General features: G+C 63.6%; 58 protein-coding genes (2 of these 58 running past the window's edge). 30 read left to right on the forward strand and 28 right to left on the reverse strand.

What is annotated here, in order from left to right; translation table 11 throughout:
• A protein-coding gene (locus NKJ58_RS15895; protein WP_023733582.1) for a DUF2244 domain-containing protein crosses the window boundary here: on the forward strand, window positions 1–5 show its final stretch. Its footprint begins 490 nt before the window's first position; only the last 5 of its 495 coding nucleotides appear in the window; the start codon falls outside the window, past its left edge; its stop codon occupies window positions 3–5.
• Window positions 6–15: 10 nt separating this feature from the next.
• On the opposite strand, the gene NKJ58_RS15900 is transcribed toward NKJ58_RS15895, so the two are convergent.
• Window positions 16–831: a class I SAM-dependent methyltransferase gene (locus NKJ58_RS15900; protein WP_023804622.1), complete on the reverse strand. Its 816-nt coding sequence runs from the start codon at window positions 829–831 to the stop codon at window positions 16–18.
• 115 nt (window positions 832–946) lie between these two features.
• Between NKJ58_RS15900 and NKJ58_RS15905 the strand changes: the two genes are divergently transcribed.
• The 6 genes from NKJ58_RS15905 (at window position 947) to NKJ58_RS15930 (ending at window position 5,916) form a co-directional block, all read left to right on the forward strand.
• Window positions 947–1,852 carry a methylated-DNA--[protein]-cysteine S-methyltransferase gene (locus NKJ58_RS15905; RefSeq protein WP_023669734.1) on the forward strand — a complete coding sequence of 302 codons (906 nt, stop codon included), beginning with the start codon at window positions 947–949 and terminating at the stop codon, window positions 1,850–1,852.
• A gap of 141 nt (window positions 1,853–1,993) precedes the next feature.
• Window positions 1,994–2,902, forward strand: a complete 909-nt coding sequence (locus NKJ58_RS15910; protein ID WP_352812290.1) for a ribokinase — start codon at window positions 1,994–1,996, stop codon at window positions 2,900–2,902.
• Window positions 2,899–4,359, forward strand: coding sequence for an amidase (locus tag NKJ58_RS15915; protein WP_352597566.1), 1,461 nt, complete (start codon window positions 2,899–2,901; stop codon window positions 4,357–4,359). The genes NKJ58_RS15910 and NKJ58_RS15915 overlap by 4 nt, the downstream gene beginning before the upstream one ends.
• A gap of 97 nt (window positions 4,360–4,456) precedes the next feature.
• Window positions 4,457–5,071 carry a LysE family translocator gene (locus tag NKJ58_RS15920; protein WP_023669737.1) on the forward strand — a complete coding sequence of 205 codons (615 nt, stop codon included), beginning with the start codon at window positions 4,457–4,459 and terminating at the stop codon, window positions 5,069–5,071.
• 142 nt (window positions 5,072–5,213) lie between these two features.
• Complete coding sequence (locus tag NKJ58_RS15925; RefSeq protein ID WP_023712342.1) at window positions 5,214–5,486, forward strand: hypothetical protein; 273 nt, start codon at window positions 5,214–5,216, stop codon at window positions 5,484–5,486.
• 58 nt (window positions 5,487–5,544) lie between these two features.
• On the forward strand, window positions 5,545–5,916 hold the full coding sequence (locus NKJ58_RS15930) for a hypothetical protein (protein ID WP_023712341.1): 372 nt from the start codon (window positions 5,545–5,547) through the stop codon (window positions 5,914–5,916).
• 61 nt (window positions 5,917–5,977) lie between these two features.
• Here the strand turns inward: NKJ58_RS15930 and NKJ58_RS15935 are convergent, their stop codons facing one another.
• Window positions 5,978–6,919 (reverse strand): nucleoside hydrolase, encoded by a 942-nt coding sequence (locus NKJ58_RS15935; RefSeq protein ID WP_023669740.1) that lies wholly within the window; start codon window positions 6,917–6,919, stop codon window positions 5,978–5,980.
• Between the two features lie 144 nt (window positions 6,920–7,063).
• Between NKJ58_RS15935 and NKJ58_RS15940 the strand changes: the two genes are divergently transcribed.
• Window positions 7,064–7,489 carry an Hsp20 family protein gene (locus NKJ58_RS15940; RefSeq protein WP_023669741.1) on the forward strand — a complete coding sequence of 142 codons (426 nt, stop codon included), beginning with the start codon at window positions 7,064–7,066 and terminating at the stop codon, window positions 7,487–7,489.
• Between the two features lie 64 nt (window positions 7,490–7,553).
• Window positions 7,554–7,811, forward strand: coding sequence for a BQ00720 family protein (locus NKJ58_RS15945; protein ID WP_023683072.1), 258 nt, complete (start codon window positions 7,554–7,556; stop codon window positions 7,809–7,811).
• Window positions 7,812–7,882: 71 nt separating this feature from the next.
• On the opposite strand, the gene ptsN is transcribed toward NKJ58_RS15945, so the two are convergent.
• The 6 genes from ptsN to lptC all read right to left on the reverse strand — a co-directional run bounded on the left by ptsN (window position 7,883) and on the right by lptC (window position 13,278).
• The gene (gene ptsN / locus NKJ58_RS15950) at window positions 7,883–8,347 is read right to left on the reverse strand and encodes a PTS IIA-like nitrogen regulatory protein PtsN (protein WP_023669743.1); all 465 of its coding nucleotides are present in this window, start codon (window positions 8,345–8,347) and stop codon (window positions 7,883–7,885) included.
• A gap of 108 nt (window positions 8,348–8,455) precedes the next feature.
• The gene (gene hpf, locus NKJ58_RS15955) at window positions 8,456–9,040 is read right to left on the reverse strand and encodes a ribosome hibernation-promoting factor, HPF/YfiA family (RefSeq protein WP_023683071.1); all 585 of its coding nucleotides are present in this window, start codon (window positions 9,038–9,040) and stop codon (window positions 8,456–8,458) included.
• A gap of 397 nt (window positions 9,041–9,437) precedes the next feature.
• The gene (gene rpoN / locus NKJ58_RS15960; protein WP_023683070.1) at window positions 9,438–10,964 is read right to left on the reverse strand and encodes an RNA polymerase factor sigma-54; all 1,527 of its coding nucleotides are present in this window, start codon (window positions 10,962–10,964) and stop codon (window positions 9,438–9,440) included.
• Window positions 10,965–11,178: 214 nt separating this feature from the next.
• A complete protein-coding gene (gene lptB / locus NKJ58_RS15965) occupies window positions 11,179–11,997 on the reverse strand; it encodes an LPS export ABC transporter ATP-binding protein (RefSeq protein ID WP_023669746.1) in 819 nt (272 codons plus the stop codon).
• On the reverse strand, window positions 11,994–12,578 hold the full coding sequence (locus tag NKJ58_RS15970) for an LptA/OstA family protein (protein WP_023683069.1): 585 nt from the start codon (window positions 12,576–12,578) through the stop codon (window positions 11,994–11,996). Before NKJ58_RS15970 ends, lptB begins: the two co-directional genes overlap by 4 nt.
• On the reverse strand, window positions 12,565–13,278 hold the full coding sequence (lptC, locus tag NKJ58_RS15975) for an LPS export ABC transporter periplasmic protein LptC (protein WP_023669748.1): 714 nt from the start codon (window positions 13,276–13,278) through the stop codon (window positions 12,565–12,567). The genes NKJ58_RS15970 and lptC overlap by 14 nt, the downstream gene beginning before the upstream one ends.
• A 295-nt stretch (window positions 13,279–13,573) precedes the next feature.
• Between lptC and sppA the strand changes: the two genes are divergently transcribed.
• The 4 genes from sppA (at window position 13,574) to lhpI (ending at window position 16,289) form a co-directional block, all read left to right on the forward strand.
• Window positions 13,574–14,530, forward strand: a complete 957-nt coding sequence (gene sppA / locus NKJ58_RS15980) for a signal peptide peptidase SppA (protein WP_023686570.1) — start codon at window positions 13,574–13,576, stop codon at window positions 14,528–14,530.
• 80 nt (window positions 14,531–14,610) lie between these two features.
• Window positions 14,611–14,895, forward strand: coding sequence for an integration host factor subunit beta (locus NKJ58_RS15985; protein ID WP_006200394.1), 285 nt, complete (start codon window positions 14,611–14,613; stop codon window positions 14,893–14,895).
• A 52-nt stretch (window positions 14,896–14,947) separates the two neighbouring features.
• Window positions 14,948–15,292, forward strand: coding sequence for a lipopolysaccharide assembly protein LapA domain-containing protein (locus tag NKJ58_RS15990; protein WP_023714118.1), 345 nt, complete (start codon window positions 14,948–14,950; stop codon window positions 15,290–15,292).
• A 31-nt stretch (window positions 15,293–15,323) separates the two neighbouring features.
• A complete protein-coding gene (gene lhpI, locus NKJ58_RS15995; RefSeq protein WP_023714119.1) occupies window positions 15,324–16,289 on the forward strand; it encodes a bifunctional Delta(1)-pyrroline-2-carboxylate/Delta(1)-piperideine-2-carboxylate reductase in 966 nt (321 codons plus the stop codon).
• Here the strand turns inward: lhpI and NKJ58_RS16000 are convergent.
• From NKJ58_RS16000 to NKJ58_RS16015, 4 genes are all read right to left on the reverse strand, one after another.
• The gene (locus tag NKJ58_RS16000; RefSeq protein WP_023714120.1) at window positions 16,279–16,701 is read right to left on the reverse strand and encodes a VOC family protein; all 423 of its coding nucleotides are present in this window, start codon (window positions 16,699–16,701) and stop codon (window positions 16,279–16,281) included. The genes lhpI and NKJ58_RS16000 overlap by 11 nt on opposite strands.
• A gap of 120 nt (window positions 16,702–16,821) precedes the next feature.
• Window positions 16,822–17,253 (reverse strand): EVE domain-containing protein, encoded by a 432-nt coding sequence (locus NKJ58_RS16005; protein ID WP_023714121.1) that lies wholly within the window; start codon window positions 17,251–17,253, stop codon window positions 16,822–16,824.
• Window positions 17,250–17,660, reverse strand: coding sequence for a VOC family protein (locus tag NKJ58_RS16010; RefSeq protein WP_023683064.1), 411 nt, complete (start codon window positions 17,658–17,660; stop codon window positions 17,250–17,252). Before NKJ58_RS16010 ends, NKJ58_RS16005 begins: the two co-directional genes overlap by 4 nt.
• A 91-nt stretch (window positions 17,661–17,751) precedes the next feature.
• On the reverse strand, window positions 17,752–18,450 hold the full coding sequence (locus tag NKJ58_RS16015; protein WP_023683063.1) for a helix-turn-helix transcriptional regulator: 699 nt from the start codon (window positions 18,448–18,450) through the stop codon (window positions 17,752–17,754).
• A gap of 126 nt (window positions 18,451–18,576) precedes the next feature.
• Here NKJ58_RS16015 and NKJ58_RS16020 point away from each other — a divergent pair, with 126 nt between their 5' ends.
• The 6 genes from NKJ58_RS16020 to olsB all read left to right on the forward strand — a co-directional run bounded on the left by NKJ58_RS16020 (window position 18,577) and on the right by olsB (window position 25,694).
• Entirely contained in the window at window positions 18,577–19,659 is a 1,083-nt protein-coding gene (locus tag NKJ58_RS16020; protein ID WP_023683062.1) for an RsmD family RNA methyltransferase, read from the forward strand.
• 18 nt (window positions 19,660–19,677) lie between these two features.
• Window positions 19,678–20,532 carry a TrmH family RNA methyltransferase gene (locus NKJ58_RS16025; protein ID WP_352518444.1) on the forward strand — a complete coding sequence of 285 codons (855 nt, stop codon included), beginning with the start codon at window positions 19,678–19,680 and terminating at the stop codon, window positions 20,530–20,532.
• Window positions 20,529–21,017 (forward strand): signal peptidase II, encoded by a 489-nt coding sequence (gene lspA, locus NKJ58_RS16030; protein ID WP_352518445.1) that lies wholly within the window; start codon window positions 20,529–20,531, stop codon window positions 21,015–21,017. Before NKJ58_RS16025 ends, lspA begins: the two co-directional genes overlap by 4 nt.
• 105 nt (window positions 21,018–21,122) lie before the next feature.
• Window positions 21,123–22,112: an acrylyl-CoA reductase (NADPH) gene (gene acuI / locus NKJ58_RS16035; protein WP_352518446.1), complete on the forward strand. Its 990-nt coding sequence runs from the start codon at window positions 21,123–21,125 to the stop codon at window positions 22,110–22,112.
• A 141-nt stretch (window positions 22,113–22,253) separates the two neighbouring features.
• On the forward strand, window positions 22,254–24,542 hold the full coding sequence (locus NKJ58_RS16040; RefSeq protein WP_352518447.1) for a response regulator: 2,289 nt from the start codon (window positions 22,254–22,256) through the stop codon (window positions 24,540–24,542).
• 276 nt (window positions 24,543–24,818) lie between these two features.
• Window positions 24,819–25,694 carry a l-ornithine N(alpha)-acyltransferase gene (gene olsB, locus NKJ58_RS16045; RefSeq protein ID WP_023683057.1) on the forward strand — a complete coding sequence of 292 codons (876 nt, stop codon included), beginning with the start codon at window positions 24,819–24,821 and terminating at the stop codon, window positions 25,692–25,694.
• An 84-nt stretch (window positions 25,695–25,778) separates the two neighbouring features.
• On the opposite strand, the gene NKJ58_RS16050 is transcribed toward olsB, so the two are convergent.
• Window positions 25,779–26,411: a trimeric intracellular cation channel family protein gene (locus tag NKJ58_RS16050; RefSeq protein WP_352518516.1), complete on the reverse strand. Its 633-nt coding sequence runs from the start codon at window positions 26,409–26,411 to the stop codon at window positions 25,779–25,781.
• A gap of 118 nt (window positions 26,412–26,529) precedes the next feature.
• Entirely contained in the window at window positions 26,530–27,159 is a 630-nt protein-coding gene (gene grpE, locus NKJ58_RS16055; protein ID WP_023691975.1) for a nucleotide exchange factor GrpE, read from the reverse strand.
• A 259-nt stretch (window positions 27,160–27,418) separates the two neighbouring features.
• Between grpE and NKJ58_RS16060 the strand changes: the two genes are divergently transcribed.
• Window positions 27,419–27,619, forward strand: a complete 201-nt coding sequence (locus NKJ58_RS16060) for a hypothetical protein (RefSeq protein ID WP_023683054.1) — start codon at window positions 27,419–27,421, stop codon at window positions 27,617–27,619.
• An 84-nt stretch (window positions 27,620–27,703) separates the two neighbouring features.
• On the forward strand, window positions 27,704–28,726 hold the full coding sequence (locus NKJ58_RS16065) for a fatty acid desaturase (RefSeq protein ID WP_023691976.1): 1,023 nt from the start codon (window positions 27,704–27,706) through the stop codon (window positions 28,724–28,726).
• 316 nt (window positions 28,727–29,042) lie between these two features.
• Here NKJ58_RS16065 and NKJ58_RS16070 read toward each other — a convergent pair whose 3' ends face one another.
• The 5 genes from NKJ58_RS16070 to cysG form a co-directional block, all read right to left on the reverse strand.
• Complete coding sequence (locus tag NKJ58_RS16070) at window positions 29,043–29,576, reverse strand: DUF934 domain-containing protein (RefSeq protein ID WP_352518448.1); 534 nt, start codon at window positions 29,574–29,576, stop codon at window positions 29,043–29,045.
• Between the two features lie 117 nt (window positions 29,577–29,693).
• Window positions 29,694–30,458 carry a phosphoadenylyl-sulfate reductase gene (locus NKJ58_RS16075; protein ID WP_023833677.1) on the reverse strand — a complete coding sequence of 255 codons (765 nt, stop codon included), beginning with the start codon at window positions 30,456–30,458 and terminating at the stop codon, window positions 29,694–29,696.
• Entirely contained in the window at window positions 30,433–32,103 is a 1,671-nt protein-coding gene (locus NKJ58_RS16080) for a nitrite/sulfite reductase (RefSeq protein ID WP_352560925.1), read from the reverse strand. The genes NKJ58_RS16075 and NKJ58_RS16080 overlap by 26 nt, the downstream gene beginning before the upstream one ends.
• 35 nt (window positions 32,104–32,138) lie before the next feature.
• A complete protein-coding gene (locus NKJ58_RS16085; protein ID WP_352853440.1) occupies window positions 32,139–32,432 on the reverse strand; it encodes a DUF2849 domain-containing protein in 294 nt (97 codons plus the stop codon).
• On the reverse strand, window positions 32,429–33,880 hold the full coding sequence (gene cysG, locus NKJ58_RS16090; RefSeq protein ID WP_352518451.1) for a siroheme synthase CysG: 1,452 nt from the start codon (window positions 33,878–33,880) through the stop codon (window positions 32,429–32,431). Before cysG ends, NKJ58_RS16085 begins: the two co-directional genes overlap by 4 nt.
• Window positions 33,881–34,297: 417 nt before the next feature.
• Between cysG and NKJ58_RS16095 the strand changes: the two genes are divergently transcribed.
• Window positions 34,298–34,750: a baeRF12 domain-containing protein gene (locus NKJ58_RS16095; RefSeq protein WP_023686586.1), complete on the forward strand. Its 453-nt coding sequence runs from the start codon at window positions 34,298–34,300 to the stop codon at window positions 34,748–34,750.
• Window positions 34,751–34,933: 183 nt separating this feature from the next.
• Window positions 34,934–36,724 carry a cation:proton antiporter domain-containing protein gene (locus NKJ58_RS16100; RefSeq protein ID WP_352518453.1) on the forward strand — a complete coding sequence of 597 codons (1,791 nt, stop codon included), beginning with the start codon at window positions 34,934–34,936 and terminating at the stop codon, window positions 36,722–36,724.
• A 21-nt stretch (window positions 36,725–36,745) separates the two neighbouring features.
• On the opposite strand, the gene NKJ58_RS16105 is transcribed toward NKJ58_RS16100, so the two are convergent.
• On the reverse strand, window positions 36,746–37,555 hold the full coding sequence (locus tag NKJ58_RS16105; protein ID WP_352518454.1) for an AraC family transcriptional regulator: 810 nt from the start codon (window positions 37,553–37,555) through the stop codon (window positions 36,746–36,748).
• 111 nt (window positions 37,556–37,666) lie between these two features.
• Here NKJ58_RS16105 and NKJ58_RS16110 point away from each other — a divergent pair, with 111 nt between their 5' ends.
• A complete protein-coding gene (locus tag NKJ58_RS16110; RefSeq protein WP_352518455.1) occupies window positions 37,667–38,587 on the forward strand; it encodes a zinc-binding dehydrogenase in 921 nt (306 codons plus the stop codon).
• 15 nt (window positions 38,588–38,602) lie between these two features.
• Here the strand turns inward: NKJ58_RS16110 and NKJ58_RS16115 are convergent, their stop codons facing one another.
• The 7 genes from NKJ58_RS16115 to NKJ58_RS16145 all read right to left on the reverse strand — a co-directional run bounded on the left by NKJ58_RS16115 (window position 38,603) and on the right by NKJ58_RS16145 (window position 44,922).
• Window positions 38,603–39,355: an SDR family NAD(P)-dependent oxidoreductase gene (locus NKJ58_RS16115; RefSeq protein WP_023669777.1), complete on the reverse strand. Its 753-nt coding sequence runs from the start codon at window positions 39,353–39,355 to the stop codon at window positions 38,603–38,605.
• 130 nt (window positions 39,356–39,485) lie between these two features.
• Window positions 39,486–41,762: a transglycosylase domain-containing protein gene (locus tag NKJ58_RS16120; RefSeq protein ID WP_352518456.1), complete on the reverse strand. Its 2,277-nt coding sequence runs from the start codon at window positions 41,760–41,762 to the stop codon at window positions 39,486–39,488.
• Window positions 41,763–41,966: 204 nt separating this feature from the next.
• Entirely contained in the window at window positions 41,967–42,113 is a 147-nt protein-coding gene (locus tag NKJ58_RS16125; protein ID WP_023686592.1) for a hypothetical protein, read from the reverse strand.
• Between the two features lie 78 nt (window positions 42,114–42,191).
• Window positions 42,192–42,446: a GlsB/YeaQ/YmgE family stress response membrane protein gene (locus NKJ58_RS16130; RefSeq protein ID WP_023704219.1), complete on the reverse strand. Its 255-nt coding sequence runs from the start codon at window positions 42,444–42,446 to the stop codon at window positions 42,192–42,194.
• Window positions 42,447–42,551: 105 nt separating this feature from the next.
• A complete protein-coding gene (locus tag NKJ58_RS16135; RefSeq protein WP_023683046.1) occupies window positions 42,552–42,758 on the reverse strand; it encodes a hypothetical protein in 207 nt (68 codons plus the stop codon).
• An 80-nt stretch (window positions 42,759–42,838) separates the two neighbouring features.
• Window positions 42,839–43,459 (reverse strand): ribonuclease D, encoded by a 621-nt coding sequence (locus tag NKJ58_RS16140; RefSeq protein ID WP_352518457.1) that lies wholly within the window; start codon window positions 43,457–43,459, stop codon window positions 42,839–42,841.
• 77 nt (window positions 43,460–43,536) lie between these two features.
• Entirely contained in the window at window positions 43,537–44,922 is a 1,386-nt protein-coding gene (locus NKJ58_RS16145; RefSeq protein ID WP_023828325.1) for a M20/M25/M40 family metallo-hydrolase, read from the reverse strand.
• A gap of 444 nt (window positions 44,923–45,366) precedes the next feature.
• Here NKJ58_RS16145 and polA point away from each other — a divergent pair, with 444 nt between their 5' ends.
• Both polA and NKJ58_RS16155 read left to right on the forward strand, forming a co-directional pair.
• Window positions 45,367–48,294 (forward strand): DNA polymerase I, encoded by a 2,928-nt coding sequence (gene polA, locus NKJ58_RS16150; RefSeq protein ID WP_023691985.1) that lies wholly within the window; start codon window positions 45,367–45,369, stop codon window positions 48,292–48,294.
• A 7-nt stretch (window positions 48,295–48,301) separates the two neighbouring features.
• Entirely contained in the window at window positions 48,302–48,790 is a 489-nt protein-coding gene (locus NKJ58_RS16155) for a macro domain-containing protein (RefSeq protein ID WP_023691986.1), read from the forward strand.
• 8 nt (window positions 48,791–48,798) lie between these two features.
• On the opposite strand, the gene NKJ58_RS16160 is transcribed toward NKJ58_RS16155, so the two are convergent.
• A complete protein-coding gene (locus NKJ58_RS16160) occupies window positions 48,799–49,203 on the reverse strand; it encodes a Fur family transcriptional regulator (RefSeq protein ID WP_023686595.1) in 405 nt (134 codons plus the stop codon).
• Window positions 49,204–49,498: 295 nt separating this feature from the next.
• Between NKJ58_RS16160 and NKJ58_RS16165 the strand changes: the two genes are divergently transcribed.
• The 4 genes from NKJ58_RS16165 to NKJ58_RS16180 form a co-directional block, all read left to right on the forward strand.
• Entirely contained in the window at window positions 49,499–51,709 is a 2,211-nt protein-coding gene (locus NKJ58_RS16165) for a caspase family protein (protein ID WP_352560923.1), read from the forward strand.
• Window positions 51,710–51,798: 89 nt separating this feature from the next.
• Window positions 51,799–52,191, forward strand: a complete 393-nt coding sequence (locus NKJ58_RS16170; protein ID WP_352518459.1) for a hypothetical protein — start codon at window positions 51,799–51,801, stop codon at window positions 52,189–52,191.
• On the forward strand, window positions 52,188–52,901 hold the full coding sequence (locus NKJ58_RS16175; protein ID WP_352853441.1) for a DUF4760 domain-containing protein: 714 nt from the start codon (window positions 52,188–52,190) through the stop codon (window positions 52,899–52,901). Before NKJ58_RS16170 ends, NKJ58_RS16175 begins: the two co-directional genes overlap by 4 nt.
• 33 nt (window positions 52,902–52,934) lie before the next feature.
• Window positions 52,935–55,364, forward strand: partial view of a hypothetical protein gene (locus tag NKJ58_RS16180; RefSeq protein WP_352853442.1) — the 5' portion only. The gene runs 573 nt beyond the window's last position; the window shows 2,430 of its 3,003 coding nt (coding positions 1–2,430); its start codon is at window positions 52,935–52,937; the stop codon falls past the right edge of the window.

A 55,364-nucleotide genomic window follows, 5' to 3' on the forward strand; every position in this document is an offset into this window, starting at 1 on the left:
GTTAGAGCCGGCGCGTCAGAACCGGTAGCGTAAAATCCTGCCGACCTTGCGCAATGCGGGAATGTGTCTCCAGAGCCCGATGAACAGTTTTGCGGACCAGCTCATATGCGCTGTGCGTTCCGCGCTGTAGGCCGAGATATCGTCGACAAAGCGCAGCTTCGGAACGGCACGCTCCAGTACCTGCGGGTCGTCGATCGCCCAGTGAACCTCGGCGCCCGTCGCCCTGATGGTCGGATTGAGGCGCAGCATCTTCAGGCCGAAGTGGCTGTAGGCGTCGAACATCAGCTCGCCGCCGGCAAGATGCGCGACAAGGCGTGACAGCAGCCGTGGCCCCTCCTCTACCGGGAGATAAGGCGTCAACCCCTCCATCACCACGACGGCCGGACGATTGCTCGGCACTTCTGCCAGCCAGTCTGGGTCGGTTACCGAAGAGCCGACGAGGTGGTAGTGGTCCCGGGACGGGTAAAGCTTGCGCCGGAGCGCGATGACATCCGGAAAATCGACATCGAACCACTCCACGCCTTCGGGTGGATCGACACGGAAAATGCGCGTATCGAGCCCGCAGCCGAGATGCAGCACGATGGCGCCGGGATTTTTGGCGATGAAGTCCTGAACGCGGACATCATACGTCTTGGCCCGGATCGCCAGGCCGATGCCGAGATTGGTGTCGACCTTGAGGCGCGAGAAATCATAGTCGATCTTGCGCACGGCCTCGTCGGCGAAGCGATCCCCGAGCAGCGAATGCGGCAGCCGGCTTTCCAGTGCCTTGCCATAAAGCGTCATCAGCAAGGTCTCCCTTGCTCCGCTCAGATTCACCCTTTCGCCGGCCATTGGCATCTCCCGGGGCGCAATCCAGTATTTATCTGGGAACAGGCGGCAACAAGGCAAGTTTCGGGTGGTTGCAAGGGGCGGAAAGACCGACATTCGCGGTCAAGGAGATATTGCCATGAACGCCCAGATGACCATGAATACGCAGATGAAACCGACAGCGATCCTGCAGCACGACATCACCCCCGAGGGCAGCGACTACGAGGTCGTGCGCCGCGCCATCGAGAAGATCAGCCTCGACTATCGCGACCAGCCCTCGCTGGAAGCCCTGGCAGCCGATGTCGGCGAGACACCCACGGGCCTGCAAAAACTGTTCACCCGCTGGGCCGGCCTGTCGCCAAAAGCCTTCCTGCAGGCGGTCACCCTCGACCATGCCCGCAAACTGCTCGATTCCGGCATGCCGCTCCTCGAAACATCGTTCGAACTCGGCATGTCCGGCCCCGGCCGGCTGCACGATTTGTTCGTCACCCACGAGGCGATGTCGCCGGGCGACTACAAGACGCGCGGCGCCGGCCTGACCATCCGCTACGGCTACCACATCTCGCCCTTCGGCATCGCCCTGATCATGGTCACCGACCGTGGCCTTGCGGGGCTCGCCTTCAACGATCCGGGCGGCGAGCGGGCGGCTTTCGCCGACATGTCGGGCCGCTGGCCGAACGCCACCTATGTCGAGGACATGAGCGCCACCCAGCCCTATGCGGCGCGCATCTTCGATCCGACATTGTGGCGCGCCGACCAGCCGCTGCGCGTGGTGATGATCGGCTCCGACTTCCAGCTGCGCGTCTGGGACGCGCTGCTCAGGATCCCGATGGGCAAGGCCTGCACTTATTCCTCGATCGCCTCCAGGATCGGCGCGCCAAACGCCAGCCGGGCGGTGGGGGCGGCGGTCGGCGCCAACCCATTGTCCTTCGTCGTCCCTTGCCATCGGGCGCTGGGCAAGTCCGGCGCACTCACCGGCTACCACTGGGGCCTGACCCGCAAACGCGCCATCCTCGGTTGGGAAGCGGGCCAGACCGCGTCCTGAAGCTGCCCGCATCAAACAACACCGGCGAAATCCCTTCGCCGGTGTTTTTCTTTTTGCGAGCTCCCGGCGCAAAACATCCGCACGCTCTGGCAAGCCGCCGGCTTACAGGTTAGCTTCCCGCGCATTCCGCAGGAGGCTTTCTTGATCATCGTTGTCGGCTCGATCAACCTCGACCTTATCGCCAATGTCGACCGCCTGCCTTCGCCGGGCGAGACGGTCCGCGGCTCCGGCTTCACCACCGCGCCCGGCGGCAAGGGCGCCAACCAGGCGCTGGCTGCGGCGCGCGCCGGCGCCAAGGTGCGCATGGTCGGCGCCGTCGGCAAGGACAATTTCGCAACCGAAGCCCTGGCTTTGCTCGTGGCCGGCAAGGTCGATCTCTCCGGCGTCGGCCAGAGCTTCGCCTCCACCGGCACGGCGCTGATCCTCGTCGGCGCCGATGGCGAGAATGTCATTGCCGTGGTGCCGGGCGCCAATGATTCGGTGCTGCCCGGCGATCTCGCCAAGGCTTTCCTTGCGAAGGGCGACGTCGTCCTGCTGCAGCACGAGATCCCGCTGCAGACCGTCGATGCAGCGCTTGACGCCGCACGCGCCGCCGGCGCCGTCACCGTGCTCAACACCGCGCCGTTCCGTAGCGAGGCGGCAGCGTTGCTCGGCAAGGCCGACTACGCCGTCGCCAACGAAACCGAATTCGACCTTTACGGCGAGGCGCTGTCGCTGAAAGGCCGCGACCGCCCGGCGCGCATGCGCGACTTCGCCGGCAAAACCGGCCGCACCATCGTCGTCACGCTCGGCGGCGACGGCGTGCTGGCGGCGACCCCGGAGGATTTCCTGACCGTGCCGGCGCTGAAAATCACGCCGGTCGACACGGTCGGGGCTGGCGATACTTTTTGCGGTTATCTCGCTGCCGGGCTGGCGTCCAACCTGCCGCTGGAGCAGGCTCTCACCCGCGCCGCAGCCGCCGGCTCACTCGCCTGCCTGAAGCCCGGCGCCCAGCCGGCCACCCCGCTGGCCGCGGATGTGGACACCGCCCTGCGCAACAACGCCGGATGACTGCCCTGCGCCCTACAACGAAGCACGCCGTGCCCCCCGCCGGCGACATCTGCCGGATGTCCGCTGTCGACCTGGCCGAGGCGATCCGGCTGCGCCGCCTGTCCGTGCGCGAGTTGGTCGCCGCATTCCTCGACCGCATCGACGCGGTAAACCCGCTGGTCAACGCCATCGTCTCGTTGCGCGAGCGCTCCGACATCCTGCGCGAGGCCGACGCGGCGGACGCGCATCTAGCGCAAGGCGGGCCGGCCGGCTCGCTGTTTGGCCTGCCGATGGCGATAAAAGACCTCGCCATGACGCGCGGCTTGAGGACCAGTTTCGGCTCGCCGATCTTTGCCGATTTCGTGCCGCAGGAGGACGATTTCTTCGTCGAGCGCATCCGCAAGGCCGGCGCCATCATCATCGGCAAGACCAATGTTCCCGAATTCGGGCTGGGATCCAACACCTACAACAACGTGTTCGGCCCGACGCTGAACGCCTTCGATCCGGCGCTCACCGCAGGCGGGTCGAGCGGCGGCGCTGCGGTCGCCCTTGCACTCGACATGGTTCCGGTCGCCGACGGCAGCGATTTCGGCGGCTCGCTGCGCAATCCGGCGGCGTGGAACAATGTCTATGGCTTCCGCCCGTCGCAGGGCCTTGTCCCCGGAGGGCCGGACCTGGAAGTCTTTCATGCTCAGATGGGCATAGACGGGCCGATGGGCCGCAGCATCAGCGACATGGCGCTGCTGCTCGACGTGCAGGCGGGCTACCATCCGCATGCGCCCTTGTCCTGGGAAAAGCCTGGTTCATTCCTCGAAGGGCTGGCAACGCCGGCAAGCGGCGGCCGCGTCGGCTGGCTCGGTGATCTCGGCGGTCACCTGCCGGTAGAGCCTGGCATCCTCGATCTGTGCGAGGCCGCACTCGGCCGCTTCGCGGAGGCATCCTTCCTGACCGAGCCCTTGCTGCCGGATTTCGATTTCGAGGCACTGTGGCAAGCCTTCGTGACGCTGCGGCAGGCGAGCAGCGGCTCGGCGCTGAAAGTCCATTATGACGACCCGCACAAGCGCGCCCTGCTGAAGCCGGAAGCCGTCTGGGAGGTGGAGAACGCCATGCGGCTGACGGCGCCGCAGATCCGCGCGGCCTCGGTCATCCGCACCTCCTGGCACCGGACGCTGCTGTCGCTGTTCGAGCACTTCGATCTCATCGCGCTGCCGACGGCGCAGGTCTTTCCTTTCGAAGTCGGCACGCATTGGCCAAGTGAGGTCGCCGGACGGACGATGGACAGCTACCATCGCTGGATGCAGGTTTCGGCCTTCGCCACGCTCGGCGGCTGTCCGGCGCTCAACGTGCCCGTCGGCTTCGACGACAAAGGCCGCCCCTTGGGCATGCAGCTGATCGGCCGGCCGCGCGGCGACCTCGCCGTGCTCAGGGCCGGAGCGGCCTATGAGGCGACCCTGCCTTGGCAGGTGGGGGCGTCCTGACGCGAGGGGCGGCACGGTCTGCGACCGGCTTGCACCAGCCCCGCCGCCATGCATTGATTGCAGCCAGCCGCCTAAGCGCATCCTCGAGGAAATCCCCATGTCGCTGGAACTCTACGCCGCCTATGTCCTTGCCTGCATCGTCATCATCCTGGTGCCCGGTCCGACTGTCACGCTGATCATCGCCAACAGCATCCGCCATGGCTACCGCGCCGGCCTTGCCAATGTCGCCGGCACGCAGGCTGGGCTCGCCGTGATGATCGCCATTGTCGGCATCGGCCTCAACACGCTGATATCGGGCATGGGCCACTGGTTCGAATGGGTACGCCTGATCGGCGCCGCCTATCTGATCTGGATGGGGGTGCAGATGTTCCGTTCCAAGGGCGCGCTGAATGCCGACGGCACCGCGAGAAAGCCGCGCGGCGGCTTCTTCCTGCAGGGCCTGCTCGTGGCGCTGAGCAACCCCAAGACCCTGGTGTTCTTCGGCGCCTTCTTCCCGCAATTCATCGCCCCGCAGGGCAATTACACCCTGCAGATCGTCGTCATGGGCCTTACCGCCATGATCTTTGCCGCCGTCTCGGACTCGACCTACGCGCTCGCCGCCAGCCGCGCCGGCCGCCTGCTCTCGGCCAGCCGCATCAAGCTGATGTCCAGGATCAGCGGCAGCTTTCTGGTCGGCGGCGGCCTGTGGCTGGCGTTTTCCAAGGCGAAGTGACGACCGCCAACGGTCGTTCCCAACGGAGCCGGTACGTGAAGGCTGATTGAAAGTCAGTCTTCACGCCACCACATGAATCGGCGTGGGGGGATTCACGTCGATGTCATGGACTTACGCTGGCATAAAAAGGGACGCGCCCGGCGTGATCCTGATCGTCGTCCTGTTTGCGGTGATGGTTCCTTCGGCTCTCTACAAATGGACGAATGATGCGAGCCCCATCCGGTCGGTCGAGCCAATCGACGCAACGGTCAAAAGTACCCATTCAGACAACGGCCGCACGCTTTATCTGGTTGCACTCGAAACCGGTTCGTCCATTCTTGTCGAAGACGACCTCCCGCATCTGATCGGCGCGCCGGCAAGATTGGAGCGCGTCACGCGCGAGAATGGATCGACCTTCTACAGGTTCGCAAATTGAACTACCGCCGGTCACGATACCAATGAAACGCAGCGTCCTTGCTGTCAGGTGATACGCATTGGCCAAGGCTCGGCATTCCCTTGCCTGGATGACCCTGCAGGAGAACCTCAGGGGCATCCTCATCACCATCCTCGTCGTGGGCGTTTGCGCCCTTGCAATTGGCATCCCGATTGCGAGGCAAAGCAGCCCCATCGTCAATGTCGAACGCCTGACCGGTACAGTGGTCAACGTTCTCAACGCTCCTGCAAGTCCCGAGGTCGCGATCGGCAGCGGGTTCCGTTACTTGTATGGAATTCGCCTCGATGAAAATGACGGCCTGGTGTTTGCATATGACAACACGACAGTGCCGAGAGCCATTGGCTCCAAGGTTTCGATCGAGCGGCAGCGTCGCCGCAACGATACCGAAACATACCGCCTGCTTCGCGAATAAGTGCACAGGTATCGCCCAGAAGCGCTAAGCCCCTGGGCGAACGATCTGTATCAAGGCAGGCTTAAAGCCGAGCCAACCGCTCCACCAGCAGCGCAAAGAACGCGTCATGGTCGATGTCGCGCATCACCATGGCGTTCTTCGGCCGCTTGGTCACGCCCCACCAGTCGATCACGGTCATGCCCATGGTGAGTTCGGAGGCGGTTTCGACGGTGACGTTGCAGTTGCGGCCCTTGAACAGCTCCGGCTTCAACAGATAGGCGATGACGCAGGGGTCGTGCAGCGGGCCGCCATCGGTGCCGTATTTCTCCTCGTCGAAGCGCTCGAAGAACTCCAGCATCTCGGCCGTCGCGGTGCCGACCCGGGTGCCGAGCTGGCGGATGGCCTGCGTGCGCTTGGCCGTGGTCAGCGCCTTGTGGGTAACGTCGAGCGGCATCATGACGATCGGAATGCCGGATTTGAACACCAGGTCGGCGGCTTGCGGATCGACATAGATGTTGAATTCTGCGGTCGGCGTGACATTGCCGCCTTCGAAGAAACCGCCGCCCATCAGTACGATTTCCTTGATGCGCGGCGCGATCTTCGGCTCACGGATCAGCGCCAGCGCGACATTGGTGAGCGGGCCGAGCGCGCACAGCGTGATCGTGCCGGCCTCTTCCTTCATCAGCGTCTCGACGATGAAGTCGACCGCATACTGGCCCTGCAGCTTCATCTTCGGATCGGGCAGTTGCGGGCCGTTGAGGCCGGTCTTGCCATGCACTTCCTCGGCGGTGACCAGCTCGCGCGCCAACGGGCGGATGGCGCCTGCATAGACCTTGATGTCGGGCCGGCCGGCCAGTTCGCAGATTTTCCTGGCGTTCTTTTCGGTCAATTTCAGCGGCACGTTGCCGGCAACAGCAGAGATGCCGACGATCTCCAGCTCGGCGCTGCCGAGCGCCAGCAATATGGCGACGGCATCGTCCTGGCCGGGATCCGTGTCGATGATGATCTTGCGGGTCTGGGGCATTTCATTTCCTTATGCGGGGGAGTCTTTTTGGCGGGGGTGTTCGGCGGCTTGAACTTGGCCGCGGCGCGGACCATATCAAGACCATCGGGAAAAATGCCATCCGGGTTTTTCCAGTTTATGTCGCTCCAAAGAGGACAGTGTAACATGAGCCGAATGACGCCCTTCTCCAGCCCGCTTCTCCTTGGTTTCGATGCCATGGAAAAGACCCTGGAACGACTGGCGAAATCCGGTGACAGTTATCCTCCCTACAACATCGAGCGCCTCAGCGGTGCTGACGGCAAGGCCGAAAGGCTGCGCATTACGCTGGCTGTCGCGGGTTTCGCCGAAAGCGATCTCGATGTCACCACGGAGGAAAACCAGTTGGTCGTGCGCGGCCGTCAAACCGACGACACCGAGCGCGAATTCCTCCATCGCGGCATCGCCGCGCGCCAATTCCAGCGCTGTTTCGTGCTGGCCGACGGCATGCGGGTGATCGCAGCGGAACTGAAGAACGGCCTTTTGTCGATCGATCTCGATCGGCCGGATACCGAACGGCTGGTACGGAAAATAAATATATCGGTGAAAGACTGATCTTTACCGATGGCTCTCATGCGGGATGGCCTTGAGCGGCGTCCTCGCGCCAAGGAGGCTTGAAATGACCAGAACTGACGAAACCATCACCATGACCAGCGGCGAATTCGCCCATCTCGGCGAAGGCTCGGTCGCTTATCTCCGGAAGGTCTCGAGCGACGAGCTGCTCGGGCGCTTCCCCAACCTCGGCGAAATAGCGCCTGGTATGGTCCTGTGGGCCCTGTTTGCCGCCAACGGCCAGCCGATCCTGCTTTCGGATGCGAAAGACCGGGCTTTGGCCGGCGCCATGGAAAACGACCTGACCACTGTCGCCATTCACTAAGGCGACTGCTGGCGGTTGAAATGGAGAGGGCCGCCTTCGGCGGCCCCTGGAAGACTTAATTCCAAAGAACTTCAGGCGGCGTGCGAGGCTTGCGTGTCCGACAGCAGAGCGTGGATGGCGACCGCGTCGCGCGTGCCCCTGATCTTGGCCACCGTGTCGGCGTCGCGCAAAACCCTGGCGATGCGCGACAGTGCCTTGAGGTGATCGGCGCCGGCGCCTTCCGGGGCCAGCAGCAAGAACACCAGATCGACCGGCTGGTCATCCAGGGCCTCGAAATCGACCGGCGTCTCCAGCCGGGCAAAGACGCCGGCGATGCGCTTCACCCCGGCGAGCTTGCCGTGCGGAATGGCGATGCCGTTGCCGACGCCGGTGGAGCCCAGCCGTTCGCGCTGCAGGATGGTGTCGAACACTTCGCGCTCCGGAATGCCGGAAATCGCCGCCGCTCTCTCGGACAGCAACTGCAAAAGCTGCTTTTTGGAGTTCGCCTTCAACGCCGGCAAGATCGCCGGAACGTTGAGAAGATCGCTCAGATCCATGTTTGAAATCCCTTATTCGCCTGCCGTCGCCAGTCCTCGCCCCTCGCGCGGCTGGCTATTATCCCTGTGCGACCATTGTCGTCACCTGTGCGACCATTGTCGTTGTCGTCACGCCTGTGCGACTTTGGTCGTCGACGGGTCGATCCAGCCGATATTTCCGTCCGGCCGCCGATAGACGATGTTGAGGTGGTCGTTTCCGGCGTTGCGGAATACGAAAACCGGGCTGTCCTTGGTGTCGAGTTCGATAACCGCCGACGCCACCGACATGGTCTGCAGCGTCATGGTTGATTCGGCGACGATGGCCGGGGCGTAGTCCTCCGGAATGTCCTCATCATCATCGGTCAGCGGCGCCATCACCGTATAGGCGATGTCGGTGATTTCACCATTTCCAGTGCCTGAATTGTGCGATTTCAGACGGCGTTTGTAGCGCCGCAGCCTGGTTTCGAGGCGGTCCGCGGCCGCCTCGAAGGCAAGTGTCGGATCCTGGGAATCGCCGGTTGCCTGCAGCGAAGCGCCGGAATCCAGCCTGATCATGCAATCGGCCGAGTAACGCGACCCCGATTTGATGACCGTGACGTGCCCTGAAAAACCGCGATCGAAATATTTTCCAATCGCCTCGCCGACACGATCGGTAATGCGCGTACGCAACGCATCGCCGATATCCATGTGTTTACCCGATATGCGCAATTTCATCTGAAAACTGACCTTCCTTGCTCAGGCTTCAAACTGGCCAGAGTTTATACTCGTGATCCGTGCGCACAAGCTTTGCGGCGTCAACTCGCGCCGATTTTAGATCCGAACTTTCCGGTTGATCACAATCCGCCTTCTTGGCCGTCCCGTGGCCTTCATCGTGACGGACCATCCGCATGCGGGCCGCGAGCCCGTCTCATGCGGGCGGGCTTCTAGACACTTCATTGCAGCTTGTCAATTAATGCATGTCGCCCAGAAGTGCGCTGCGGTTCTGGGACAACGACATGCATCAAAACAAAGACTTAAAGCGCGTCGTATGAATCCGTTTCAGCGCGATGCGCTTTAAGGTCGGAAAGTTGTGGAATCCAGCCATAGCAAAAGCCTTGCCGGGCAAGCAGACCTAGCGCCCCGCGCTCGCCAGAGCGCGCTTTTCACGCCGCCGCTGCACCGACGAGGGAATATTCATACCCTCCCGGTACTTGGCCACCGTGCGCCGGGCAATATCGACGCCGCTTTCCTTCAACATATCGACGATTGCGTCATCGGACAGCACATCGGCGGGCTTTTCCTCGTCGATCAGCTGCTTGATGCGGTCGCGCACCGCTTCCGAGGAATGCGCATCACCGCCGCCCGACGCCGCGATCGAAGCCGTGAAGAAATAACGCAGCTCGAACACGCCACGCGGCGTCAGCATGTATTTGTTGGCCGTCACCCGGCTGACGGTCGATTCATGCATGCCGATGGCATCGGCCACCGTGCGCAGGTTGAGCGGCCTGAGCTGACGCACGCCATGGACGAGAAAAGCGTCCTGCTGGCGCACGATTTCCGACGCCACTTTCAGGATCGTCTTTGCCCGCTGGTCGAGACTGCGCGTCAGCCAGTTGGCATTCTGCAGGCACTCGGCCAGGAAATCCTTCTCCGCCTGATTCTTCGCATGCGGCGAGACCTGGGCGAAATAGATGTGATCGACAAGCACGCGCGGCAGCGTCTCGGCATTGAGCTCGACCGTCCAGCTGCCGTCATTGGCGGCGCGGACTTCGACATCGGCGACGATGGCGTCGCTGGCGCCGCCCGAAAACGCCATGCCCGGGCGCGGGTCGAGCGCGCGGATTTCGGCCAGCATGTCGAGGAGATCCTCCTCGTCGACCCCGCAAAGCCGCTTCAGCGTCTGGAAATCGCGCCGCGCCAACAGTTCTAGGTTGCCGATCAGCGTCTTCATCGCCGGATCGAGACGATCGCGCATGGCAAGCTGCAGCGACAGGCATTCGGCAAGGTCGCGCGCAAACAGGCCGACCGGCTCGAATGTGTGGCAGGCTGCCAGCACATTGGCCACCATCGCCTGATCGGCGCCGAGCCGTTTGGCGATCTCGGCGGGATCGGCGCGCAGGTAGCCGGCCTCGTCCAGGCCGTCGGCCAGTTCGGCTGCGATCAGCCTTGCGGCCGGATCGGCAAAGGCAAGCGCGATCTGCTCGCCAACATGCTGGCGCAGCGTGATCGCCGCGGCTGCCATGTCGCCGACGTCGAAGCCTTCGGAAGAACCGGACGAACTATTGCCGGTGGCCGACTTCCACTGCGCCGTCAGGTCCGGGCCGAGCCGCTCGCTGGTGCCGGGATCGTCGGGGAACAGATTTTCCAGCGAGCTGTCGAGCTTGTCGGAGATCGCTTCGGCGCTCCACGCCGTCTCGTTTTCGAACCAGTCGCCATCGGCGGCAGGCTCAGGAGCGGCATCGCCCTTCTGCACCTGGTCGCTTGCGGCGTCATCCTGGGGCTCGGCGCGCTCCAGCAGCGGATTGCGCTCGATCTCGTCGTCGATGAAGTGGTCGAGCTCGACATGGGTGAGCTGCAACAGCCTGATCGACTGCATCAGCTGCGGCGTCATCACCAGCGACTGGGATTGTCGTAGCTGTAGTTTCGCCGCCAACGCCATGGTTCGGTTTCAAACGCCCTTCTGCACCCGGAAGCCTACACATCAGAAGCTGCCGGAAAATGAATTTTTCCGACCTTCCATAGAAACTGGCCCGGCTTTTGCTTGTCAAGGCGAACGATGGCAAAAGGCCCCTACCGAAGCATTATCTCACGCAAAATCGGAGAAAAAAGCCCGGCGGGGCGGCAAAAATCACGTCAGGAAACAAATTTCACGCTCAGAGCGTGAAACCTTCGCCGAGGTAGAGCCGGCGCACATCGGGGTTCGCCACCACCTCGTCGGCACGGCCATGAGTCAGCACCTGGCCGGCATGGATGATGTAGGCGCGGTCGATGAGGCCGAGCGTTTCGCGCACATTGTGGTCGGTAATCAGCACGCCGATGCCGCGCGCCGTTAGATGACGAACCAGCTGCTGGATGTCGGCGACGGCAATCGGGTCGATGCCGGCGAACGGCTCGTCGAGCAGCATGTAGGCCGGGCGCGTCGCCAAAGCTCGGGCGATCTCAAGACGCCGCCGCTCGCCACCCGACAGCGACATGGACGGCGACTTCCGCAGGTGGCTGATGTGAAATTCCTCGAGCAGTTCGTCGAGATTGCGCTCGCGCACCTTGCGGTCCTTCTCAACCACTTCGAGCACGGCGCGGATGTTCTGCTCGACATTCAGGCCGCGGAAGATCGAGGCTTCCTGCGGCAAATAGCCGATGCCGAGGCGGGCGCGGCGGTACATCGGCATCGAGGTGACGTCGAAACCGTCGATCTCGATCGTGCCCTCATCGACCGGCACCAAGCCGGTGACCATGTAGAAACAGGTGGTCTTGCCGGCGCCGTTTGGCCCGAGCAGCCCGACAGCCTCGCCGGCGCGCACGCCGATGGTGACACCGCTGACCACCTTGCGGCCCTTGTAGCTCTTGGTCAGACCCTTGGCGATCAGGGTGCCCTTGAACTTCGAGGAATCAACGGTGACTGTGGCCGGTGCTGCAAGTTTACTGGCCGCCCGTCCCGGAAGGCGGGTCAGCAGCGAAGACACGCCAGTCATTCGGGCTTCGGGGCCTCGGATTTCGGTGGCGGCGTCATCGACATGATGACGCGCCCGCCGCAGCCATCGACCTGAGCAAGGCCGCTTTTCATCTGCACGGTGAGCTTGCAGCCCTTGAGGACGTTGGGTCCTTGGGACAAGACGACCTCCTTGCCCGACAGAACTAGCACCTGCGTCTTCATGTCGAACGTGGCGTTGTCGCCGGTGGCGATCTGGTCATTCGACTTGATGTAGACTTTGTTCTTGACCACCAGATGGTCGATATTGGCCGAACCGGTCATCGCCGAAGCGCCGGCGGCAGCACCTTTGGCGGCGTTGGGGTCCTTGACGTAGTAGACCTCCATGCTGCCGGCCTTGAGCAGCGTTGGCCCTTGCGTGACGGTGACGTTGCCGCTGAACAGCGCCATGCTGTCGGCCTGGCGGACCTCAAGTTTGTCGCTCTCGATCTGGATCGGCTGGTCGCCCGACAGTTTGAGCCCGGACTGGCTGCTGGCGCTGGACTGAGCCCAGGACGGCGCCATACCCAGCAACAGCAAGGCCGAAGCTGCGGCGACAAGCCGTGCCGAATTACTGGGACGCATTCGTTTCTCCGCTCTTTGCCTCTGCCGCCTTCATAGTGGCCGGATCGATGTGAACGCTTACCTTGTTCTCGAAAACGATGACCTTGCCATTGTCTTCGACCGACATTGAACCCGCGGTGATCCGCGAGCCGTTACGGCTGACATCGACCGCATCACCTGTCTTCATAGAGCCTTTGCCCATATCGAGGAAGACCGATTTGAAGATGGCAGCGACGCCGTCGGTGGTGGTGACGGTAACGTCGCTGGTCATGTCCATCGTGTTGGCGTTTCTGTTGTAGATCCCGCGCTTGGCGTCGACGGTCGCCACATTGTCGGCCGTCAGCGGCAATTTGGCATGGATGCCTTCGAGTTCGATGATGTCCTGCTTGCCGACATCCTGGATGGCGCGCAAGGCCGTCAGCGAATAGGGCAGCTTGTCCTTGGTGAAGCCGTTGAGCTTCGGATTGGCCATCACCAGCTTGCCATCCGCGAAAGCGGTGCCGTCTGCCTGTATCGAAATGTTGATCGGCGCCGCCAGATAGGAATAGACCGGAAACGCAACCGCGATCCCGGCGGCAAGCACCGGCACGGCAAACTTAAGCACGCGCACGCGGCGCGAGTGGCGCTGGGCGCGGTCGAAGGCGTCGCCGCGCGTGCCCGCTGGCGCCGTGGGCGCCAAGGCCGCATCGGCATTGGTCGGTTCGTTCGATCGCGCAAGCATGACTGACTTCTAATAAACCCTTGTCCGCCAAAACACCTGCTATAGGTGGGTTGCCGGCCCCCGCAAGCAAGCACAAGCGGAGGAAAACCGCAAAAATGTGACGGCCGCTGTGTTACAGACGGAACTCAGGCGACACAATTTCGTCACTTCATAGCAGAAACGAACGCGCCGCGTCATTTTTTCCTGAAATGCCTCCGTCGTGAAGGTCGCTTCGTCGCAGGCTCTTGACGAAGAGGTAGCCGGGCGCGGACGCTTGCTTTAAAAGCATCGCTTCCCACCGACTGTGAGGCAGACCATGGCACTGAGAGCCGACGACCTGATCGACCGCCGCCGCTTGCGGCGCAAGCTGACCTTCTGGCGCGGCGCCGCCATTGCCATCGTGGCCCTTGGGGTGATTGCGCTTGCAAGCTGGTTCTATGGGGGCGACCTCGGCGGTTCTTCCGTCGACCACATCGCCAAGGTCAGGATCGAAGGCACCATCACCGAGGACGAGGAACTGATCAAGCGGCTGGAAACCATCCGCACATCCCCGCAGGTCAAGGGCGTCATCCTGGCGATCGATTCGCCCGGAGGCACCACGGTCGGCGGCGAATCGATCTACGAGGAGGTGCGCAAGCTTGCCGCCGACAAGCCGGTGGTGGCCGAGGTCGGCACGCTGGCCGCATCGGCCGGCTACATGATCGCCAGTGCCAGCGACCATATCGTTGCCCGCAAGACGTCGATCGTCGGCTCGATCGGTGTGCTCATCCAGTATCCCGATGTCAGCGGTCTGATGGACAAGGTCGGCATCAAGCTCGAGGAAGTGAAATCCTCGCCGCTGAAGGCATCGCCCTCGCCCTTCAAGCCGACCAATGAAGACGAGCGAGCCATGGTCCGCAAGCTCATCCTCGACAGCTATGACTGGTTCGTCGGCATCGTCGCCGAGCGCCGCAAAATGACCCGCGATCAGGCACTGGCCCTTGCCGACGGCTCGATCTTCACCGGCCGCCAGGGCCTTGCCAACGGTCTGATCGACGCTGTCGGCGGCGAGAGCGTGGCGATCGACTGGCTGGCGACCAAGGGTGTCGACGCCAAGCTCAAGGTGGTGGAATGGAAGGACACCGAGCGGCGTGGCGGCTTCCTGTTCTCGAAAGCAATAGCGCGCAGCGTCGGCAGCGCGCTCGGCCTGTCGGAGGCCGGCAGCGACGTGCTTCACGAAATTGGCGCGGATCGCTTGTTTCTTGACGGTCTCGTTTCCGTCTGGCACCCTTGATCTGCCGGTTGGGGCGAGTAAAAAAGCAAATAAAATCATCCTGATAATTTGACCGCAGCGCTTTCACGGGGACCTTTCTGATGATCAAATCCGAGCTTGTGCAGATCATTGCCACGCGCAACCCGCATCTTTTCCTGCGCGACGTCGAAAACATCGTGGGAGCGATCTTCGACGAGATCACCGATGCCCTAGCGGAAGGCAATCGGGTCGAGTTGCGCGGCTTCGGCGCTTTTTCGGTGAAGAATCGCCCTGCCCGCACCGGCCGCAACCCGCGCACCGGCGAATCCGTCGAGGTCGAGGAGAAGTGGGTGCCGTTCTTCAAGACCGGAAAGGAATTGCGTGAAAGGCTGAATGGCGGCAAGTAGGCGCGGACCACGCGCCGACCTTATCAAGGCCTGCCTTCTCCAGGGAATTTCTATGTTGAACCGCTTCATACTTATCGTGGTCTTCGTGCCGCTCGCCGTCATCCTGATTGCGCTGGCCGTCGCCAACCGCGAGCTGGTCGCCTTCACGCTCGACCCGTTCAACCCCGGCAATCCGAAACTGACGCTGACCTTGCCGCTGTTCATCTTCCTGTTCGTGGCGCTCGCCATCGGCATGGTCGTCGGCAGCCTGGCGACATGGGTCAAGCAGGGCCGCTACCGCAAGCTGGCGCGCCAGCGCGGGGTCGAGGCCGAGAATCTGCGTCAGGCGGTCAGCCGTATACCCGCCGTGCAGCAGGGCCCGGCCGCCGGGCCGGCGCTGCCGAAGCCAACGGCCTGAAGCCGGCGCTTTTATCTTCGCGGAGTTTTGCATGCTGACCATTTCGGCCGACGCTGTCGACCAGGCGCTGACCTTTCCCGGGCTGGTCGAGACATTGCGCGCGGCCTTCCGCGAGGGTGCTGTGCAACCCGTCCGCCATCATCACGGGGTCGAGCGGCCCGACGGTGCCACATCCACGCTGCTTTTGATGCCGGCGTGGACCGACTTCCATGCGGCCGGCACGTCGGTCGGGGGTCATATCGGCGTCAAGATCGTCACCGTATCGCCCGACAACAACGCCATCGGCAAACCGGCGGTAATGGGGCTCTACCTCCTGCTCAACGGCGCCACCGGCGAGCCCGAAGCGCTGATCGACGGCCAACGGCTGACACAGTGGCGCACCGCTTGCGCCTCGGCGGTGGCGGCCTCCTATCTCGCCTGCGAGGACGCATCGCGGCTTCTGGTGGTCGGCGCCGGCGCGCTGTCGCCGTTCCTCGCCAAGGCGCACTCCGCGGTGCGGCCGATCAAGACCATCCGCATATGGAACCGCACGCCCGCCAATGCCGAAAAGGTCGCGGCTGATTTGCGCGCGGACGGTTTCAACGCCGAGGCCGCAAGCGATCTCGACGCCGAACTCGCCGAGGCCGACATCGTCTCATCGGCGACGATCACGACGACGCCGCTGGTCAAGGGTGCGCTGCTCAAGCCGGGCGCGCATGTCGATCTGGTCGGCGGCTTCACGCCGACCATGCGCGAGAGCGACGACGACGCGATCGCGCGCGCCCGCGTCTATGTCGACACCCGCGCCGGCGCCACCAAGGAAGCCGGCGACATCGTCCAGCCGCTCGCCTCCGGCGTGCTGAAGCCGGAAGCCATCGTCGCCGATTTGCATGAGCTGGCGCGCGGGGAAAAACAGGGCCGGCAGAGCCCCACTGAGGTCACGCTGTTCAAGTCGGTCGGCGCCGCGCTTGAGGACCTTGCCGCCGGCATTGCCGTCTACAACGCGCTCAAGCAGTAGCGTCTGCGCCGGTTCTGCGATCGAACTTCCTGATCGCTTCCGCGCTGACCGGGGTGAAGAAGTTCACCAGATTGCCATCGGGATCGCGCAGCAGCAGCGACCGGTTACCCCATGGCATCGTCGTCGGCGTCTGTACGAAATCGCCGATAATTTTCGCCAGCCTGCTGTACTCAGCATCAACATCGGCGACGCGAAACTCGATGATCGCTGAGCGATTGGCGGCCGGCTGCGCCACATCAGTTCCGAACAGGGCCAGCGTGCGGGTGCTGCCGATCGCCAGTGTGCAGGACGGCGTTGCCAGTTCGGCGAAATCGTCTGTGAACCAGGTTGCGGTAAGCCCGGTGATCGTGTCGTAGAATGCCACCAAGGGCTTGATCTGATCGGTAATGATGCGGATCGAGACGAAGTCCATCTTATTCTCCTGGGGCAAGCGCGACGCTATCTGAAGACAATCGCTTGTCGCACAAGGCTGCTGACAACTTGGTGTCAGCAGCCTTGTCACGGTGCCTTGCCGATCCGGCGGCTGGATGCTTCAGCCTGCCTTCATGGCAGCGCCCATCGCCTCGGCGATCAGCGCGAAATCATGCGCCGTAATTTCGAACAGGCCAAAGCGCAGTTGATAACCCCAGTTCGATTTGCCCGCGGTGAAGTCGAGCTGCTCGAGCAGCGGCTTGATCGGCGCCTCCTCGGCCTTGGCCCATTCGACATCCCTGCGGAACGGCGTGAAGCCACCGCCCATGTCGCCCTGGTAAGGCTCGCCTTCGCGCACGGTGCCGATTGCCGTGAAGGCCTGCAGGCCGTCCTTCTCGCGCAGAATTGTGGTCGGCGAGTAGTAGATGATGCCGTCGCCGGGCTTGATGCGGCGCAAGGGTGCCGCCTTGCCGTGGTTGACCTGCATGAAGCCGGCCTCGCGGCCGCGCCGGACATGTTCGGCGGAAGCGACCGCGATCCAGTGCGCACTCACTTCTGTTCTCCATTGGCCTGTTCCCCATTGGCCTGTTCTCCGTCGTTCAGCCAGTAGACGCGCAGCCGGTGCTTGTCGGGATCGAGCGCAACGAAGGTGCGGCCGAAGTCCATGTCGGTCGGCGTCTGCAGAACGGTCAAGCCGCGTCCTGCCCAGTCCGTGTAGGCGGCGTCCACCGCATCAGGCCGGTCCAACGCGAAGACGAGCTCCGCACCGCCGCCCGCGGCCGCGGCCGACGGCTCCACCGTGTGGCGCGACCACAGGCCGAGCTTGAAGCCATTGTCGAGCACGAACAGCACGAAGGTCGGCGACGTCTCCACCGGCTGGCGTCCCAGCAGCGCACCGTAGAAGGCGCCGCTCCGCTCCGGGCTGTCGACATAAAGGATGACGAAATTGGGGGTGTTCATGTCTGCTCTCCAGGGTTTCGATTGGAGGAGCATAGGTGACCCCACTGTCAGATTCTGGCAGCAGCGTCTTGTGGGCGCGTGGAAAGGAGCATTAAGCGCCAGGCTGGCGCTTCGGTGCGTCCAGCGTCGCGCGCCATTCCTTCAGCAGCGCCTGCCGACGACGCGGATAGCGGATATACGTGGTGTTGAGCCCCGACATCCGGTCGGCGCGAAAATGTCTGAAATCCTGCCGCGTCTCGCACCAGGCCACCACCACCCGCACCTTGTCGAAAAAGCCGAGCGCGAATGGCCAGATCAAGCGCTCGGAGGCGGCGCCGCCGGCATCGCGGTAAAGAAAGCCGAGTTTTCTCTCGTTGCGGATCGCCTGGCGCACCAGGCCAAGGTCGATGCTTTCGACAGCATCGCCGTGCGGCCCGACCAAAAGCGCGGTCGCATCGAGGTCCTCGCGCAGATCATCCGGCAGCACAGCGGCGATCTTGGCCAGCGCGTCGGTGGCGGCGGCCGACAGCCGCTTGTCCGGTTGTCTGGCAACCCAACGCGATCCCAGAACGATGGCCTCGATCTCCTCGTCGGTGAACATCAGTGGCGGCAGCATGAAGCCGGGTTTCAGCACATAGCCCAGCCCAGCCTCGCCCTCGATCGGCGCGCCTTGCCCCTGCAGCGTGGCAATGTCGCGGTAGAGCGTTCGGATCGAAACGTCCATCTCGCCGGCAAGCGTGCGACCGCTCACCGGCCGGCGATGCCGGCGCAGGATCTGGATCAGGTCGAGCAGGCGTTCGGAACGGGACATGATTCGAGATTTGCCTGTTTCCTCAGCGAGGTCCACCACCTCAGACATTCGACGCTGGACCATTTTGTTTGCGCAGCCGGTGACCCTATGCCAAAAGCGGCCTGCCGCCTCCGGAGACGCTCCTGCTTGAAGTCTTTTCGCGACAAACGCCGCGACAACCGTCCGCCCGCAAAGGGCAGGACCGAACATGCGCGGCCGCAGCCGGAGACCGTACCAGTCCGACCCGAAGCCAGACAGCCACGCCACGAAACAAAACCGGACGACCGGTCTGATCCGAAGCCCGCCCCCCGTATCCTGGCGCGTCGCGAAGGCATCCTGCCCACTGAGCGCCTGCCGGTGATCCTCGAAGTGGCGCCCAATCAGGATTATGCACTGCTCGACAGCGGCGCCGGCGAAAAGCTCGAACAATACGGCCCCTACCGCATCGTGCGGCCCGAGGGACAGGCGATCTGGCAAAAGGCCTTACCGGCCAGGGACTGGGACCGCGCCGACGCCATCTTCACCGGCGACACCGACGAGGAAGGCATCGGCCGCTGGCGGTTCCCGAAGGTACCGCTGGGCGAGACCTGGCCGATGAAGCATGACGGCATCGACTATCTCGGCCGCTTCACCTCGTTTCGCCATGTCGGCGTCTTCCCCGAGCAGGCTTCGCACTGGGACCATATGGCCAGCCTGATCGCGGCGGCCAAGCGCCCGGTCAAGGTGCTGAACCTGTTCGGCTATACCGGGCTCGCGTCTCTCGTAGCCGCCCGCGCCGGCGCCGAGGTCACCCATGTCGATGCCTCCAAGAAGGCGGTCGGCTGGGCGCGCGAAAACCAGGAAATGGCTGGTCTCGGCAGCAAGCCGATCCGCTGGATCGTTGACGATGCAGTGAAATTCGCCGAGCGCGAAGAGCGCCGCGGCAGCCGCTACGACATCATCCTGTTCGACCCGCCCGCCTATGGCCGCGGCCCCAAGGGCGAGGTCTGGCAGTTGTTCGAGGACCTGCCCGGCCTGACCGATCTTTGCCGCGCGATCCTGACGCCGAAACCGCTCACCGTGGTGCTGACCGCCTATTCCATCCGCGCCTCCTTCTTCGCCATCCATGCCTTGATGCGCGACACTTTTGCCGGCATGGGCGGCACGGTTGAATCAGGCGAACTGATCATCCGCGAGCAGTCCGCCGGGCGGGCGCTGTCGACATCGCTGTTTTCGCGCTGGGTGGCCTGAAATGCCGTGGGGATTTGAATGAACGAACGGCACATCGGCGCGCCGGGGCAAGTCAAGGAAGTCACCAGCCTCGCCAATCCGCTGATCAAGGACATCAAGGCGCTCGCCCAGAAGAAATTCCGCGACCAGCAGAACGCCTTCATGGCCGAAGGGCTGAAGCTGGTCATCGACGCCCTCGACCTCGGCTGGTCGATCAGGACGCTGGTCTTCGCCAAGGCCGGACGCAATGCGGCGGTCGAAAAGGTGGCGGCGCGCACGGTCGCAGCCGGCGGCACCGTGCTGGAAGTGTCCGAAAAAGTGCTGGTCGCCATCACCCGCCGCGACAATCCGCAAATGGTGGTCGGCGTCTTCCGGCAAAAACTGCTGCCGCTAAGAGACATCCGCGCTCACGAGGGCGACGTCTGGGTGGCGCTCGACCGGGTGCGCGATCCCGGCAATCTCGGCACCGTCATCCGCACCGTCGATGCCGTCGGCGCCAAGGGCGTCATCCTGGTCGGCGAGACTACCGATCCTTTTTCTGTCGAGACCGTGCGCGCCACCATGGGCTCGATCTTCGCCGTGCCGGTGACCAAGGCGACGCCGGAAGCATTTCTGGCCTGGCGAAACAGCTTCTCGGGCCTGGTCGTCGGCACCCACCTGAAGGGCGCGGTCGATTACCGCTCGGTCGATTTCTCCCGAGGACCGGTGCTCTTGATGATGGGCAATGAGCAGCAGGGCCTGCCCGACAATCTGGCGGAAAGCTGCGACCGGCTGCTGCGGATTCCGCAGGCCGGCCGCGCCGATTCACTCAATTTGGCGGTCGCCACCGGAATCATGCTGTTCGAGATCCGGCGCGGCGCGCTGAAACTTGCCCCCGAGGACGCCACATCTTGAAATCATGGTCTCCCTATGCGCTGCTGGTGGTGGTGGCAATCGCGCTCGACCAGTGGATAAAGCATCTGATCGAGACCGGCCTCGTCTTCCAGGAAAAGCTCGACCTGGTGCCATTCCTGGCGCTGTTTCGCACCTACAATACCGGCATCGCCTTCTCGATGTTCTCGTCCTTCGGCGACACCGGCCTGGTCGTCATCGCGGTCGTGGTCGTTGCCTTCGTGCTTTATCTGGCGACGCGCACGCCCTCCAGCCATGTGCTGGCCCGCATCGGCTTTGCCCTGATCATCGGCGGCGCGATCGGCAATCTGATCGACCGCGCCGTCTACGGCCACGTCATCGACTATATATTGTTCCACACGCCGGTATGGTCCTTCGCCGTCTTCAACCTTGCCGATGCCTTCATTTCGGTCGGCGCGGCGCTGGTCGTCTTCGACGAGTTCATCGGCTGGCGGCGCGAGGCCAAGCCGCAAGGCCCAGAAGCCTGACGGCCCGACTCTTTTGACCAATTGACCTCGCCGGACGGTCGCCGCACAGTTCGGCCAGAGCCAGCCAATGCCGACCGCCAGCCTTTGCGAAGCCGAGGAGAAGAGATGCCTGAAACCTTCAAAGCCATCCTCGTTTCGCGCGACGCCGAAAAGAAACAGTCGGTGGAGGTCGTCGATTTCGGCGAAGCCGATCTGATGGAAGGCGACGTCACCGTCGCGGTCGAGGCGACGACGGTCAACTACAAGGACGGGCTGGCCATCACTGGGAAAGCGCCAGTGATCCGCCGCTGGCCGCTGGTGCCGGGCATCGATTTCGCCGGAACCGTCCTCTCCTCATCGCATGCCGACTGGCGCAAGGGCGACAAGGTCATCCTCAATGGCTGGGGCGTCGGCGAGACGCATTTCGGCGCCTATGCCGGGCGCGCCCGCGTCAACGGCGACTGGCTGGTGCCGTTGCCCGACGGCATCAGCGCCCACGATGCGATGGCGGTCGGCACCGCCGGCTATACGGCGATGCTGTGCGTCATGGCGCTGGAGCGGCACGGCATCCTGCCCGATCGCGGCCCGGTGGTGGTGACGGGTGCCGCCGGCGGCGTCGGTTCGGTCGCGGTCTCGCTCCTGTCCAGCCTCGGCTACCACGTCATTGCCTCGACCGGCCGCAGCGCCGAGAGCCCCTATCTGATCGACCTCGGCGCCGCCGAAGTGATTTCGCGCGAGGAACTCTCCCAGCCGGCCAAGCCGCTGGCCAAGGAGCGCTGGGCCGGCGGCATCGATGCCGTCGGCAGCCACACGCTGGCCAATGTGCTGTCGATGACCGCCTATGGCGGCGCGGTCGCCGCCTGCGGCCTGGCGGGTGGCATGGATCTGCCGTCGAGCGTCGCCCCGTTCATCCTGCGCGGCGTCTCGCTGCTCGGCATCGATTCAGTGATGGCGCCAAAGGCTGTGCGGCTGGAAGCCTGGCGCCGCATCGGCAGCGATCTTGATCTCAAGAAGCTCGCCGGCCTGTCGACGACCATCGGCTTCGACGGCATCATCACCGCCGCCCATGACATCGTCGAGGGCAAGATCAGGGGCCGCGTGGTTGTCGATATGTGAGGCTCCCGAAGCATGATCCCGAAAGGGAATCAGGTTTCGGAAAAGATCAGGCGATGCGGAAAACCGCCAAAAATGCATGACCGCTAAAATTCGAACGATCCGCCGCGCTTTTCCATAATCTCTATCTGCAAGGAGTTCCGCATGATCGCGGAGTCCGCCAGGAAAGAGAAGAGCCGTGCCGAAAGCGTCGACGGGCCGAGTCCGGCGACGGCGAAGCGGCAGCGTGTTGCGTCGCCGCCTCTGGCGCCGGATTTGCCGCGCGCCACGTCCGAGGGCCTGCCGTTCCTGACGGTGGTCGCCAGTGTCGTGCTGGCGGGCCTCTCCCACCTCACCGGTGCGCCGATCTTCATCACCCTCGGCCTGCTGGCGACAGGCCTTGCCGGCGTCGCCATGCACCTGCGCAGCCGGCGCACCGTCCGCCGCGCGGCGGCCTTGCTCGACGAAACCGCGGCCCGTAGCCGCGCCGAAATCGAGACGCTGGCCGACCGCATGTGGGAGATGCAGGAGAGCGAGGAGCGTTTTCGCGGGCTGATTGATGCGCTCGGCGATCTCGTCGTCCACCGCGACCGCGACGGCCACATCGTCTACGCCAACAAGGTTTTCGCCAGCCTCGTCGGAACCGACCAACGCGACCTTGCCGGCAGGACCCTCGCCGAACACGGCATCGATGTCGGCATCGTCCCCGACGCCGCCTTTTCGGATCACGAATGCCTGAGTTCCACCGACGTCTCCATCCGCACGCCGAACGGTCCGCGCTGGTTCTCGTGGATCGAACTGTCGGTGCGCGACAAGGATAGCGGCGCCGTCTCGCACCGGGCGATTGCCCGTGACATCACCGCCCGCAAGCGCGCCGAATCCTCGTTGATCACCGCGCGTGAGCGCGCCGAATATGCCAGCCAGGCCAAGTCGCGCTTCCTCGCCACCGTCAGCCATGAGATCCGCACGCCGATGAACGGCATCATGGGCATGGCCAAGCTTCTGGCTGACACCAATCTGTCGCCCGAGCAGCGCACCTATGTCGGCGCTGTCTCGACCTCGGCCAGCGCCCTTTTGGCGCTCATCGAGGATTTGCTCGACTATTCCAAGATAGAGGCCGGCCGTTTCGACCCGGAGCCGCAGCCGACATCGCTGCGCGAAATCGCCGACAACATCATCGAACTGATGGCGGCGAAAGCCTTCGCCAAGAACATCGGCCTCGGCTGTCATGTCGAGCCCGACGTGCCACAGATGATCATGGCCGATCCGGGAAGAGTCAGGCAGGTGCTGCTCAACCTGATCGGCAATGCGATCAAGTTCACCGACACCGGCGGCGTGCTGGTTTCGGTTGCACGGGCCCGCACCGAGATCAGCGACCGCATCTGCTTCACCGTCGCCGACACCGGCCCTGGCCTGCGCGAAGACGATATGGAGCGCATCTTCGAGGAATTCGAACAGTCCGACGGCACCTCGACCCGCACCCATGGCGGCGCCGGCCTCGGTCTTGCTATCTCAAGGCGGCTGGTGACCGCCATGGGCGGCGCCATTTCGGTGTCGAGCCGGCTTGGCGAGGGATCGGAATTCGTCTTCGAGATCCCGGCCGCAGGAGCAACCGAAGCACCGCAGAACCGGCAGAACATCCTCGCCGGCCGGCGCGCCGTGATCGTGTCGAAGAACGCCGTCGAGGCGGACGCCATCGCCCGCACCATCCGCGCCCATGGCGGCGCCGTCGACGTCGCCGCAACTGCTTCCCAGGCGACGCCCTTCGCCGAACATTGCGATGTGCTGTTGATCGACGCGGCCCTGGAGGACGGCGACGGCAGACTGCTCAAGCGCCTGCGCCAGAGTGGCTTTGCCGATTGCGAGGCGATCACGCTGATCGCGCCGACCGACCGCGGCATGCTTGGCGAATTCCGCACCAGCGGCTACGCCACCTTCTTGGCGAGGCCGGTGCGCGGCGAAACCCTGCTGCGCGTGCTGCTGACCAGTCATGCCCCTGCCTTGCCGCCGCCCAAGCCGGAAAAGACCGGCGCGTCCTCGCTTCGTGCCCATGGCGGGCGCCAGCAAGGTTTGTCGGTGCTGATCGCCGAAGACAACGACATCAACGCCATGCTTGCCCGCGCCACGCTTTTGAAGGCGGGACATCGCGTGAAAGTGGTCGGCAATGGCAAGGCCGCGGTCGAGGCGGTGACCGAAGCCGGGCTGAAAAATCGCTTCGATGTGGTGCTGATGGATTTGCACATGCCGGTCATGGACGGGCTGGACGCGATCGCCGCCATCCGCCGCCACGAGGAGGAAATGGCTGTGCCGCCGGTTCCGATCATGGTGCTTTCGGCCGACAGCCAGGAAAAGACCCGTCACACCGTGCTCGCCCATGGCGCCAGCGGCTTTGTCACCAAGCCGCTCGATCCCGACGCGCTGGTCCATGCCGTCGAGGGCCAGGTGGCCGCCTGAATTCATGTCGCTCAAAAGTGGCCCCGGTTTTGAGAAGACGACATGCACAAAACAAAGACTTAAAGCGCGTCGCGTGAATCGTCCCAGCGCGACGCGCTTCAAGGCGACGCTGGCGCAATCCTCGCGTCACGTAGGTAGCCGAATGAGGGTTTTCGCCAGCCGACGAAGTATTGCCCGTCGCGCCGTATCACGGTACTGTCACAATCCTGTTGCACCTACACCGTATCCCCGTGCCAAGAGGGATGGCTCGAAGGAGAATCACTCGTGCATACAGTTATGCCGGAATGTGACACTCGGCCCAGCGCAGGCGGCGCTTTGCTCGCCGCGCGGAACGCCGATGCCGTCGCAACAGGCGCACCGCTGGGCCGTATCGGCAATCTCGAAGTGCGGCTTGCCCGCAATGAGGCCGAAATCGCCGCCGCCCAGGAAGTGCGCTACCGGGTGTTTTATGACGAGCTTGGCGCCAGGAAGGACCTGTTCCAGGCGCAGGACCGGCGCGACGCCGACCGCTTCGACCCGCTGTGCGACCATCTCCTCGTGCTGGACACTTCGATCTCCGGCCCCGAGCATCGCCGCATCGTCGGCACTTACCGCCTGCTGCGGCAAGAGATTGCCGCGACCGCCGGCGGCTTCTATTCCGAAGGCGAGTTCGAACTGACTAAGCTGATCGCCCGCCATCCTGGCCAGCGCTTCCTTGAGCTCGGCCGCTCCTGCGTGCTGCCGGAATACCGCTCGAAGCGCACCATCGAGGCGCTGTGGCAAGGCATCTGGGCCTACATCAACCACTATGAGATCGGCGTGATGACCGGTTGTGCCTCGTTCCCTGGCACGGTGCCGGCTGCGCATGCCGAGGCGCTCACCTACCTTGCCCATCACTGCCGGACCAACTCCGCCTGGGATGTGCGGGCGGTCTCCGGGCGCTATTGCTCGATGGATCTGATGCCGATCGAGGCGGTCAACGCCAAGGCGGCGATCGCGGCCATGCCGCCGCTGGTCAAGGGCTATCTGCGCGTCGGCGCCCGCATCGGCGACGGCTGCGTCATCGACCGTGAGTTCTCCACGGTCGATGTGTTCGTGGTGATGCCGGTCAAGGAAATCGGCGCCCGCTACGTCAACTATTATGGCGGGGAAGCGCAGCGCTTTGCGGCGTGAGGCAGTAGGCAGTAGGCAGTAGGCAGTAGTGAAGGCTGCCGGGATTCCTGACTACTGACTACTCCCTACTCACTAATCCCCTCCCTATGGAATATCCTCCGGTCGCCGTCCCGGGCGGCTCTTGTAGGATGGAAACGTCCAACCGAATTTCAGCGCGCCGCCGCGCACCAGGAAAGCCGCGGCGAAGCCGGCGACATCCGAGGCGAGCGGCGGCAGGCCGGCGAGATCGCCAAGTGTGTAGAGGCCGGCGCCCGCGAGTGCGGCGGTGACGTAGATTTCGGGCCTGAGCAGCACCGATGGCTCGCCGGCCAGCAGATCGCGCAGGATGCCGCCGAACGTAGCGGTCAGCACGCCCATAACAACGGAGACGACCGGCGAGCCGGTGATGGCCAGCCCCTTGGCCGCGCCCATTACGGAAAAGGCCGCCAATCCGATGGCGTCGAGCCAGAGCAGCCATTTCCAGCGGGATTCGACGCGGTGGGCGATGAAGAAGACCAGCACCGCAACCGCCGCGCAAACCAAGACATAGCCGGAGTTGGCGACCCAAAAGACGGGCAGGTTGAGGATGACGTCGCGCAGTGTCCCGCCGCCAATGCCGGTGACGCTGGCCAGAAACAGGAAGCCGATAATGTCGAGCTGCTTGCGCGAAGCCGCCAACGCCCCGGTCGCGGCAAAGACGGCGACGCCGGCATAGTCGAGGAGGTCGATGGGTGTCAGGGACATGAGGTAGTAGGGATTTGGATTAGGGAAAGTATGAATAACACGAAGCCGCGCGATTGATACGCCTGCCTATTCCCTATTCCCTATTCCCTATTCCCTACTGCCTATTCCCTACTCACGCATCCTTCTCGGCCTGCTCGTTCACCGGCCCCGGCTCGACCGGCGCTTCGGTGGCCGCGATCTTGGGGCCGCCCTTGGCGACCCCGACCATGGCCGGCCGCAGCACGCGCTCGCCGATCGAATAGCCCGGCTGCACGACCTGGACGACGGTGTTGGCCGGCACATCGGGATTGGGCACTTCGAACATCGCCTGGTGGAAATTCGGGTCGAACTTCTCACCTTCCGGTTCGAGCTTCTTCACCCCATGCCGTTCCAGCGTCGACAGCATGGCGCGCTCGGTGATCTCGACGCCGTCGATCAGCGCCTTGAAGCCGGCATCTCCGGCTGCTTTCGCCTCGGCGGGGATAGCATCGAGTGCGCGGCGCAGATTGTCCGACACCGACAGCATGTCGCGGGCGAAATTGGCCACCGCATAGGCGCGCGCATCATGCACGTCGCGGGCGGTGCGGCGGCGCAGATTCTCCATCTCGGCCGCGACGCGCAGCGCGCGGTCCTTCAGCTCCTCGTTTTCCTTCAGCAGCCGCACCAGCGCTTCATAGTCGCCGTCAATGCCGCCTTGCGTGCGCTCGGCCTCGGCCGTTTCGATATCCTCGGGCGCGCGTTCGTCTTTTGTCTGGTCGCTCATCGCCATTTCCCGTCATTCGAATGGTTTGGATTTGCGCCCGATATCGAGGTTTGGCGGCCAAAAATCAAGGGGCAAGCCCAGGAGGACGCCTAACAGCAGGCAATGTTGCGGGCTGCCCGTCGGACTTGGTGCGGGACGCAAAGACGTTCAAAATTAATTCAAACTTTACCGTAACGGCAGCCTTTGCTTGCCAATACCCCGCTATGGGGAACCATTCAAAGCTTGGAGGAGTTTTGAAACCGACACAGGATTTGAGACAATGGACCGCAATACTGGCAACAGAAGCGAAGAGCTCGCCGCCGACATCAGGCGCCAGTTCGGCACCGAGGCGACGACGCGCTTCTTGCGCACCTTGCCGGCCTTCCGCACCGAGGCCGACATTCCCGCCCGTTTCCGGGACCTGCTCGACCGGCTGGACGGCATAGAAGCCAGCATGGCCGGCGGCCGACGCCGTCAATAGCGATGCAATCGCGCGACAATTACGCGCAGTAATTTTGCGTGAGCTTTTCCTTGCGGCAGCGGGACGCCCCGCCTATGCTTCCTGATGAACATGATTTCCCCCGAGACGGCCGCCAACAGCAAGCGCGCCTGGTTGAAGATCCTGGCGCGCTACAAGAAGCCCGACCGGCGACGCAGCACTCTTGAACTCGCGATCACCCTTATTCCTTTCGTTACGCTGTGGGCGCTGTCTTCGGCAGCCTATTCCTATGGCCACTGGTGGGGCTTGATCCTGATCCTTCCCGCCGCCGGTTTTCTGGTGCGGATCTTCATGATCCAGCACGATTGCGGCCACGGCTCCTTCTTCGCCAACCGCACTGCCGACGACTGGATCGGCCGCGCGCTCGGCGTGCTGACGCTGACCCCTTACGATTGCTGGCGGCGCGCGCACGCCACCCATCACGCCAGCGCCGGCAATCTTGACGAGCGCGGCATGGGCGATATCAGGACGTTGACGGTTGCTGAATACCGGCAGCTGTCTTGGCGGGGACGCCTTGCCTATCGTCTCTACCGCCATCCCCTGGTGATGTTCGGCCTTGGCCCGATCTGGCTGTTCATCTTCGAGCAGAGGCTGCCGGTCGGCATGATGCGCGGCGGCCTGACGCCCTGGGTGTCGTCGATGACCACCAATCTCGGCATCGCGGTCGCGGCAGCGCTGCTTATCTGGCTGGTCGGCCCCGGCGCTTTCCTGATCGTCCATTTGCCGATCGTGATCCTGGCCGGATCGGCCGGAATCTGGCTGTTCTACGTCCAGCACCAGTTCGAGGAGACGGAATGGGCGAAGGACGAAGAGTGGGAATTCCAGCGTGCCGCCCTGCACGGCTCGTCCTATTATGATTTGCCGCCGGTGCTGAACTGGTTCACCGGCAATATCGGCGTCCATCACGTGCACCATCTCTCGGCCAAGGTGCCGGGCTACCGGCTGCAGGAAGTGCTGCGCGACTATCCCGAACTGCGCGGCATCGGCCGCGTCACGCTCCTCGACAGCCTGCGCTGCGTCAAGCTGGCGTTGTGGGACGAGAACCGCCGCAAGCTGATCTCGTTTCGCGAAGCGCGGGCCTTGGCCTGAAAGCAATCCCAGCAAAGTGTGATGCGGTTTTCCCGGGCTTTCGCTTGGGAATTCCGTAAGACAAAGAAATAAACCGCCGCACCAAAGGCGCGGCGGCATCTCCCAAAAACCGGCTCAGGCAGCCTTGCGTTCGTCGCGCATTACCCTGCAGCCCTGATCATGTCAGCCGCCTTTCGGCGATCATGATGGTCGGTGCATTGGTGTTGCCGCCGATGAGCGCCGATTCCTCCCTCGCCCCCGGCGGATATTTCCGTCCGGACAGCCAAGAGAAGACCCGATCATAGTCTTTGTAAAGACAAGGGGGATTGCCGCGGCGTCAGCTGTTGCGAACGCGCCGCCAGGAGTATTTCGGCCCCTTCGGCTCCGATGCATCGGTCGGCTGATAGTAAAGGCCCAGCCCGCCTGTGCGGCCTTCTTCGAGGCGCTTCAGCAGAACCGGGTTGGAGATCTCGAACTCGTCGAAGCCGAGGCGCAGCATATGCGGCAGCTGGTCGACGAGCACCTGGCCCGTGGCGCGGACCGCGCCCTCGAAATCGTAGCGGCTGCGCAGCAATTCGCCCTTGGAAAACGAGCGGCCGTCGCTGAAGGCCGGAAAGGCCAGCGCCACCAGCGACAGCTGCTCCAGCAGATCCACGATCTTTTCCAGCTGGTCGCCGGGTTGCAGCGCGACGCCAAGCCGCTCCTTGGCCGAGCGCCGCACTTCGGCATCGAGGCCGAGAAATGCCTGCAACGGCAGGATGAAGCGGCCATTGCCCGTCAGTGCATCCGCACTTTCGGCATGTGTCCACTCGTCTTCGCGAAAACCCGTCGGGGTCCAGAGGCGGGTCTCCGCTGTGGTCTGTTCAGTCATAGAAAATTCCTAAAGCCCTAAAAATCGAAAGTCCGCGAAAGCCGGTCCACACGAAACCGGCGGCCTCCGAGCGGAAGCCGCCGCTGCAGGCCAGCCTCACCTGAATATCACCATAGCTTAAAGGGATGCGTCGGTCAGCGACACTTCCAGTCCCGACAGATGGATGCCGCACTCGGTCTTGGCATGACCGGCCCAGCGTCCGCTTCGCGCATCCTCGCCCGGCTGCACCGGCTGCGTGCATGGGAAGCAGCCGATCGACAGATAGCCGTACGCAACCAGCGGATTTTCGCGCAGCGCATGCGCGCGCATGTAGTCAGCCTGGTCGGATGTCGTCCAGTGCGCCAGCGGATTGACGCGTACGCGCGGGCCGACCGCCTCGAACACCGGCAGCGCGGCTCGCGTCGCCGCCTGGAAGCGCTTGCGGCCGGTCAGCCAGGCCCGGAAGGGGGCGACGCCGCGCGCCAGCGGCTCGACCTTGCGCACGTCGCAGCAGGCATCGGTGTTGCTCTGGTGCAGATTGCCGGTCGGATCGACCCGCTCGAGCGCCGCGTCTTCGGGCTTGATCACCCTGATGTTGGTCAGCCCGAAATCGGCGACCAGCGCATCGCGATAGCCCAGCGTCTCTTCGAAATGCTTGCCGGTGTCTAGGAAAATGACCGGCAGCGTGCGGTCGACCTTGGCGATCATATGCAGCAGGACGGCGGAATCCGCGCCGAAGGACGACACGGCGGCGATCTCGTCACGAAACAATTCGCTCGCCGCGCGTTCGATGATGTCGAGCGGGCTCAGATGTCCATACAGCGCGTCGAAGCCCGCCGCTTTGGCGGCGATGCTGTCGTCGACGTCGACGATGCGGTCAAGCGGCCTTGGTTTCGCCAGCATAGAGCGCCTCCTTGAACGGCGCGGGACCGACACGGCGGTAGGCGTCGATAAAACGTTCACTGGGACCGAGCCGAAGGCCGAGATAGGTGTCGACGATCTGCTCGATGGCGTCCGTGATCTCTTCCGAAGAGAAGCCGCGGCCGATGATTTCGCCAACCGAGGTGTTCTCGTCGGCCGATCCGCCAAGCGTCACCTGGTAGAGTTCGGAGCCTTTCTTCTCGACGCCGAGGATACCGATATGGCCGACATGGTGATGTCCGCAGGCATTGATGCAGCCGGAAATCTTCAGCTTCAATTCGCCGATCTCGCGCTGCCGCTCCAGCGAGGCGAAGCGAAGCGAAATCTCCTGCGCGATCGGGATCGAGCGCGCTGTCGCCAGCGCGCAATAATCGAGGCCAGGGCACGCGATGATGTCGCTGATCAGGTTGGAATTGGCCGTCGCGAGGCCAATGTCGACCAAAGCGTCGTAGACCGCTTTCAAATCGGCGCGCGCCACATGCGGCAGGATCAGGTTCTGCTCATGGCTGACGCGCAGTTCGTCGAACGCGTATTTCTCGGCGATGTCGGCAACCGCTTCCATCTGGCTGTCGGTGGCATCGCCCGGCACTTCGCCGATACCTTTCAGCGAAATCGTCACCGCGGCATAGTCGGGATGGCGATGCGTCACGACATTCTGGTCGAGCCAATCCGAGAAGCTTTTGGAATCGAGCCGCGCCAGCTTGATCGCCGCGTCGCCTTCCGGCCGGGCGGTCAGTGCCGGCGGCGCGAAATAGGCGTCGATGGCACGGATGTCGGCTTCCGGCAGCTTCAGCTCGGCGTCCTTCAGCTCCTGCCATTCGGCCTCGACCTGGCGGGTGATTTCCTCGACGCCGGTCTCGTGGACGAGGATCTTGATGCGCGCCTTGTACTTGTTGTCGCGGCGGCCATAGAGGTTGTACACGCGCAGGATCGCGGTGCAGTAGGACAGCAGGTCGGCTTCCGGCAGGAAGTCGCGGATCTTGCGCGCCACCATCGGCGTGCGGCCCTGGCCGCCACCGACATAGACGGCAAAGCCGAGCTCGCCGGCGGCGTCCTTCTTCAGATGCAGACCGATATCATGCGTCTGGATGGCGGCGCGGTCGCGCTCGGCCCCGGTCACCGCGATCTTGAACTTGCGCGGCAGGAACGAGAATTCCGGATGCACAGACGACCATTGCCGCAGGATCTCGGCATAGGGGCGCGGATCAGCGACCTCGTCGGCGGCGGCGCCGGCAAAATGATCGGCGGTGACGTTGCGGATGCAATTGCCGCTGGTCTGGATGGCATGCATCTCGACGCTGGCGAGATCGGCCAGGATCGCCGGAATGTCGGACAGCGCCGGCCAGTTGAACTGGATGTTCTGGCGCGTGGTGAAGTGGCCGTAGCCCTTGTCGTATTTGCGCGCGATGTGGCTGAGCATGCGCAGTTGCGCGCTGTTCAGCGTACCATAGGGCACCGCGATGCGCAGCATGTAGGCGTGCAGCTGCAGGTAGACGCCGTTCATCAGCCGCAGCGGCCGGAACTGATCCTCGGTGATCTCGCCGGACAGCCGGCGTTCGACCTGGTCGCTGAACTCGGCGACGCGGGCCTGGACAAAATCGTGGTCGAACTCATCGTAGCGGTACATGTTTCGTCTTTCAGGGCGCGTCCGCCCGTATTTTGTTACGCTGCCCGCGCAGCCTGCTTCCCCAGATCTTCCCGGATGGTCGGGCCGGCGGCGCGGATCTTTTCGCGCAGCCGCACCGGCACGACGATGCCATTGACGACTTCAGCGTCGATCAGATTGACGTCGACAACCTGATTGTTGGCGTTGGCCTTGGCGCCGATTGCTTCCAGCCTGTCCTCTGCCGCTTGGTCATGGGCAAGGTTGGCATGGTCGACCGTCTCGGCCCAGCCACCATCGGCGTACCAGACGGCGATGCCGTCGGAGAGGCGGTTTGCGGTCAGTATCTTCATGGCTCGACCTCTGCGTCGGCCGCGTTGGCGGCGCCCTCATGACTATGAGCCGCGAGCGGCTCGGAACGTTCAAAGTTGGCGCCGGCAACCGCGTCGCCGATGATGGTCATCACCGGACCGGTCAGATCGGCGCGCGCTTCCAGCGACGGCAAATCGGCCAGCGTGCCGTGGAAACGGCGGCGGTTCTGCAAGCTGGCATTCTCGACCACGGCAACCGCCGTGTCCGGCGACAGGCCGGCCTCGATCAGCCGTCCGGCGACTTCGGCGGCGACCGAGCGGCCCATATAGACGGCGACGGTGGCGCCGGAAATGGCGAGCTTGGCCCAATCCGGCAGCGAATTGCCCTTCAGATCATGGCCGGTGGTGAACACCATCGACGAGGAGACGCCGCGCAGCGTCAGCGGCAGCTCGAAATCGGCGGCGGCGGCAAAGGCGGCGGTGACGCCGGGGACGACATCATAGGCGATGCCGGCATCGCGCAGTGCGGCCATCTCCTCGCCGGCGCGGCCGAACACCAGCGGGTCGCCCGACTTCAGCCGCACGCCGCGCTTGCCCTGCCTGCCAAGATCGACCAGCAGCGCATTGATCTCGGCCTGGCTCTTGGTGTGGCATCCCTTGCGTTTTCCGACCGGCAGCCGCTCGGCGTCGCGGCGGCCCATGGCGACGATCGCCTCCGGCACCAACGCGTCATAGACGATGACGTCGGCTTCCATCAAAAGCCGATGCGCGCGCAGCGTCAGAAGATCCTCAGCACCTGGCCCGGCGCCGACCAGGGCGATATGGCCCGAAGCCGGAGCCTTCGACAGCAACAGATCGGCGGCGGCGTCATGCGCCTGCGAAAGCTCGCCGGCTTCGACGGCGCGCGCCGGTGCACCCTGGAAAAAACTGCTCCAGAACTGGCGGCGGGCGTTGCCTTTCGGCAGCAGCTTTTCGGCGGCACCCCGAAACGAGGCGGCAAGCGCTGCCAGCGGCCCGAGCGACGGCGACAGCATGCGGTCGATGCGGCTGCGCAGCATCTGCGCCAGCACCGGACCGGCGCCTTCCGTGCCGATGGCGATGGCGACCGGGGCGCGGTTGACCAGCGCCGGGGTGAAGAAATCGCACAGCTCCGGCCGGTCGACGGCATTGACCGGAATGCCAAGACGGCGCGCATCGTCGGCGACGCGGCGGTCGAGCGTCTCGTCGCCGCTGGCGGCAAACACCAGGATCGCACCTTCGAGATGCGCGGCGTCGTAGGGGGCGTCGATACGGATGGCGCCGGTCGTGGCGATGAAGCTCAGCAATTCGGCGTCGGCAACATCCGCGATGATGCGCAGTGTCGCGCTTGACTGATCAAGCAGCCGCGCCTTGGCCAATGCTTCGCCTCCGCCGCCGACGATGGCCACGGCTTCGCCTTCGACCCGCATGAAGACCGGGAACGCGGTGAGCTTGGGATTGGCGTGCGGCATGACGAACACATTCCGGAACAATTCGGCAGTTTTAGGCGCGGACGCGAAAAAGCTGAAGGAACCCACTCGCGCATCCCCTGACGGGAGGCAATCGGTTTTCCGCAAGCCAAGGGGCCAAGAGAAAAATATTCCACATCCGCATATCAGGCGGATTCAAGCTGCTGCCGCAGGCTTTGTTCTGCGGCTCTTTTATCCGGGAGCCCGCCAAGCTGCAAAATTATTTTTTCTAAATTCTACCAATCTAGTAGATTAAAGCGTCACCTCGGACATTGCTCCGATAGATGATAGATCGGGCTTGATATGGCTGCGTGCGATCTCGGCGAACGAAGTGGAACGTTCCCGCTTCGCCACGCGTTCTGCCCCTGCCGTAACAGACAATCGTCGGCTGGATTTGAACCTTCAAACAGGAGCCCGCAAATGAGCAAGATCAACCTGAAACATGGCCTTCTGGTCATGGTGGCCGATGGCGAGAAAGCGCTGTTCCTGAAGAACGAGGGCGACAATCTCTATCCGCACCTGCAGCTCTTCCAAGAGATGAACCAGGACAATCCGGCAACGCGCGAACAAGGCAGCGACAGTCCCGGCCGCTACAATGACGGCCCCTCCGTGCATCGCAGCGCGGTTGAGGAAACCGACTGGCACCGGCAGGGCAAGGAACGCTTTGCCGAAGAGATCGCGGACCGGCTCTACAAGCTCGCCCATCACGGCATCTTCGACGACATCGTGCTGGTCGCGCCACCGCTGGTGCTCGGCACCATGCGCAAGAAATTGCACAAGGAAGTCACCGACAAGGTGCAGGCGGAGATCCCAAAGACACTGACCAACCGCCCGCTGATCGACATCGAGGCCATGCTGCAGCAGGCAGCCTGACGCTATCTCATAGATCATTCGCGCGCGCAGCGTTTTCGCTGCGCGCGCCTTTCGTTTTCGGCGCCTCTGGCCACCAATTTCCGTCTCGCGGGTTGCGTCGCCCGCACCCCCTCCACCATATTGCAAAGGCGGCGGCTGCGGGCGGCGCACACCCGACATTTCCCGAAAGGCGCTCCATAGACAATGCCGCATGACACGCCCCTTATCGCCACCATCGTCGCCGGTCTGGGGCTGGCATTCATCTTCGGGGCGCTCGCCAACCGTTTTCGCATCCCGCCGCTGGTCGGCTATCTCGTCGCCGGCGTACTGGTCGGACCGAACACGCCGGGTTTCGTCGCCGATGCCGGTCTTGCTAATGAGTTGGCCGAAATCGGCGTCATCCTGCTCATGTTCGGCGTCGGCCTGCATTTCTCGCTGAAGGATCTTCTCTCCGTCCGCGCCATCGCCATACCCGGCGCCATCGTCCAGATCGGCTTTGCCACCGCGCTGGGCGCCGGCCTTGCCTGGATGCTCGGCTGGTCGATGGGCGCAGGCCTCGTCTTCGGCCTAGCGCTTTCCGTCGCGTCCACAGTGGTGCTGTTGCGCGCGTTGCAGGAGCGACGGCTGATCGAGACCGAGCGCGGCCGCATCGCCGTCGGCTGGCTGATCGTCGAGGACCTCGCCATGGTGCTGGCGCTGGTGCTTTTGCCGGCGTTGGCCGGCGTGCTCGGCGGCCAGCCGCAGGTCGATGACCATGCGAGCCTTTTGTCGCTGCCGGCCAGCTTCGGCATCTGGGGCGTCGTCGGCCTCACGCTGGCCAAGGTCGTCGCCTTCGTCATCGTCATGCTGGTGGTTGGCCGCCGCGTCATTCCGTGGATCCTGCATTACGTCGCCCATACCGGCTCGCGCGAACTGTTCCGGCTGGCGGTGCTGGCGATCGCGCTCGGCGTCGCCTTCGGCGCCGCCAAACTGTTCGGCGTCTCGCTGGCGCTCGGTGCCTTCTTCGCCGGCATGATCATGAGCGAATCCGAGCTCAGCCACCGCGCGGCGGAGGAATCACTGCCGCTGCGCGACGCCTTCTCGGTGCTGTTCTTCGTCTCGGTCGGCATGCTGTTCGATCCGTTCAGCCTGATGAGCAATGGCTGGCCGATCCTGGCGACGCTGGCCATCATCGTCATCGGCAAGTCGCTGGCCGCCTTCGTCATCGTCATCGCCTTCCGCTATCCGCTGGGAACCGCCTTGATGATCTCGGCCAGCCTCGCGCAGATCGGCGAATTCTCCTTCATCCTGGCGGAGCTCGGCGTCGGGCTGAAGCTGTTGCCGCAACAGGGACGCGACCTGATCCTGGCAGGCGCCATCCTGTCGATCCTGGCCAATCCGCTGATGTTCCTCGCCCTCGACTGGATGAAGCCATGGCTGGACGCGCGCGCCGCCAAGGCAGCACCACCGGAAGAGGCCAAGCCGGTCGGCCCGGCGACGCAGCCCGGACAAGTGGCCTCGGTGGCCGCCGCGGCGAAAGAGAATGGCCCACCGCCACGCACAACGCTTTCGGGCCACACCATCCTGATCGGCTACGGCCGCGTCGGCAGCCTGGTCGGCGCGGCGCTGAAACAGGCATCGCTGCCCTTCCTGGTCATCGAGGACGCCGACAAGACGCTGGCGAGGCTCAGAGACGACGGCGTCGAAATCGTCTCCGGCAATGCGGCCAATGGGGGCGTGTTTGCCGCCGCCAATCCGCAGGGGGCCAAACGCTTGATCCTTGCCATCCCCAACGCGTTCGAGGCCGGGCAGATCGTGCTCAGGGCACGCGCCGCGAATCCCGGCATCAACGTCATAGCGAGGGCCCATTCCGATGCCGAGGTCGAGCATCTCAAAGGCCTCGGCGCCGACACCGTCATCATGGGCGAACGCGAGATCGCCCGCGGCATCGTGCAAGAAGTGCTGGAGCAAAAGCCGATGCCGCGCCCCGAAGCCATTGAGCCCTCCCCGGCCTGAGGCTTGCCACAGGCGCATCGATCATCCAACGAAGGCGGAGCCGCCATTGTGCGCGACGCTGGCGAGATACTTTGCCGGCGGCTTGCCAAGCGCCTTCTTGAACATGGTGATGAAGGCGGTGACGGAGGCGTAGCCGATATCGCCCGAAACCTGCTGGACACTCGCACCGGAGGCCAGCTCCCTTATGGCGACGATCAGATGCAATTGCTGGCGCCAGCGGCCGAAGCTCAGGCCGGTTTCCTTCACCACCAGACGGGCAAGACTGCTTTCACTCAGCGCGACGCGATTGGCCCACTCGGCAAGCGTGCTGCGGTCGGCCGGGTCTTGCGCCAGCGCCTCGGCGATCCGCCGCAAGCGCGGCTCGGCGGAGATCGGCAGATGCAATAGCTGAACCGGCATGCGCGGCAGTTCGGAGAGCAGGATCGTGGTCAGGAGCACGTCCCTCGCCTCATCCTCCTCCACGCGATCGGCCAGCTCGATGATCAGTTCGCGCAACAATGGCGAGATCGACAGCGTGCAGCAGCGGTCCGGCAGATCGGCGGCTCCCGGCTCGATATAGACGAAGAAAATCCGCGCATTGGCGGTGGCGATATTGCTGTGTCCCATGCCACCGGGAATCCACACCCCGCAATGCGGCGGCACCATCCACAGACCGCTGGGCACGCGGCAAGTGACGCCACCGCCGAGCGCGAAGACGAGCTGGCCCTTCCGATGCCAATGGGTCGCCACTTCCGCTTTGGTTTCGGTGACATCGACGCGAACCGCAATTGCAGGAGCGATCACATCATCGACGTCGAAATTGGCCCAGGGGTAGCGGAGAGGCTGTCTCATGATTGACGGCTTTTAGCGACTATTCGCCATGATAGCCAAATTCTTTGATCCGGGAAGTCGATAGGCTCTGGTTCGTGGCTGGCATTTCACAAACCGGCAGGAAGGCTTCCCATGCGCGCCCTCGTCATCTCTCCCGACAGCCCCACCGGACTGACGTTTGCCGAGGCCAACGAACCTCAACCCCTCGCCAACGAAGCGCTTGTCTGCGTCCACGCAACCTCGTTGAACCGCGGCGAACTGCGCCTGCTCACCATACGCCCAAAAGGCTGGATACCCGGCCAGGACATCGCAGGGATTGTCGAACGGGCGGCAGCCGATGGCTCCGGGCCTGCCGTCGGCGCCCGGGTTGTGGCTTTGGTCGACGAGGCCGGCTGGGCGCAACGGGTCGCCGTTCCGACCGACCGCTTCGCCGTCCTCCCGGATGAGGTCAGCTTCGTTTCCGCCGCCACGCTTCCCGTGGCGGGCACGACGGCGCTCAGGGTCTTGCGCCATGGCGGCGACCTCGCGGGACAGCAGGTCCTGATCACCGGCGCGAGCGGTGCGGTCGGCCGTTTCCAGATCCAGCTCGCCCGCGAGCAAGGCGCCGCGGTGACCGCAATCGCCGCTGCCCGGCATGCCGAGGATCTGCGCAGCCTTGGTGCCAAACAGGTTGTCGAGTCGATCGAACTGGCTGAAGGACCATTCTCGCTGATCACCGAGTCGGTCGGCGGCCAAAGCCTAGCACTCGCTATCGAGCGCGTCGCGCCGGGCGGTACCATCGTCATGTTCGGTTCGAGCAGCGGCGAACTCACGCCGGTTGGCTTCAGACAGTTCGTTCCGGGCCATGAGGGAGCGAGGCTTCAGACTTTCGCCTACTACACATCCGGTCCAGCCATTGGCGCGGACATCGCCTCGCTGCTCGCTCTGGTCGCGGCTGGCCGGCTGGAAAACCGTGTGTCCATGACCGTGCCGTGGACAGACATCGCCCAGGCCCTGGACGCCTTGCGGCAGCGCAGCTTCAGCGGCAAGGCTGTTCTCACCATCGCCGAATGAGCAGTCTGTCAGCGCTCAGACGTGCTGGCCGCCATTGATGTGGATTTCCGAGCCCGTCACATAGGACGCCTGCTGCGAGCACAGGAAGAAGATGATGTCGGCGACTTCCGAGGTGGCGCCAAGGCGCCTGAGTGGGATCGTCTCCACGATCTTGTCGGTGCCCGGCGACAGGATCGCGGTGTCGATCTCGCCCGGCGCAATCGCATTGACGCGGATGCCGTGCGGGCCGAAATCATGCGCCATCTCGCGCGTCAGCGAGCCGAGCGCCGCCTTCGAGGTCGCATAGGCGGTTCCGGCGAAGGGATGGACGCGCGTGCCGGCGATCGAGGTGACGTTGACGATCGAGCCTTTCGCTGCAGCAAGCTCCTTGAAGAGGCCACGCGCCAGCATGATCGGCGCGAAGAAATTGACCTGGAACACGTCGCGCCAGACATGCATCGGCGTGTCGATCGAATCCATCCGGCTGTTGCCGTCCTTGAGCTTTGGCGAGATGCCGGCATTGTTGACCAGAGCGTGCAACTGGCCGCCATGCGCCTCGAGCCGGTGACGGATCTCCGAGACGGCGATGCCGACATCTTCCTGGTCGGCGAGATCGACCTTGATGTGATCTTCCGGACCGGCCGGCCACGGACAATCCTCGGCAAAGGCCTGGCGCGAACAGGTGATGACGCGCCAACCCTCACGCGAAAAGCGCTTGACCGTAGCATGTCCGATGCCGCGGCTGGCTCCGGTCAGCACGATGGTTTTTCTGGTGTCGGTCTCAGCCATGTCTGTCACTCCGGCCGGAGATGTAGCCGAATGCCGCGGAGGTGGCGAGAGGCCGAATTGTCACCGCAGCTCTCATATGAGGAACGGATTGCCAGCTAGCCATTGGTTTGAAGCCAGAATGACGAGCCGCTCAGCCGCCGCCGAGAATATCCAGGATTGAGGTTTTCCGCTTCTTGGCCGGGCCGCCGACGCTGCCCGGCGGTACCGGGTGCTTGATCGAGGCCGTGGTGCCGCCGTCGCCCGGCATGTTGAAACCGTCGGCATCGACCGTTTCGGCCGGACGGCGGACCGGTGCTTGTGCCGGTGCAGCAGCAGGTGCCGGCGCGGCAGCAGGCTCCGAACGGCTGACGGCCACGGCAGGCAACGGCGCCGCCTGATTGTTATCGACTGACGGAATATCGTCGGGCACGATGGTATCTGGAGGCGTCGATTTCCAGGTCCCGGGCAGCGGCCTGACCGGCACGCCTTCATGCGCCGCCACCATGAATTCGTGCCAGGCCTGTGCCGGCAACGCGCCACCGGTGACCTTCTTCATCGGCGTGCCGTCATCATTGCCGAACCATACGCCGGTGGTGAGGTTTGCGGTGTAACCGACGAACCAGGCGTCGCGCGAATTCTGGCTGGTTCCGGTCTTGCCGGCAGACGGCCAGGCGAAGGCCGCCTTCTTCGCCGTGCCAATCTCGACCGTGCCAGTCATCATCGAGTTCATCATGCCGACAATGTTCTGCTTGACGACGCGCGGCGCGCTGCCGCCATTGTCGTCATAGAGCACCTTGCCTTCGGTCGTGGTGATGCGGCGGATGAAATGGATGTCGGGCTTGTAGCCGCCATTGGCGAACGGCACATAGGCCGATGTCAGCTCCAGCGGCGTCACTTCCGAAGTGCCGAGCGCGATCGAGGTGTTGGCGATCAGATCGGACTGGATGCCCATGCGGTGCGCCGCCTCGACCACCGCGTCGGGGCCGACCTCCATGGTCAGCTGTGCCGCGACAGAATTCAGCGATTTCGCCAGCGCGGTCGCCAGCGTCACCTTGCCGAAATATTTGCCGCCATAATTGTCGGGCGTCCACTTGCCGATCCTGATCGGTGCGTCGTTGCGCACGCTGTCGGGCGTGCGGCCGGCTTCCAGCGCGGCCATATAGACGAACGGCTTGAACGCCGAGCCCGGTTGACGGCGTGCTTCGGAAGCACGGTCGAACTGGCTGGTCGAATAGTCGTAGCCGCCGACCATGGCGCGCACGGCGCCGGAATTGTCGATCGACACCAGCGCGCCCTGGCTGACATTGAGCTTCTTGCCGCTCTCATCGATCAGCCGGCGGATCGACTGTTCAGCGAGCTTCTGCAGGTTGAGGTCGACGGTGGTGTCGACGACGATGTCGCTGCGCACGTCACCGATCAGGTCGGGCAGCTCTTCCATGATGGTGTCGGCGACGTAGTTTTCCGAACCGGTCCAATAGGACGGCGCGCGCGTTGCCGGCGCGCTCATCGCCGAGGCCAGTTCCTTGGCGCTGATCTTGCCTTCGTCGCGCATGGCGGCCAGCACCAGCTGCGAGCGCTCCTCCGCCGCCTTCGGATCCCGCGCCGGCGACAGCCGCGACGGCGCCTTCAAGAGGCCGGCGAGAAGGGCCGCCTCCGAAAGTGTGACATCGCGCGCGCTCTTGCCGAAATAGCGGCGCGAGGCCGCCTCGACGCCATAGGCGCCCGAGCCGAAATAGACCCGGTTGAGGTACATTTCGAGGATCTGGTCCTTGGTATGCTTGTGCTCCAGCCACAGCGCCAGCAGTACCTCCTGCACCTTGCGCTCCAGCGTGCGGTCGGGCTTCAGGAACAGGTTCTTGGCCAGCTGCTGGGTCAGCGTCGAGCCGCCCTGCGAGAAACGGCGGCCCAGAACGTTGGTCACCATGGCGCGCGACAGGCCGATCGGGTCGATGCCGAAATGCGAATAGAAGCGGCGGTCCTCGATGGCGATGACGGCTTCGGGAATGTAAGGCGACATTTCGTGCAGGCCGACCGCCTCGCCGCCGCTCATGCCGCGGTTGGCAAGCAGTTGCCCGTCGACCGAGACGATCTTGATGTTGGGGGCACGGTCGGGGATCGACCAGGTGGTCGCCGCCGGCATCTTGGCGCCGTAATAGACGACGATGCCGGCCACCGCGATGCCGCCCCAGATGCAGAGCACGAAGCACCAGTAGAACATCCGGGCCATGACGCCGAACAGCCCGCGCCGGGCTTTGCCGCGCCGGCCGCGCGAGGATGATTTTGCTCTGGAGGTTTTGCGCGCCGTGGAGGATTTGCGATTGCCCGGCACGACGCGATCCTCCTCGTTCACCGAGAAACCGGCCGCGGATTTCGCCTTTGGCGATCCCTCGAAGCTGGGTTCGATGCGACTGTCTCTGCGGTTCGCCATGCGTTGCGCTGTCTTCCCGGTGTCAATGGCGCTCGGGTTGGAGGGTAGATGCGGCGGTTTAAGGGCGCGTTAAAGCAGGGTTTATGCACCCTTCTGAAATTCCTTAAGAATTTCTAAAATCCGCTGCCGCCAACTGGGTCCGAAAGCCGCATCCTCGCGGCCTGTCTGCCGCAAAAGGCAGAGGCCCTGGCTACCCCGAATATTTCAATTCTGCTGGATCGAAATGCCCTTGTCGTCGATCTTCAGTTCGACGCCCTTGGGCTTGGTCTGTTCGTGATAGACATATGCACCGAGCGCGATGACCACGACAACGAGCGCGCCGACAAGGAGATAGAGAGTGTTCTGTTTCACGGCGCGCTCCTTTGGCAGCAATTCCAGGAAAGCACAGGCTTTCTCCTGAGGAATTGCGTTGAATGAAAACTTAGAGCGTCAAGCTCGCTTCAGAACCTTGACCAGCACCAGCAGGATGACGGCGCCGATCGTGGCGTTGATGATGGCAGCCAGAATGCCGCCGCCGATAGCGAAGCCGAGCCTTGGAAATAGCCAGCCGGCGATCAGGGCGCCGATAATACCGACGATGATGTTGCCGATGAGGCCGAAGCCGAAGCCCGAGACGATGAGGCCGGCGAGCCAGCCGGCAATGGCGCCGATTATGATGAAGATGAGAAGGCTTTCGATGCCCATGACGCGTTCCTCCAGGAAGAGAGGCTACGGAGCGGAAGGCCCCGAATCGGCCTCGATATCAACGACTTCAGGCTATGCGAAAGCAGTTGCACCCGCCAGCGGCGCTCATTGATCGTCGTCATCGTCGCTGGAGACTGGCCGCCAGCTGGTCGGGTCGACCTTTTTCTGGGTATCGCTGTCGGTGTAGACCCACCAGGCGCCGTCGCGATATTGCCCGACGGATTCGCTGACGACGCCGGCGCCGTCCTTCCACAGGACAGTGACCTTGGATCCATCCGTCGGGGCGGTCGCTATCGGTTTGCGGTCTGCCACGTCATCCCCCTCATTGAGTCGACAGAACGCCACGACGCGTGTCTGGTTGCAAGGCTGCCGGAAGCGTTATCCGAAGGCCATCAGCTGTGGGCAAAAATATCCTCTTCGTCCCAACCCATCAAATCGAGCTTGGCACGCGTCGGCAGGAAGCGGAAGCAGGCGTCGGCTTCCTTGGTGCGCCCGTCCCGCGCCAGGCGTCCAGCCAGCACCTCGCGCAGACGGTGCAGATAGAGAACGTCGGAAGCGGCATATTCGAGCTGTTCGGGCGACAGGGTCTCGGCCGCCCAGTCCGACGATTGCTGCGCCTTCGACAGGCCGACGCCAAGCAGTTCGAAGCAGATGTCCTTCAAGCCGTGCCGGTCGGTATAAGTGCGGGTCAGCCGCGAGGCGATCTTGGTGCAGAACACCGGCTCCGGCATGACGCCGAAGGCGTTGTAGAGCACGGCGAGGTCGAAACGGCCGTAGTGGAACAGTTTCGATATGCCGCGGTTGCGGAGCAGGCGGACGAGGTTCGGCGCTTTCTTCTGGCCGGGCGCGATCTGGATCACGTCGGCCGAGCCATCGCCGGGCGAGATCTGCACCACGCACAGCCGGTCGCGGTGCGGGTTCAACCCCAGCGTCTCGGTATCGATGGCCACCGCGTCGACATTGTAGTGGGCGAGGTCGGGCAGATCGTTCTTGTGGAAGCGGATGTCGGGCATGGTTTTCTCCGGATCGCGGCGTAACTCGTCCTCGCCGCGATCCGCTGAAAAATCAACAAGAAAACTTCCCAGCCTCCTCAGCGCGTCAGCGCATCGAGAATGCGCGCCCAGGAGCGCTGGCCCTTGTGGAAGGAGGTCAGCTCGTATTTCTCGTTGGGCGAGTGGATGCGGTCGTCGTCGAGGCCGAACCCGACCAGCAGCGATTCCATGCCGAGATAGGTCTGGAAGTCGCCGACCACCGGTATCGAGCCGCCGCTGCCCGTCGTCACCGCTGGCTTAGGCCATTCATCCGACAGCGCAGTCTTGGCCTTGGCCAGGAATGGCGAGTCGTAGGAAAGCTGAATTGCCGGCCCGCCGCCATGCGGGTGGAATTCGACCGAACAGTCCCCGGGAATGCGCGCCTTGACGAATTTCCGGAAAGCGGCGCGGATCTTCTCGGGGTCCTGCTTGTGGACGAGGCGGAAGGAGATTTTGGACGACGCTTCCGCCGCGATCACCGTCTTGAACCCCTTGCCGGTATAGCCGCCGATGATGCCGTTGAACTCGGCCGTCGGCCGCGCCCAGGTCAGTTCCATCACCGAGCGGCCTTTTTCGCCCGACGGGATCGAGAGGCCGATCGGTCCGAGGAAGGTTTCGGCGGTCTCGCCCAGAGTTTCCCATGATTTCAGGATCTGCGACGGCGTTTCCTCGACCCCGTCATAGAAGCCGGGAATGGTGATGTGGCCGTTCTCGTCATGGATGTCGGCGAGGATTTTCGCCAGGATGCGGATCGGGTTGGCGGCGGCGCCGCCATAGAGGCCCGAATGCAGGTCGCGATCGGCAGCCTTGACCGTGACCTCCTCGCCGACCATTCCGCGCAGCGAAACGCAGATCGACGGCGTTTCGCGGTCCCACATGCCGGTGTCGCAGACCAGAGCGAAATCGGCCTTGAGTTCCTCGGCATTGGCCTCGAGGAACGGCTTGAGCGACGGCGAACCGGACTCCTCCTCGCCCTCGAACAGGATGGTGATGCGGCAGGGCAGATTGCCATGCACCTGCTTCCAGGCGCGGCAGGCCTCGACGAAGGTCATCAGCTGCCCCTTGTCGTCGGCCGAGCCACGGCCGGTGATTACCTTGTGACCGGGCTCGATCTCATTGACCGCCGGCGCAAACGGGTCGTTCTCCCAAAGCTCGATCGGATCGACCGGCTGCACGTCGTAATGGCCGTAAAACAGCACATGCGGCGAACCGGCGGGGCCTTCATGGTGCGCAACCACCATCGGGTGTCCCGGCGTGTCGCGCACCGAAGCGTCGAAGCCGATCAGCTTGAGGTCCGCCACCAGCCATTCGGCGGCCTTGCGGCAGTCGGCGGCATAGTCTGAATCGGTGGAGATCGACTTGATGCGGAGCAGGCCGAACAGGCGCTCCAGGCTCTGGTCGAGATTTTTGTCGAGACGGTCGAGGACGGAGGAAATGGTGGACATTACTGCGGGCCTTTCTTTTCGGTGCCGGGACCGTAAAGGCAGCGCATCAAAACGAAAAGCCCGCGATCGTTGGACCACGGACCGTAAACACTTGTCAGAAGGCAAAAAAGAACCGCCGTGGTGGAGGGGAACCACGGCGGTCTTTTACTCGAAACGATGCGGCAGCCCGGAGAGGGGGGATAGGCTGCCGCAATTGTCCGGGATAGGCGGGGGACGGGCCTTGCTCCGGACTCGGCGAAAACTGCCGATGACCTTTATTTGTGTCTCGGATCGTGGCGTTTCAAGGGCACAAAAATTACACTTTTGTAACATAGCCGTGAGCGCCGAGGCAAACAGCAGCAGGACCTATCGGCAGGCAGGCTCTGTCAGCATGTCGCCGCAACACCTGTTGGAAGCCCGCCTTTGCCATGGACCGCGCCGTCCTGCCGCGCTATCCCTGCCGGCATGAAAAAAGGCGACCATCTCTTCCTTATCGACGGCTCCGGCTACATCTTTCGCGCCTATCATGCGCTGCCGCCGCTGACCCGCAAATCCGATGGGCTGCCGGTCGGCGCGGTCTCCGGCTTCTGCAACATGTTGTGGAAGCTGATGCAGGACGCCCGCAACACCGATGTAGGCATCGTGCCGACGCATTTAGCGGTCATTTTCGATTATTCGTCGAAAACCTTCCGCAATGATCTTTACCCGGAATACAAGGCCAACCGCAACGCACCGCCCGAAGACCTGATCCCGCAATTCGGTCTGATCCGCCAGGCAACCGTGGCCTTCAACCTGCCTTGCATCGAGATCGAAGGCTACGAGGCCGACGACCTCATCGCCACTTATGCCAGGCTGGCGTGCGAGGCCGGCGGCGACACCACTATCATCTCCTCTGACAAGGATCTGATGCAGCTGGTCGGACCCACGGTCGGCATGTACGACCCGATGAAGGACCGCCAGATCGGCATCCCCGAAGTCATCGAGAAATGGGGCGTGCCGCCGGAAAAGATGATAGACCTGCAGGCGCTGACCGGCGACTCCGTCGACAATGTGCCGGGCGTACCCGGCATCGGGCCGAAAACGGCGGCGCAGCTTCTGGAACAGTTCGGCGACCTTGACGGGCTGCTCGCCCGGGCCAGCGAGATCAAGCAGGACAAGAGGCGCGAATCCATCATCGCCAATGCCGACAAGGCGCGCATATCGCGCCAGCTGGTGACGCTGAAGAACGACGTGCCGGTGACCGACGGGCTCGACGATTTCGTGCTGCATGCGCCGGATGGGCCGAAGCTGATCGGCTTTCTCAAAACCATGGAATTCACCTCGCTGACCCGCCGTGTGGCCGAGGCGACCAGCACCGAAGCCGGCGATGTGCAGGCTGTCGCAGTCACCGTCGAGCGCGCCGACACCGCGCACGGCCCCGATGTCGGCTCCGGCACACCGGTGCCTGCGGCAACACAGGATGAAGCCAAATCCGAAACCGCCAGGGCCGGGGACGCGCCTTCGCTGCTTGCCGCACTTCGCCTGGAAACGGCCGCCGCGGCCAAAATCGATCCTGCCGCCTATGTCGCCATCCGCGACACGGCAACGCTCAAGACCTGGCTGGCCCAAGCCAAGGAGACCGGAACCGTCGCCTTCGACACCGAAACCACGTCTTCCGATCCGATGCTGGCCGACCTCATCGGTTTCTCCCTGGCGATCGGCCCCGGCCGCGCCGCCTATGTGCCGCTCGCCCACAAGAGCGGCGCTGGCGACCTGCTCGGCGGCGGCACGCTGGAGAACCAGATTCCGGTCCGCGAGGCGCTGGCGCTGCTGAAGCCGTTGCTGGAAGACAAATCGGTGCTCAAGATCGCCCAGGACGCCAAATACGACATCGTCGTCATGAGCCGCCACGGCATCGATATCGCACCCTTCGACGACACGATGTTGATTTCCTATGTGCTCGACGCCGGCACCGGCCACCACACTTTGTCCTCGCTTGCCGACAAATGGCTCGGCCATGCCACGACGCCGCTCAAGGATCTCGCCGGTTCCGGCAGAAGCTCGGTCGGGTTCGAGCAGGTCGACATCGACCGGGCGACCGCCTACGCCGCCGGCCATGCCGACGTAGCGTTGCGGCTATGGCAGGTGCTGAAGCCGCGACTTGCCGCCAAGGGCCTGGTTTCGGTCTATGAGCGGCTGGAACGGCCGCTGGTGCCGGTGCTGGCGCGGATGGAACAGCGCGGCATCTCAGTCGACCGCCAGATCCTGTCGCGGCTCTCCGGCGAGCTGGCGCAAGGCGCCGCACGGCTGGAAGAGGAAATCTACGGCCTTGTCGGCGAGCGCATCAACATCGGGTCGCCAAAGCAACTCGGCGACATCCTGTTCGGCCGCATGGGCCTGCCCGGCGGCTCCAAGACCAAGACCGGGCAATGGTCGACCTCCGCGCAGCTTCTGGAAGACCTCGCCGCCGAAGGCCACGAACTGCCGCGCAAGATCGTCGACTGGCGTCAGCTGACCAAGCTGAAATCGACCTACACCGACGCGCTGCCCGGCTTCATCCATCCCGACACCAGGCGCGTGCACACATCGTATGCGCTGGCCGCAACGACGACGGGCCGGCTGTCCTCCTCCGATCCCAATCTGCAGAACATCCCGGTGCGCACCGCGGAGGGACGCAAGATCAGGACGGCCTTCATCGCCGACAAGGGCCAGAAACTGGTCTCGGCCGACTACAGCCAGATCGAACTGCGCGTGCTTGCCCACGTCGCCGAGATCCCGCAGTTGAAGCAGGCCTTCGCCGATGGCGCCGACATCCACGCCATCACCGCCTCGGAAATGTTCAACGTGCCGGTCGAAGGCATGCCTTCCGAAGTGCGCCGCCGCGCCAAGGCAATCAATTTCGGCATCATCTACGGCATCTCGGCCTTTGGGCTGGCCAACCAGCTGTCGATCCCGCGCGAGGAGGCCGGCGCCTACATCAAGAAATACTTCGAGCGTTTCCCCGGCATCCGCGACTATATCGAGGCAACAAAAGCCTATGCCCGCGAGCATGGCTTCGTCGAAACCATCTTCGGCCGCCGCATCCACTATCCTGAGATCCGGTCGTCAAACCCGTCGATCCGTGCCTTCAACGAGCGCGCCTCGATCAACGCCAGGCTGCAAGGCACCGCTGCCGACATTATCCGCCGCGCCATGGTGCATATGGACGAGGCGCTGGAAAAGGCCGGCCTGTCCGCCCGCATGCTCTTGCAGGTGCATGACGAATTGATCTTCGAGACGGTTGAAGCGGAAGTCGAGGCGACGATCCCCGTGGTGCGCAGGGTGATGGAGAACGCGCCGATGCCGGCCATCTCGATGTCGGTGCCGCTGCATGTCGATGCCCGCGCAGCGAACAACTGGGACGAGGCGCATTGAAGGTGCGATGATTGTCTTTGTCACCGGAGACCTGCTGGCCGCCCAGGAAAGCTATATCGCTCAAGGCGTGGCAGAGGGCAATCAAGAGGGCCTTGGCACCGGACTTGCGCTGAAGATTTCGAAAAAGTGGCCGAATGTGCAGGCTGCGTTCAAGAAATATGCTCGGACCGGCAGGTTTATTGGGGGTCATATCTGGACATTGGAGCCAGACGGCAATCAGCCGGGCTTCATTTATCTGGCAACCCAGCCAGATATGTATCACGCCACGCTTCCCTATTTACGGAAAGCAGTTCGCGGGCTTGTGAAATGGGCCGACAAAAACCGGGTAGAATCCATCGCCTTGCCAAAAATCGGGTCTGGGCTTGGCAAATTATCTTGGCTCGACGAGGTGAAACCCCTGCTTATGGAGCAGCTAACACCTGGGCCTACGCGGTACGTCGTCTATGAGACATTCTTGAACGAATTCGAGAATAGCGCACCGCCTCGGCTCAAGTAGGAAGCAAGCTAAGCCGCCTCAGCCAGGCACTTGGCACACGTCCCCCGAAACTCGATGACCGCCTTCTTCGCAGCAAACCCGGTCGAGCGCACCCATTCGTCCAGCCGGTGGCCGACGTCATGGTCGGACATCTCCATCACCTGCCCGCATGTGTCGCAGATAGCGAAGGCTGTCATCGAATGCGTATGGTCGTGCGGTTCGGCGCAGGCGACGAAGGAGTTGAGGCTTTCCAACCGGTGCACGAAGCCTGACTTCACCAGGCTGTCGAGCGCCCTATAGACCTGTAGCGGCGCGCGGAAACCGCGCTCGCGCAGCTGGTCGAGAAGCGTATAGGCGCTGAGCGGTCCGCTGGCGGCCTCAAGCTTTTCGAGCACGCTCAGCTGATTCTTCGTCAGCACATCCCTTGCCGCCATGATCCCGTTTTCCGATCGTTTAGAGCATGATGCCGAAAAGTGTGAAGCGGTTCTCGGACGACATCATGTTCTATCTGTTTGATCCAGCGCCGCTCGCAAATCATTTCTGCCATGCGGCGGTCTCAATTCCCTTGAGATAGCGATGAAGCGGGCTTTTTGCCACTGTTTCCGTTATCGCCATCGACACCATGACCACCACCGCCGATTGACGGCACCGACCACATTCAAAATACTGACAAAATTCGCGACGAAAGGTGCCGCACTTGCAAATTCGATCGGGCTTGGGGAAGCAATTATGATCAAACTGACACGACGGACGCTGCTCGTCGGCACGTCGGCGCTTGTGGCTGCCGGTACGGTCTCGTTCCGCGCCCTCGCTGCCTCGCGCACCTATCACGCGCTGCTGGTTGCCTGCACCGACTATCCGAACCTACCGCAGAAGAACTGGCTGATCGGGCCGAAGAACGATGCCGGCCTGGTGCGCGACTATCTCCTGAAGAACACGCCCGATCCGGTGAAGTTCTCGGCCGAGAATGTGATCCTGCTCGCCAAGGACGTCGAAGGCGCCAACGGCCCGCCGACGCATGCGGCGATCAAGGCCGCCCTTGCCGACCTCGCCGGCAAGGTGCAACGCGACGATTTCGTCTATCTGCATCTGTCGGGCCACGGCGCCCAGCAGCCGCAAGCCAAGGCCGGTGACGAGACCGACGGCCTCGACGAGATTTTCCTGCCGTCCGATATCGACAAATGGATCAACCGCGAAGAGGGCGTGCCGAACGCGCTGGTCGACAACGAGGTCGGCGCCGCACTCGACGCCATCCGCGACAAGGGCGCCTTTGTCTGGGTGGTGTTCGACTGCTGCCATTCCGGCACCGCGACGCGCGCCGCGGAAGTCGATGACGAACTGGAGCGCAAGGTCGAGTTCGCCGACCTCGTCGGCGGCGACGACGCGGCGAGAGCAGCCGCGGTGAAGGCCTATGACGACATCTCGGCAAGCGCATCGCGCGGTTTCGACGAGAATGGCGGCCGCAAGCCGGCCTTCAACCTGACGCCGACCGGCGCAGAGCCGATCGCTAGGGGCAACCTGGTCGCCTTCTATGCCGCGCAAACGGTCGAGACGACGCCGGAAATGCCGCTGCCCAAGGGCACGCCCGACGCGCCGCGCTTCGGCCTGTTCACCTTCACGATCCTGTCGAAATTGGCCGAGAACCCCAACGTCACCTATCGCCAGCTCGGCCAGGCCGTGCTGCAGCAATATTCGGCCGACGGCCGCACAAGGCCGACGCCCCTGTTCGAGGGCGAACTGGACGCCCGCGTGTTCGGCACCGACAAGACCGACGCCGTCATGCAATGGCCGATTGCCGTCAAGGACGGCGATGCCGCGATCGGCGCCGGGCTGCTGCAGGGTCTGACCCCCGGCAGCAAGCTCGCCATTTTGCCTTCGGCGCTGTCGAAGCTCTCCGACGCCGTCGGCTATCTCGAAGTGAAATCGGCAAAAAACCTCGAAAGCCAGCTCGCACCAGTCGAATTTGACGGCAAGCCGGCGCTCGCGCCGACAGCCGTGCCCGCCGGCGCCTATGCGCGCGTTGCCGAACTCGCAGTCGACTACAAGCTGCTGGTGGCAAAGCCGGCGCCGACCGCAGGGCTCGAAAAAGAAACCGAGCTGGTCAATTCGGTTCTGGACGAATTGGTGGCGAAGCCGAAGTCCGGCTTCCACATCGCGCTGGTCGAGCCCGGCAAGAGCGCCGATCTGCGGCTTGCGGTGCTGCGCGAAAAATCCATGGACGGCGCTGCCGCCAACGCCAGCGACGAACCGGCGCTGTGGTTCCTGCCGGCGTCCGGCGACATCAGCTTGAAGGACGGCAGCAAGCCGCCGCGCATCGTCATCCATCACGACAAGCTTGCGGAAAACACAGCCAAGAACTTGACCACGATCTTCCGCGCCACCGGCCTGTCGCGGCTCGCCGCGGCGTCCGACTACCGGCCGGACGAGGTCAGCGTCCAGTTCCTGATCAAGCGCCAGGACAGCGATGTGCTGGAGCCGATCGAATCCTCGACGGTGCCGCGCGTTTCGCCGGGCGATCAGGTACACATTGCGGCCAAGAACGGGTCCGACGAGTTCGTCGACATCAACGTGCTCTACATCGGCAGCGACTATTCGATCACCCATATCGTCGCCGAGCGGCTGGCGCCGATCAACCAGCAGGCCGATCAGGGCCTGAAGGAAGGGCTGCTCGCCTTCACCGACACCAGCTTCGGCATGGAGCGCATGATTGCCGTGCTGACCGAGGCGCCGCCGCAGAGCGAGAAAGAGGATCTGAGCTTTCTTGCCCAGGAAGGCGTGCGCGCCGTGACGCGTGCCGCATCGGGAACGCCTGGTTTTTCCGACATGCTGGCCGACATCGGCATGGCGCCGGCGACGCGCTCGGTGATGCGGCTTGCCGACAAGAGCGGTCCCAAAGGCGCGGTGATGATCTTCCCGATGGAGACGGTGCCCCGCGCCTGACCTGACATCGCTTCGCCGGCTCTTGCCGGCGTGATATATGAACATTCCCGGCTCGCGACACTTCTATGCGCCGCGGCTGGATGCAACAGATGAGGACATCAGTGACTATCCCCGTGCTCTCCTGGCATGCAGCGACGGTCGGCCTTGCCGGCAGCCTGTTGCTGGTTGCCAGCGCCTCGGCGGACGAGAATTGCGGCCTGTGCGCCAAGCAGATCGTCACCAATTCCGAGCTCGCCACCTGCTTTCTCGACCAGTACGACCAGATCGCCAAGACCGGCAACACGGCCGTTGTCGTCGATCTCTCCAGCTGCGCCTCGCGCGGCGTGGTCGAGCCCTTGCCGTCACCCAGCAAGGCGGCTGCCGAACCGGACGTGCAGTTCATGATTTCGCGCACGCAGCTCGATTGCCTGAAAAAGAAGCTGGAGACACCCGGCGTCGTGCTCGATCCCACCGCCACCATCCAACTGGACAGCTGCGGATGAAAAAGCCGGGGGGCACTGCAACGCAGAAATCGCCGGCCACATCGGCGCCTCCGCTGGCCAAGAAGCCGGCGACCTTGCCCGAAACCACCGAAGGCTTTCCGTGGCCGAGCAGTCACGAGATCAAGAAGGAAGCCAACCCCTTCACCGACCGCGACTGGCGCATGCTGATCTACGCCTGGTCGGGTCTCGCCGTGCGCCTGGCGATCATCTTCACCCTGGCCTTCTCGGTCTTCCAGTTTCTCGCAAACCAGGAACAGAAGCGCGTCGAGCAGACGATGTCGCTGGTCGAGCTTTGGGAAAGCAAGGATTTTCAGCAGGCGCAGCGCGCGCTCAAGGAGCGCCTCTCGTCGCTCAACGCCAAATACGACAATCTGCTCAGCGCCACGCCTTCGCCGACCGAGGAACGGGTCTTCCGGCAACGCATTGGCATTGAGGCGATGACTGCCGGCGGCGGCACCATGCCGATCGCCGATTTCAACGACAATTTTGATCGCATCGTCTATTTCCTCAATCGTCTCTCCATCTGCGTTGAGGGCAAGCTCTGTTCGCGCGATGTCGCCGATGCCTATTTCCGCGACTATGCGGTGTCGTTCTGGAGCTATTTTGCCGGCTACATCGAAAAAGAACGCAAGGCCGGTTCCGCCAATTATGCCCAGGCGATCGAGAATTATGTGCGTCACGGATCGCCGCCGCCCGCCGACTCCAAATAGCGGCGCAACAAGGTGCCGGGCAGCTCCCATCCCTTGCGTGCTATCCGGTGGCTAATCCTGGTCGGTCTTCTGGCGTTAACGTCAACCGCCGGTGCCGAGGACCTCGATTTCCATCTCGATCTCAACACCGGCGGCCACAGCGCCAGGGTCACCGATCTTGCCTTCACGCCGGACGGCGAGGGACTGGTCTCGGCGTCCGATGACAAGACCATCCGCATCTGGGACTGGCAGAGCGGGGTGACGCTCCGCACCATTCGCGGCTATCTTGGCAATGGCAATGACGGCAAGGTCTTTGCGATTGCCGTGTCGCCGGATGGCAAGACGATCGCCGCCGGCGGTTATTTCGGCGCCGGCATCGGCGACAAGCCCCCTTATGGCGATATCAGGCTGTTCGATTTCGCCACCGGCAAGATCAAAACCGTGCTCAAGGCCGCCGACTATGCCATCTATGATGTCGCCTTTTCACCCGACGGAAACACGCTCGCCGCCGGCGGTGGCGATGGTTTCGTCTACCTCTGGCGGGCGGACGACAAATCCGCGTCGGGCTGGACGCTGGCGGAAAAACTCGATGCCGATTCCTGGCGTGTGGAAAAGCTCGCCTTCGCCGCTGCGGGAACCCGGCTGGTGGCGACGACCACCGACAACGGCATAAGGCTCTGGGACATCGCCAAGTCAGAGGAAATCGCTTTGCCCGCCGAGGCCGAACCGCTGCGCGATGTCGGCGTCGCCGCACTCGCCGTGTCATTGGATGGCAGGCTGTTCGCCACCGGCAGCAAGGACGGCGACGTCCAGCTCTGGCAGGCCAGCACCGGCAAATTCGTCCGCGCCATGCCGAAGCAGGATTTCCAGATCGGCGCTCTGAGCTTCGCCACGGGTTCGCGGCTTGTGGCGTCATGCAGCTATCGCTGCGCCGACAAGCATCGCTCGGCGGTCTGGAATACCGACAGCGGCGAGCAACTGCTCGATTATAACGGCCATGACGGCACGGTCTTTGCTGGCGCCGGCAATGCCGACGGCTCGCTGGTGGCGACAGCCGGCGGCACCCGCAACGCCATCCAGGTCTGGAACCCCATGACCGGCGAGCGCAAGGCGCTGCTGCAAGGGGTCGGCGAACCGGTGACGGCGATCGGGATCGATGCGGCGAGCAGCTCCATCGCTTGGGGCAACACCAACCCCTGCCCTGAACGCGTGTCCTGTCCCGAGCTGCAGGGCACGCTGGACAAGGTGCTGGCGCTACCGACGGCCGAGCGGTTCTTCGAGGACCCGGTGGCGTTTGCGGAACAGGGCGCCTATGCCCGCGCGGCACTCGCAGAGGGTGAGTGGTCGCTCCGTGCTGTCCCCGGCGGCAAGGACGGCCTGGAGAATGCCGTGCTCGAAATCGCGAGCGGCGGAAAGGTGATGCACAGCATCGAGAATTCCGCCACCAATGGCTTCGTCCATTCGGCTTACACGCTGATCGGCAATGGGCTTGGCCTGATCACCGGCGGCAGCGACGGCACGCTGTTGGAATACAAAACCGCGGCCGCCGAGGTATCGGGTGAATTCACCGGCCACACCGGCGAGATCAACGCCATGGTTGCCGCCGAGAAGGAAGGGCTGTTGGTCACCGGCAGCGCTGACCAGACCGTGCGGCTGTGGAATTTGAAGACACACAAACTGATCGTGTCGATGTTCTTCGCCGGCTCCGAATGGATCGCCTGGATGCCGCAGGGCTACTATTATTCCTCCGCCGATGGCGACAAGTTGATCGGCTGGCACGTCAATCAGGGCCGCGACCACGAAGGGCGTTTCATCAGCGCCGGCCAGCTGAAGAAATATCTCTGGAGCCCGGAAATGGTGCGCCGGGCCATCATCCTGCGCAGCGCCGAACAGGCGGTCCAGGAAATGCGCCCCGGCGTAGACCGCCAGCTGGAAAAGCTGCTCGAGCGCAAACCGCCGGAATTCGGCATCAAGCTTGCCGCCGACCAGAGCAACGTCCGCGAGGGCTATGTCGCCGTCGAGATTTCGGGCGCGCAGGAAGCCGGCGCCGATGTCGCCGGATTTTCGATCCTGTCGAACAGCCGCAATGTCGGCAATGTCACGGCGCGCTCGGCCGATGGCGGCAAGAGCACCATCGTCGAAGTGCCGGTCGAGAATGGCGAAAATACCATTCGCATCACCGGCACCAACGAGTTCGGCTATCTGACCGAGCGCAGTGTCACAGCACTTGGCAGGAAAACCGAAAAGCCCGCCAACAAGGGCAAGCTCTACGTCGCCGTGATCGGCGTCGACAAATATCCTTTCCTCACCGATGCATGCGCCGGCCACGCCTGCGATCTGCGCTATCCCGTCGATGACGCCACCGAATTCCTCAAGGTGATCTCGCAGAAATCCGCGCCCTTGTTCTCGGCGATGGAGACGCTGGTTCTGGTCAACCGCGAAGCGCTGGATGAGGCGCCCGATTCCGGCAAGGACGTGTTCAAG

It is taken from the genome of Mesorhizobium sp. M0139 (assembly GCF_040322455.1).
GTDB lineage: Bacteria > Pseudomonadota > Alphaproteobacteria > Rhizobiales > Rhizobiaceae > Mesorhizobium.

Excerpts from the sequence above, each read along its gene's own strand:
- NKJ58_RS16115 (WP_023669777.1), bottom strand. The coding sequence starts at position 39,355 with ATGGCTGAGACCGACACCAGAAAAACCATCGTGCTGACCGGAGCCAGC.
- NKJ58_RS16060 (WP_023683054.1), top strand. The coding sequence starts at position 27,419 with ATGGACCGCAATACTGGCAACAGAAGCGAAGAGCTCGCCGCCGACATC.
- NKJ58_RS16105 (WP_352518454.1), bottom strand. The coding sequence starts at position 37,555 with ATGAGACAGCCTCTCCGCTACCCCTGGGCCAATTTCGACGTCGATGAT.
- NKJ58_RS16015 (WP_023683063.1), bottom strand. The coding sequence starts at position 18,450 with ATGTCCCGTTCCGAACGCCTGCTCGACCTGATCCAGATCCTGCGCCGG.
- NKJ58_RS16025 (WP_352518444.1), top strand. The coding sequence starts at position 19,678 with ATGAACGAACGGCACATCGGCGCGCCGGGGCAAGTCAAGGAAGTCACC.
- NKJ58_RS16165 (WP_352560923.1), top strand. The coding sequence starts at position 49,499 with ATGATCAAACTGACACGACGGACGCTGCTCGTCGGCACGTCGGCGCTT.
- NKJ58_RS16155 (WP_023691986.1), top strand. The coding sequence starts at position 48,302 with ATGATTGTCTTTGTCACCGGAGACCTGCTGGCCGCCCAGGAAAGCTAT.
- NKJ58_RS16140 (WP_352518457.1), bottom strand. The coding sequence starts at position 43,459 with ATGCCCGACATCCGCTTCCACAAGAACGATCTGCCCGACCTCGCCCAC.
- NKJ58_RS16160 (WP_023686595.1), bottom strand. The coding sequence starts at position 49,203 with ATGGCGGCAAGGGATGTGCTGACGAAGAATCAGCTGAGCGTGCTCGAA.
- NKJ58_RS15990 (WP_023714118.1), top strand. The coding sequence starts at position 14,948 with ATGTTGAACCGCTTCATACTTATCGTGGTCTTCGTGCCGCTCGCCGTC.
- NKJ58_RS15970 (WP_023683069.1), bottom strand. The coding sequence starts at position 12,578 with ATGCGTCCCAGTAATTCGGCACGGCTTGTCGCCGCAGCTTCGGCCTTG.
- NKJ58_RS15985 (WP_006200394.1), top strand. The coding sequence starts at position 14,611 with ATGATCAAATCCGAGCTTGTGCAGATCATTGCCACGCGCAACCCGCAT.
- lhpI (WP_023714119.1), top strand. The coding sequence starts at position 15,324 with ATGCTGACCATTTCGGCCGACGCTGTCGACCAGGCGCTGACCTTTCCC.
- NKJ58_RS16080 (WP_352560925.1), bottom strand. The coding sequence starts at position 32,103 with ATGTACCGCTACGATGAGTTCGACCACGATTTTGTCCAGGCCCGCGTC.
- hpf (WP_023683071.1), bottom strand. The coding sequence starts at position 9,040 with ATGAAATTGCGCATATCGGGTAAACACATGGATATCGGCGATGCGTTG.
- NKJ58_RS16075 (WP_023833677.1), bottom strand. The coding sequence starts at position 30,458 with ATGCTGGCGAAACCAAGGCCGCTTGACCGCATCGTCGACGTCGACGAC.
- rpoN (WP_023683070.1), bottom strand. The coding sequence starts at position 10,964 with ATGGCGTTGGCGGCGAAACTACAGCTACGACAATCCCAGTCGCTGGTG.
- NKJ58_RS15920 (WP_023669737.1), top strand. The coding sequence starts at position 4,457 with ATGTCGCTGGAACTCTACGCCGCCTATGTCCTTGCCTGCATCGTCATC.
- NKJ58_RS15935 (WP_023669740.1), bottom strand. The coding sequence starts at position 6,919 with ATGCCCCAGACCCGCAAGATCATCATCGACACGGATCCCGGCCAGGAC.
- polA (WP_023691985.1), top strand. The coding sequence starts at position 45,367 with ATGAAAAAAGGCGACCATCTCTTCCTTATCGACGGCTCCGGCTACATC.
- grpE (WP_023691975.1), bottom strand. The coding sequence starts at position 27,159 with ATGAGCGACCAGACAAAAGACGAACGCGCGCCCGAGGATATCGAAACG.
- NKJ58_RS15940 (WP_023669741.1), top strand. The coding sequence starts at position 7,064 with ATGAGCCGAATGACGCCCTTCTCCAGCCCGCTTCTCCTTGGTTTCGAT.
- NKJ58_RS15900 (WP_023804622.1), bottom strand. The coding sequence starts at position 831 with ATGGCCGGCGAAAGGGTGAATCTGAGCGGAGCAAGGGAGACCTTGCTG.
- NKJ58_RS16085 (WP_352853440.1), bottom strand. The coding sequence starts at position 32,432 with ATGAAGATACTGACCGCAAACCGCCTCTCCGACGGCATCGCCGTCTGG.
- NKJ58_RS16065 (WP_023691976.1), top strand. The coding sequence starts at position 27,704 with ATGAACATGATTTCCCCCGAGACGGCCGCCAACAGCAAGCGCGCCTGG.
- NKJ58_RS15905 (WP_023669734.1), top strand. The coding sequence starts at position 947 with ATGAACGCCCAGATGACCATGAATACGCAGATGAAACCGACAGCGATC.
- NKJ58_RS16095 (WP_023686586.1), top strand. The coding sequence starts at position 34,298 with ATGAGCAAGATCAACCTGAAACATGGCCTTCTGGTCATGGTGGCCGAT.
- NKJ58_RS16130 (WP_023704219.1), bottom strand. The coding sequence starts at position 42,446 with ATGGGCATCGAAAGCCTTCTCATCTTCATCATAATCGGCGCCATTGCC.
- NKJ58_RS16070 (WP_352518448.1), bottom strand. The coding sequence starts at position 29,576 with ATGACTGAACAGACCACAGCGGAGACCCGCCTCTGGACCCCGACGGGT.
- NKJ58_RS16110 (WP_352518455.1), top strand. The coding sequence starts at position 37,667 with ATGCGCGCCCTCGTCATCTCTCCCGACAGCCCCACCGGACTGACGTTT.
- NKJ58_RS16145 (WP_023828325.1), bottom strand. The coding sequence starts at position 44,922 with ATGTCCACCATTTCCTCCGTCCTCGACCGTCTCGACAAAAATCTCGAC.
- lptB (WP_023669746.1), bottom strand. The coding sequence starts at position 11,997 with ATGACTGGCGTGTCTTCGCTGCTGACCCGCCTTCCGGGACGGGCGGCC.
- NKJ58_RS16040 (WP_352518447.1), top strand. The coding sequence starts at position 22,254 with ATGATCGCGGAGTCCGCCAGGAAAGAGAAGAGCCGTGCCGAAAGCGTC.
- NKJ58_RS16170 (WP_352518459.1), top strand. The coding sequence starts at position 51,799 with ATGAGGACATCAGTGACTATCCCCGTGCTCTCCTGGCATGCAGCGACG.
- NKJ58_RS16175 (WP_352853441.1), top strand. The coding sequence starts at position 52,188 with ATGAAAAAGCCGGGGGGCACTGCAACGCAGAAATCGCCGGCCACATCG.
- NKJ58_RS16010 (WP_023683064.1), bottom strand. The coding sequence starts at position 17,660 with ATGAACACCCCCAATTTCGTCATCCTTTATGTCGACAGCCCGGAGCGG.
- olsB (WP_023683057.1), top strand. The coding sequence starts at position 24,819 with ATGCCGGAATGTGACACTCGGCCCAGCGCAGGCGGCGCTTTGCTCGCC.
- cysG (WP_352518451.1), bottom strand. The coding sequence starts at position 33,880 with ATGCCGCACGCCAATCCCAAGCTCACCGCGTTCCCGGTCTTCATGCGG.
- NKJ58_RS15915 (WP_352597566.1), top strand. The coding sequence starts at position 2,899 with ATGACTGCCCTGCGCCCTACAACGAAGCACGCCGTGCCCCCCGCCGGC.
- NKJ58_RS16000 (WP_023714120.1), bottom strand. The coding sequence starts at position 16,701 with ATGGACTTCGTCTCGATCCGCATCATTACCGATCAGATCAAGCCCTTG.
- ptsN (WP_023669743.1), bottom strand. The coding sequence starts at position 8,347 with ATGGATCTGAGCGATCTTCTCAACGTTCCGGCGATCTTGCCGGCGTTG.
- NKJ58_RS16120 (WP_352518456.1), bottom strand. The coding sequence starts at position 41,762 with ATGGCGAACCGCAGAGACAGTCGCATCGAACCCAGCTTCGAGGGATCG.
- acuI (WP_352518446.1), top strand. The coding sequence starts at position 21,123 with ATGCCTGAAACCTTCAAAGCCATCCTCGTTTCGCGCGACGCCGAAAAG.
- NKJ58_RS16100 (WP_352518453.1), top strand. The coding sequence starts at position 34,934 with ATGCCGCATGACACGCCCCTTATCGCCACCATCGTCGCCGGTCTGGGG.
- NKJ58_RS15945 (WP_023683072.1), top strand. The coding sequence starts at position 7,554 with ATGACCAGAACTGACGAAACCATCACCATGACCAGCGGCGAATTCGCC.
- sppA (WP_023686570.1), top strand. The coding sequence starts at position 13,574 with ATGGCACTGAGAGCCGACGACCTGATCGACCGCCGCCGCTTGCGGCGC.
- lptC (WP_023669748.1), bottom strand. The coding sequence starts at position 13,278 with ATGCTTGCGCGATCGAACGAACCGACCAATGCCGATGCGGCCTTGGCG.